The sequence below is a fragment of the Shewanella hanedai genome (assembly GCF_007197645.1).
Taxonomy (GTDB): domain Bacteria; phylum Pseudomonadota; class Gammaproteobacteria; order Enterobacterales; family Shewanellaceae; genus Shewanella; species Shewanella hanedai.
The window spans coordinates 1-50,357 of sequence record NZ_VKGK01000038.1; the positions used below are offsets into that span (position 1 = coordinate 1).

Sequence of the window (50,357 nt, forward strand, 5' to 3'; positions counted from 1 at the left end):
ATAGACCAAACTCTCGATCTGCTATTTGCTTAATAAAGAGTATTGATAACCCCACCATCGGGCTTGTTCAACACTTGGGATAAGGACGCGGCTTCGCGCGGCCTATCCTTATTTGTTAGCAATATACTACTCCATATAAAGTTTTCTTTCTTTTGTGAAGTGCCACCAAGGAAGCGAATCACCACCTTCCATATAAGATATTGCCGATAAGAAAACATCTATAATACAGTGATCTTGTTTGCAACCAAGTCTCGAACAATGTTGTCGATACAATTCATATGCATTTTTGCCAATGAGTTGTTTTGGATGATTTAATCCAATTCTTTCTAAATCAGCCGAAATAGCTTTACCAATATTTGGTAAATCGGTCATTTTTGAGATTTTATCGCGATCTGGTGATTTCATACTATATTGCTAACGCCCCAATCTAGGGAATCCCCTGATAATTTCTTTTATTTTCAAAAACTAGACACGCATGGTGCTATTTGATCTAATTAATTTCGCCAAAAACAAACAAGATAACAACACCATGCGCGATATTAAGATACTACATGATTCACTCGTAAATCAATGCCCACAAATTCATAATAAACACCTTAATTCTCTGATGGTTGCCACTGAATCACTACTTGATGGGAACCAACTATCTCTCACTCAGGCAGGCAGAAGCAGCAAAGAGCCTTGGTTGTTGGCAACCAACTTGCCACCATAGGCATTTACAGCTGCTAAAGTCACTCAGATATATGTCAATTGCATGCAAATTGAAGAAACATTTCGGGACTTGAAAAGTCCTCAATATGGCATGGGACTGAGGCACTGCAAGAGTCGGTGCCCTAGACGATTAGTTGTTTTATTACTTTTCGCTACTGCTCTGCTAACAGTATTTTTTTTAACAATTTTGCCAGCTGATCTTGTTCTTGACTGCTAAGTACGCTCAGCATGTTGTTCATATTAGCAACATGATCATTCAATGCCGTGTCCACCAACTCTATTCCCTTTTTAGTCAGAGTTACTTTACAGCTTCGTCTATCCTGTTCACTGGCAATACGCTGAACAAAACCTCTTTTCACCAATAGTTCAATACGCGTACTAACCGCGCCAGAGGAAAGCATCAGAGTCTGATATAACTCAGTAGGAGTGACAGCCGAATTACCACTGCGACGCATCGTAGCCAAAATATCAAACTCGATACTGCTAAGCCCATACTCTTGAAAAACTGGATCCAGCTTATTCTTCCATACACCACTGGTTTGACGTAATCGCCCGACAACCCCCATTGCAGAACAATCTAAGTCAGGTCTAACCGTGAGCCATTGAGCGAGGATTTTATCTACTTTGTCAGATGACATTTTTATCTCTCAAATGAATATCTTTTTAAAAAGATACTTGATTAAAGATTAAAACTCAATTACTTTCAATAAAGTAACTTTTGTAAAAGTCACTTTCCATAAAGGTAATAAACTAATTAGTCAGGGCGAATTATGAACAGGATCCAGCAAATTAAGATTATAGCGTTAACAGCAATTGCGCCTATTGTCTGGGGCAGTACTTATATAGTGACAACAGAGGCGCTTCCACCAGACAGTCCGCTTATTGCTTCAACAATACGAGCGCTACCAGCTGGTGTGCTACTGGTGCTTATTAGCCGAGCATGTCCTACTGGATTATGGTGGCGTCGTATGGCAGTGCTAGGTTTTCTAAACATCGGGTTATTTTTCTATTGTTTATTTTTCGCAGCAACCTATTTGCCAGGTGGAATGGCATCGATGGTGATGTCTATCCAGCCTCTTATTGTAATGATCATGAGTAGATATCTGCTGAATGCCGACTTCAAGTCACAACAGCTGGCAGCTAGTGGATTAGGTATTCTCGGTATTGGATTGCTGGTGTTAAACAGCTCAGCTGAACTTAATATCGAAGGTGTGTTGATCGCGATACTCGGAGCATTGAGCATGGGGTTAGGCGTGGTACTAACAAAAAGGTGGGGTCGTCCTACAGGCATGACAATGCTTGGGTTCACAGGTTGGCAATTGTTATTTGGCGGCATAATGTTGTTACCAGTCTCAATTTGGCTAGAAGGCGTTCCAACCCAACTTATGCCAATCAACTACTTTGGATATGGATATCTGAGCCTGATTGGTGCCATTTTAGGTTACTTTCTCTGGTTTCGCGGTATCGAAAAATTGCCTCCGGTAACGGTCTCTTTTCTCGGATTTCTAAGCAGTGTTTCAGCCTGTTTTCTTGGATATTTAATCCTAGGTCAAACACTAACTTGGGCACAATTACTTGGTGCCTTAGTCATTTTATTTTCAATTGTGCTGGCTGCGTCTCGCTCATCCCCACAAGCCAATCATCTACTACAACTTCAAACCACAAAAAGGAATTAATATGAAGATTACTATCGTATCTGGTAGTCAAAAGAGCGCATTCCCAAAGAACGCTCACTGAATCTCATTTTGACAAGGCAACGGTGCTCGACCTACACCAACTGAACCTATCGCCTTGAAATAAAGCTGTATAGCAAGACAATGAGGAGTGGAACAATGAAAACCTGTTCCTCAAATTATCAAGCAATCAGACGCCTCCAAGGAACAAATGGGGAATAGAGCTTACAAAGGCCATTTCTGTTCCATACAAAATCAAGCATTTCCTCCACTTATCCATAGGTATATGGGAAGAGTCTGGAACGCAATAGACCATGGAGATCAGACATCCATACCACCGTTAGCAGAAGTGCCTCAAAACAAGAGCGCACATACGACGTTTTTCACATCAGAGCACAGTGAAGGTATGACCTACAAGAAACAATCCAATACAAAGTCAGCAGAATATATCCAAACGAATCCCATCAAGCTTCATTTGAAGCCTTTGTGACATGCAAACCTAGTCTATCCCACATCCCTTGAGGATTATCTGTGTGAGCGAAGTGACCACATCTTCAAAATCCTCATCACTCATCGCCTCTTTGTCCAAAGCTGCCACTACTTGCACATTAAAGTCCGCATAGTGTTGGGTAGAACTCCAGATAAGAAACAGCAAATGGTGGGGATTAACCTTATCAATCAAGCCTTGCTCAATCCAAGCGTTAATGACATCGACTTGGCTTTGTAGCCAGGTTCCGAACCCCCCATAGAGGTAATCATTTAACACAGGTGCGCCATGGATGAGCTCACTGGCGAAGATTCTTGACGAGTCTGGATCATCTTTAGAATGCATAACTTTTGCACGAATATAGTCGCTAAGCGCCTGTTTAGGCGTTTTATCTACCGACAATGTATCGTAATCCCTGTTCCACACAGAGATGATGTTACTTAGCAGCTGTTGGTACAGATCCGTTTTATCTTGAAAATAATAATGGATGTTTGCTCTGGCAATATTAGCCCGCTCTGCAATTCGCTTAATTGATGCACCTTTAAAGCCATAGGTGACAAACTCTTTCTTAGCAGCATTGAAGATAACAGCTTTATTTTTTTGCCGAATATTGCCTTCTGAAGCTTTAGCTTTTACCACAATCACTTCCTGTAAGAGATGCAAAAAAGATAAAATCAGCAACATGAAACCATGCTGCTGATTATATTATTTAATTAGATAATAAAAGTGACCTACTTTCAACCATAAAAGAGGCTAGCTATCGTAAAGCTTTCACATTAATTAATCGCCTTCACTTCAACTCTTCGCTGGTGCAGTAGCGGCTCAGTATATCCACTAGGTTGAAACTTCCCTTTAAAAATCAGATCAACTGCCGCTAAAAATGCAATATTCGTTTCAAGGTTTTCAGCCATTGGTTGATACCTTACATCGGTGATATTTTGCATATCGACCACTTTGGCCATCCGGTGTAAAGATGCCATCACCTGATCACGGGTTAACAACCCATGGTGTAACCAGTTACAAATGTGCTGGCTAGATATGCGCAGTGTGGCTCTATCTTCCATACGCCCAACATCATGAATGTCCGGCACCTTTGAACAACCCGTGCCTTGATCTATCCAGCGAACCACGTAACCAAGCAAGCCTTGAATATTATTATCTAACTCATTTTGAATATCTTGTGGGCTTAGGCTATGTTGATTTTTCAACAGGGGGATGGTTAACAGTTCTGTTAACTGATTGTTTTCTATCTCAACTGCAAACTGCTGTAGCATCTTGTCTTGAACATCACTGACATTCACTTGGTGATAATGTAATACGTGCAGAGTCGCAGCCGTTGGTGACGGTACCCATGCACAGTTAGCACCAGATTGTGGGTGGCCTATTTTAGTCTTTACCATGGCAGACATCTGATCGGGTATCGCCCACATCCCTTTACCTATTTGTGCTTTGCCCTTAAAACCAGCCTGCAGACCAATACGTACATTGCGATTTTCATAAGCACTGATCCACTTTTCGTTTTTCATTAGCTCTTTTTGTGCCATAGGCCCAGCTTGCATACTCGTGTGGATCTCATCCCCCGTTCTGTCTAAAAAGCCAGTGTTGATAAAAGCGACACGGTCTTTACTGGCACGAATGCACTCTTTTAAGTTAACCGATGTACGGCGCTCTTCATCCATAATCCCCATCTTGATGGTATTGGTGGCTAAGCCTAAACTCTCTTCAATGCGCGTGAACAGCGCATTACTAAATGCCACTTCTTCAGGCCCATGCATTTTTGGTTTAACAATATAAATGCTACCTTGACGAGAATTTTTAAACCCAGAATGACCTTTTAAATCATGCAGTGAGATCAAGGTAGTCATTAACCCATCTAAAATGCCTTCCGGCACCTCTTGGTTGTCTAATGTGAGCACGGCATCATTTGTCATCAAGTGGCCAACGTTACGTACGAACAGCAGGCTACGCCCTGGCAGTACTAACTCTTGGTTGTCTAAGGCTTTGTAGTATCTGTCTGCATTAAGTTGCCTGGTGATCGATATGCCATTTTTCTCAAGAGTCTCTGTTAAGTCCCCTTTCATCAGACCAAGCCAATTACGATACACTGCGGTTTTGTCTTCAGCATCAACCGCTGAGATTGAGTCTTCACAATCTTGTATCACACTCAAAGCGGATTCTAGAATGATGTCAGCCACCGAGGCTGGATCTGTTTTTGCGACAGGCATACTGGGATCAATTTTAATCTCTATATGTAACCCATTATTTTTAAAAAGGAGCGCACTAGGGTTTTGTTCATCACCATTAAAACCAACCAGTTTATCTGGCTGTTGTAAGCTCACAAGCTCGCCCGATTGAAGGTTCACGACAAGTGCAGAGTTGGCAATTTGGTAGCTAACAACCTCGCCATGACTTCTATCTTGTAACGGAATCACCTCATCTAAAAACTGGCGCGCATAGGCCTGAACTTTTGCGCCCCTAACTGGATTATAGTGCCGAGTGATCCCCGCTCCGTTATCATCGCTAATCACATCGGTACCATAAAGTGCATCATATAAACTGCCCCAACGGGCATTGGCAGCATTGATAGCAAAACGTGCATTCATTAATGGCACCACAAGCTGTGGACCAGCCACTTTACCGACTTCATCGTCTACATAAGCGGTCGTGATAGAGAAGTCCTCCTTCTCTTCAACAATGTATCCAATATCAGTTAAAAATTGCTGGTACTTTGCTTGATCGATAACATCATTTCCCCCCTGATTGTTGCCAGCTTGCCCTTGAGCTAAGTGCCATGCGTCTATCTGCGTCTGAAACTTGATTCTCGTCGCTAATAGCTGCTCATTTTGAGGGGTGAATTCATTAAATAGGTTCGCCATTGATAGCCAAAAACCTTCAGCATCGATGCCCGTTCCTGGCAACACTTCATGCTCTACAAAATTGTATAAACACTCGGCAACTTTATACCCATTCTTTATGACTCGTTTATCCATATGTCGATTAACTACCCTAATTAATGATTGAGCAACATTGGTTATATACCCACATTGAAGAATGACTTATCGAACTAACTTCACTTTCACTGATGGCTAGTATTCGATAACCAAATGGCTAGCGTCGTGCGCTCTTCATCGGTCATTTCGGTTTTGTTCATAAACGGCATATCTTTAGCATCAATCACCCGTGCTTGTATGCGCGGTGCCCATTGCACAATACTGGCTTCATCTGAAAATATGATCCCCGCCGGCGCAATGGTAAACACATCATCAGTAGGCGCATCGGAATGACAGCTAGCGCAACGCGCCTCGATAATGTGCTTAATCTGTGTAAGGCCGACGGTTTGTTGCTTCTGCTCAGCACTCAATTCTTTAGAGACCGGTGCGATAACAAAGGCAAGCGCAATGGTGGCAACCACTGACCCGACAAGTATTAATGGTTTCTGCTTACCGAAATGACGTAATACAAAGTACTGGCGAACCGCAGCAGTAATGATAATGATGGCAATCAAGACTAACCAGTTTGCACCATGGTTATAGGTCATTGGGTAATGGTTTGAGATCATGATGAATATGATCGGTAACGTAATATAGGTATTATGTGTTGAACGTAGCTTAGCGTTTAACCCGTAAGCAGGATTTGGCGTTTTCCCCTCCTCAACGGCCTTCACTAAAGCGCGCTGTGACGGCATTATCCCAAAAAAAACATTACCCGCCATAATGGTGCCGATGATTGCACCAATGTGCATATAAGCACCACGAGCACTGAACACTTGGGTGAGTCCGTAAGATAATGCTGTGATAACCAGCATCAAGATGACACCCAGTACTAACCCGTGATCTTTAAGTTTGGTACGCACCAAAAACTCATAGCACCCCACACCAATGACAATTGAGCCCACACCAATAGCAATAGCTTGAAACTGTGTTAAATCAGCAACACGTCTATCAATAAGGTAGGAATCTGCGCCGACATAGAACATCAGCGATAACAGTAAAAAACCGGTTAACCACGTGGTGTATGCTTCCCACTTGAACCAATGTAAGTTGACTGGGATCTGCGGTGGCGCCAATTTATATTTAGCCACCTCATAAAAGCCTCCACCATGAATAGCCCAAAGATCACCACTCACCCCTTTATCGGCCTTCCATTGCGGTGGCTTTTCCAAATGGTTATCTAACCAAACAAAGTAAAATGATGCACCAATCCAGGCGATACCCGTGATCACATGTGCAAAACGAATAATTAAGTTTAACCATTCATTAATATAGGGATCCATAACCTTCCTCAATTCTTATAATTAGTTGTTGTACTCGTGCTTGTATTTGTAGCGCGCACGTATCTACACGCGTTCACCCATAATATGGGTGGCTTTGACATGGCGTTCGTCACCTAGCATGCTCAGGATGAAAAGCTTTTCAGACAAATTACGACAGTGTTGCATCCGGCGAGACATAAGCTCGGTAGCATGATAATCAAGGACGATAAAATCAGCCTCGGCCCCTTTGGTGAAATTACCGATTGTGCCTTCAAGATCTAAGGCGACTGCGCCGCCTAATGTGGCTAAGTAAAACGATTGGATCGGGCTCAATTTGTCAGCGCGAAGTTGCTGAGTTTTGTAACCTTCATTAAGCGTGCTTAACATCGAAAAAGTGGTACCAGCGCCGATATCAGTGCCGTACCCCACATTGACGTTATACTTTTGCGCCTGCTTAAGGTTAAAGAGCCCACTGCCGAGAAACAGATTTGAACTTGGGCAAAACGCAATAGCAGAGCCGGTTTCACCTAAACGCTCACATTCGCAATCATGAAGGTGAACTCCATGTGCAAAGACACTACGACGACCCAGCAGCTTATGTTGATCATAAACATCTAAATAACCATCATTGTCGGGAAACAACGCCTTAACCCAGGCGATTTCATCTTTGTTTTCACTGAGATGGGTGTGTATATAGACACTTGGGTTTTCTGCCAGTAACTGGCCAGCTTTTTGGAGTTGCTCAGCTGAACATGTGGGGGCAAACCTTGGCGTAATCGCATATTGCAATCTATCGACATCATGCCATTTTTCGATCAATGCTTTACTGTCGTCATAGCCAGTTTGCGCGGTATCCGATAGGTAATCAGGACAGTTTTGATCCATTAACACCTTGCCGCAGATCATGCGCAGCTTTTTCTGCTGAGCCACAGTAAAGAAAGCCTCAACCGACTCTTTGTGCACTGTTCCGAACACTAATGCAGTGGTGGTTCCGGCTGCAAGCAGTTGGGTTAAAAAGAACTCAGCAACTTTTTTACCATGTTCAAAATCTTCAAATTGACGCTCGAAAGGGAAAGTATAATTCTCTAACCATTCAAGCAGTTGCTCACCGTAAGAGGCGATCATCTCAGTTTGTGGATAATGCACATGAGTATCGATGAAGCCAGGCATTATCAGCCCGCTTTCATAATGGGTGATCTCAACACTCGGATCCAATGTGGACAGTAGCTCGCTCGCATCTCCAACCTGTTCAACCAACCCATCTTTGATAATTAACAGTCCATCATCAAAATGCTGGTAGCTCTCTTCTAGACAGCCTTTAGCTGGATCAGACAAAAAGTGCAGTAACTCTCCCCGGTATGCTTTCAACATTATCTTTTACCTTTTTTATCGTATCGCATCATTTGAATTCTTATTATCTAATTGCGATTTATCTGTTTTCAGTTCTAATTAGCTTTCAGCGATGATGAGCTTTCCATCTAAGACAAGCGCATCACAATTATCCCCTTCACCGCCTCTATCAATCACTAAAAAGTCGCTCTCATCAAGGGTTGCTAAACAGAAGTGATGCCAAGTTCCCTTGTGATAATTAACCCCTTGATCAGAGCTCGCGATAAAGACTTCAATTTTGTCGGCATCAAACTCACCAGCAGGTGCAACCACCACAATGTAGGGATTATTCCCCATGGGGATGAATGCCTGACTGCCATGGGGATGACGCTCCATCATCTTGATGGCTATCGGCAGCGCTAACGGCTTGGCACGGAAAATACTGATCAAGGTATGGCCGTTATCATCACTCACATCCACCTTAGCTAAATCATGATAACGCTGAGCAAGGCCATCATTTATCGACAGTATTGTTGCATCTGGCGTGGCCTCGATAACATCACCGAAAGCACTAAATCCCGCCGGCGTTAATGGTATTGGCGTAAGATACCGACATTTATCTGTCATCATATTTTCCATCCTATTCCCCTAGCTGCCTCGGTAAGTTGAATAACCAAACGCAGTTAACAACAATGGAATATGGTAATGGCTCTTACCTCCATCGAGTTCAAATACAATATCGACGTAGGGATAAAATCCTTTCTCTTTATTGGCTTCAAAATAAGTACTGGTGTCAAAATGCATTCGATACACCCCAGCATCAAGCACCTTGTCATCAGCCAATAACCCGCCAATTCGCCCATCTAGGTTAGTAATGCCTGACGCCAAGACTTGCCATTTACCTTCTACTTGAGCAAACAATGTAATGGGTAAATTTCGTGCGGGTTGCCCACGTGTCGTGTCTAAAACATGCGTTGTTATTTGGCTCATAAATTTTTACTCATCGTTTTTGCTTATATTAGTTTCTGTAAACGTAGCTGAAAAATTTTGCGTTGCTCTTCTGCTGCGTTCACCAGCTCAGTGATTTTGTCGTTAGGTAAGCGCTCAAGCAGCAAGCTCAACATCTGCTCAGCGCTCTTGCCTGTGGCGCACACAATAAAAATGAAACCGAACTTTTGAAGGTATTCAGCATTACCATCGGCTAAATCTTGTAAGACTTGCTCTGATGCCTGACTAACTGAGCTTTGCTCACCGCTGGCAAGGGCCTTTGTATTGGCATATTTTGCGCGTAAGGTATCAACATTGCCGATCTGTGGGTGGCCTTCAAACGCCTCTAACAGGTCATATTCTCCCAAGCTTCGCCAGATATCATCAGCCTTACTCGACAGTTCTTGGCCATTTGCAAAAGGCCTTGATGACACCATCATCTCAACCCAGTTTGATGCTGTACAACACTGCATAAACCCATGGGTTGCTTCAGCCTCTGACAGGCTATTTAACTCATCTAAATTCATATAACCCCCGTTAGTCTTTTCGCTTACCAAATAGACGCATGCGTGAGATACCACCATCAGGGAAAATATTGATCCGTACGTGGGTAAATGTTTGCTCACTCTTGACCAAGAGTTCATTGATGAACAGGTGCTCACGATGAGCAGCCAGTTTAGTGCGGCCGATAATCGGTTGCCAGTTAGCGTCTTGCTGACCGTTAGTGAAATCATCACTGCTTGATATCATTCCCTCTAACGAGAAAGTATCGGGGAAATTGCCTTTAAAGTGACACGTGTCGATCACCACTTTCTCAATGCTGCCCTGAGTTGCTAACTTAGCAATCAACCAATCTGGACCGGGATCGCGGCGACGTTTGGTTTCCCACCCATCTCCCATATTCACGCCACGGCCAGGTCTGATGAGGTTATTCTTATCACTGAAAAACATGTCACTGGCTAACAAAGCTTTGCCGCCATTTTTGATGTAAGCAAGATCGATTAATTCACCCGGAACGAAATGTTCCCAATTTACATCTGCTTCACCGTACACTCGGATACGCGCCACACCGCCATCAGGGAACATATTCAATCGAATGTGAGTCCATGCAGTATCATTGCTGATCTCGAAAATATTTTGGCTGTGAGCCTCTACTGCAGTTTGAGTTAGTACAGTATGCCAAACCGTTTTTGCACTTGGCTCAACTTCGCTTACACAGGCTTCAACTGATACCGATTCAGGTGCATTCCCGCGAAAATAGTTAGTATCGATATCCAGTCCATGGATCACGCCTTTAATGCCTAACTTGATCACACACCAGTCAAATTCACGACCGTTATCACGTCCATAACTACGACGAGACTCCCAGCCATCCATCCACTTACCACGCTCGGTAAACTTATCATCGATAAAGATGCCGCGACCGGGTTTGATCAGGTTTTCCATTTCAGCAAAAAAGTCATCACTGCATTTGAGCGTTTCGCCGCCCACGCCTTCATTGGCAAGATCGACATATTGAGATTTAAATTTGCGTTCAAGCTCAAGGGCTTCGCCTGTTAACTGATTCTGTTGTTGTGTATCAATATCTAGCATCATAACGTCGAAATCCTATTCTCTATTTAGTTGTGTTTTCGAATAACTTACCGAATTCTCTGCGGTTACAGCTTTCCCTTAAGTAACGGTCGTCCAACTGGCGCGTTGATAAATTCATCTTGCTGGTACACATGATGACCTCGCACATAAGTGTGTTGAACTTGCCCCGTGACTTGTCGGCCTGCGTAGGGGGTAATGTTGTGACGATGTTTGATCATCTCATTGGTGATGGTGTAGCTCACTTCAGGATCAAACACTAAAAAATCAGCGTGATACCCAGCGGTTATTTGGCCTTTAATGGAGTCTAAGCCAGCGAATTTGGCGGTTTTACTCGACATTAATCGTGCCAGATCCACTAATGTAAAACCGCGCTCTTTCGCTTCAGTCCAAATCAGTGGCAGACCAAACTGCAGGGCAGAAATACCGCCCCAGGCTTTTTCGATATCACCGTTGTCGATGTGTTTAAGTTCTGGCGTGCAAGGAGAGTGATCGGAGACAATAAAATCTAAACGCCCATCAGTGACCGCTTGCCATAGATGTTCACGATTGCTGTTCTCACGAATAGGCGGGCAACACTTAAATAGGGTTTTACCGTCAGGAATATTTTCTGACGCTATCGTTAAATAGTGGGGGCAAGTTTCAGCACTAAAGCGTAACCCCTCGCTTTTCGCGGTTGCAATCGATGCAAGCGCTTCATCAGATGAGAGATGGACGATATGTATTTTACAGTTATCCCCCAGCTCTTTGGACTCTCGAGCCATGTCCACCATCAGTGAAATCGCATCGTTTTCCCAACTTTTAGGGCGTGAGGCTAAAAAGCTGTTGTATTTATCACTAACAACCACGTCATTAAAACCACCGCAGTCAAGTTCAGCATGGATCAAGTAAGGCACATCGTGCTTAGCGAGGATCGGCATGGCTGCCCGAATATCTTTAGCTTCGACGTTCGGAAACTCAGGGATACCAGAGTCAATTAAAAACGATTTAACCCCTAATACACCCGCATTCAATAACTCGTCTAAATCATCGATATTTTGTGGGATCACCCCGCCCCAAAAACCGCAATCAACCCATAACTTGTCGTCAACTGAGTTCAACTTCTCTTCGAATGCCGCTTTGGTGGTTGTCACAGGAATGCAATTTAACGGCATGTCCACTAAGGCGGTAATACCACCAGCTGCAGCAGCTTGGGTTGCCGTGTTAAACCCTTCCCACTCAGTACGTCCAGGCTCATTAATGTGAACGTGAGAATCAACCAAGCCCGGCATAATCACCTTATCGGCATAATCGAAAACCTCGCACTCAAGCGCTGTACCATAAGGGTGGACAGCATGAATAAGCTCACCTTTAACTTCGACACAGGCGGCCATCATTTTACTGGTGCCTTTGTCCGTTATTACTACGTTTTTACTCTGTAGGCCAAAATGTGTCACCTTTACGGCTCCTATAAAATGAATCAAGACTCTTAAAAAAATCAATAACTAAATAGATCAATGACGGCAATGAGAAAGCTAGTCTGCGTTAAGTAATTCTTTAAACTCTTTCCAAAAAATGCCCTTTTGTGACGCTGGAGTAGACTTTGATTTGAGCTGTGTCGAATCAACCTCTAATGCTTGGTTTTGTTCTGCTAACGCTTTTTGTTCGCTTTGATATAAATTCACTATTTCACCCGCGACAGAGATAGCGACCTCCATGGGTAACTTACCCCCAACTTCAGCAAGCCCAATCGGGCAGCTCATACGCGCGACTTGCAGTGGGTCGACCTCTCGATGCTTGTAACGCTGTTGAAAACGGCGCCATTTGGTGTCTGATGCAATCAAACCTAAATAGCAAAAATCACCCCGTTTCAACACTGCTTGGGAGATCTCAAAATCCATTTGGTGATTGTGGGTCATGACCACGAAATAACTGTTTTTATGCATATTAGCCACTTCATATTCAGGCTCATCGCTGACTAACTTTGTCACATTGGGGTAAGTTTCGACGTGGCTAGGAAACTGTTCTTCCCGACAATCGACCCAAGTCACATGACAGGGAAGTTCAGCTAAGATGGAAATCAAAGCCTTACCAACATGGCCGGCACCAAACACCATGATGTTGACGCCTACAGCCGCGAAACACTCGAACAGCACACTCGCGTTCCCACCACAACATTGGCCTAAATTACTCGCCAGTTGAAAATGCTCAAGATGTTGATCACTTTTACCTTTATCCAGCATGATTCGGGCATGTTTAGTCGCTTTATGCTCAAGATGACCACCGCCAATGGTGTCAAACATCTCATCTTGGCTTATTACCATTTTGGTGCCGCTGTTTCTTGGCGTTGAACCGGAGACACCCACTAATGTCACTAAGACATAGGCCTTACCTTGCTGACTTAATTGATTAGCTGCGCCGCTCCAGTTCATCGTCATCATCTTGTCCTCAGGTTCTTACTGATTAGCTTTCATCGCTTCAACAGCCCATAGCACACGCTCTGGTGTTGCAGGGGTATCAAGCGAGGGGCTTAAGGTGTAATTAGACACGCTTGAGATGGCATCTTTAAGGGCTGACCAAACAGATATTCCAAGCATGAAGGGTGGCTCACCCACCGCTTTGGAGTTATAGATGGTTTGTTCTCGATTAGGATCATCTGGCACCAAGGTGACGCGAAAATCTATCGGTGCATCACTAATAGCTGGAATTTTGTAGGTCGCGGGGTTATTTGATAATAGTCGGCCTTTGTCGTTCCAAACCAACTCTTCAGTGGTCAACCATCCCATGCCTTGAATAAAAGCTCCCTCTATTTGACCAATATCAATGGCGGGATTCAATGAGTGACCCACGTCATGCAAAATGTCGGCACGCAGTAGCTTATATTCACCGGTTAAGGTATCAATTAACACCTCAGATACCGCAGCACCGGTTGAATAGTAAAAGAAAGGACGCCCCTTACCTGTTGCACGATCAAAATGAATTTTAGGCGTTTTATAGAAACCTGTTGCAGATAATGACACTCGGCCTATATAGGCTTGTTGCACAAAATCTGCAAAGCTAAACGTGTCTGTCCCAACATGAATTTGGCTGTTAGCAAAACGGACCTCACTTGCCTTAACCTCATATTTTTCAGTGGCAAACTCAATCAAACGATCTTTAATGATGATTGCCGCTGCTTGCGCCGCTTTACCGTTTAAGTCTGTGCCCGATGAGGCCGCTGTTGGTGACGTATTTGGCACTTTGTCGGTGCGAGTTGATGAGACACCGACCGTTTCTGAATCAACCTGAAACTCTTCAGCTACAATTTGAGCCACTTTAGTATAGAGACCTTGGCCCATCTCGGTGCCACCATGGCTAACTAAGATGGTGCCATCGGTATACAAATGAATGAGTGCCCCAGCTTGGTTCAGATGCTGCACGGTAAATGAGATACCAAACTTAACAGGCGTTAGGGCTAAGCCCTTTTTCAAAATGGTATTTTCACGGTTAAACTCACTCACGCTTTCGCGACGTGCGTGATAATCAGAACTCTCCTCTAATGAGGCGATGAGCTCATGGATCTTGTTGTGTTCAACCTTTTGATGGTAGTGGGTTTCATTGCGATCATCGGTGCCATAAAGATTGACCTTACGGATCGCTAATGGATCTTTGCCTAGATAGCGGGCGATATCGTCCATGACCATCTCAATGGTCATCATGCCTTGAGGGCCACCAAATCCACGATATGCGGTATGGGATACCGTGTTTAATTTACAACGGTTACCCGTTACTGTTGCTTGATCGAGAAAGTAAGCATTGTCTGAATGGAACATGGCTCTATCGACAATGGCATCAGAAAGATCCGGAGAATAACCACAGTTACCATTCACTGTGATGTTAATGCCTTTAATCTGGCCATCTTTATCAAAACCAACACTGTAATTATTCTCAAATGGATGACGTTTGCCTGTCATGCACATATCATCAGAGCGATTGAGTTTAAACTTAATCGGTCTTTTACTGACATTAGCCAGCAACGCGGCAATACATGCCCAAGGCGCTGCTTGTGTCTCTTTACCTCCAAACCCGCCGCCCATCCGGCGCGTATCTACCACCACTTTATTCAGCGGAATATCCAATACTTCGGCCACGAGCTTTTGCACTTCACTTGGATGCTGTGAAGAGGAGAACACACTCATGCCTCCCTCTTCTGTTGGCTCTGCCGAGGATATTTGACCTTCAAGATAAAAATGCTCTTGGCCACCAACATTGATCTCACCTGATATTTGGTGCAATGCACTCGCGATAGCCTTGTCCGAGTCACCGCGTACCATTGAAAATGGTGGGCGAACAAAGCTTTGTTTTGCTAAAGCCTCTTTGACCGTTAATATCGCTTCAAGCTCTTCATACTCAACCTTTGCCAATTTCACTGCACGGTTAGCAAGCTCATGACTGGTCGCAGCAACGGCAAACAGTGGTTGACCCACAAATTCAACTTTACCGATAGCCAATACGGGATCTCCTGGAAACACAGGACCAATATCGGTGTGACCTGGGACATCATTAACCGTAATAACAGCAATGACGCCCTCTGCAGCTTTAACCGCGGATAAATCCATACTGATAATATTGGCGTGAGCCATGGTGCTCTGCCCTACGGCCGCGTGTAATTGACCTCTTAGTTCAGGTCTGTCGTCGATATAAATCGCAGCACCACTGACGTGTTTATCAGCACTTTCATGTTTTTTAGAACGACCGACACCACCTAACCCAACACTACTTTGACTTGTATCCGCCAAATTACTTTTATTGATATCAATAAGACTACGCATAGCTCACCACCCGTGTTTCAATATTTCTATTTTTTAGTTCGAGGTAACATTTCTGCATTAAGTTCTGTGCCACTTTCATGCGATATTTGTCCGAAGCACGAACGTCTGACATGGGCTGAAAATCATGGGCTAAAGCTTGTTGAGCTGCACTAATGTTCTCTTGGTTTAAAGGTTTATTAAGCAACGCTGCTTCACATTGCTTGGCTCGCATTGGAATACCAGCCATGCCCCCGAACGCAAGACGTAAATCAGTCACCACATTGTCTTTAATTTCAATAAAGAAGGCGGCGAGTACAGCGGAGATATCATCATCGATACGTTTAGAAATTTTATATAATTTTAAGAACTGGCCAGGTTTGGCTTTAGGGATGTAAAAGCGGTTAATGAATTCAGATTCTTGTAATACCGTTCTCTTATACGCAATGAAGAAATCCTCCACCGCTATTTTGCGTTCAACATCGCCACGTTGCAGCACCATTTCTGCCCCGAGTGCAATCAGCGCTGGTGGCATATCACCAATCGGGGAAGCATTACCGACATTGCCGCCTAACGTGCCATTATTGCGCACCTGTCTTGAACCGATACGCTCAATCATTTCACCCAGTTCATGATATTCATCATGAAGCATTGGGGTAAATTCGTTATAGGGCACTGCAGAGCCAATCACAAACTGCGTGTCACTGTTTTCAAGCACTCTTAACTCATCGACATCACCTAGATAGACTAAATCATCAATGATGTTGAAGTTCTGAGTCACGGATAACGCCAAATCTGTGCCACCAGCGACTAAAACCGCACTCGGTTGCTCAATTAGTTTTGTCGCTAACTCGGAGACGTTTTTAGGGGCAAAGTAACTGTGCTGATGATCTGAAAGGCTAGCTGATGGTAATGCTTTGAACTCACTTAATTGCTGTACCGTTTGCTGATAATGCAGCGTAAATGAATCAGGCTTTGCATGCTCGCTTGATGCCATAGCAGCATCAATAATCGAACGATATCCCGTACAACGGCATAAGTTCCCTGCAAGTGCCTCGACCACCTCAGCCCGGCTTGGTTGGCTGTTTACTTTATGTAAGGCAAATGATGACATCACAAAACCAGGCGTGCAAAAACCACATTGAGAAGCATGATTATCCACCATGGATTGTTGAACATGATGCAAGTTAGCGCCATCTTGAAGGTCTTCAACCGTAATAAGCTGCTTGCCATGTAGACTACCGACAAAACTGATGCAGGAATTAATCGATTTATAATCAAGGTCTTTCTTGTTTGGGATTAATTCAGCAACAACGACAGTACAAGCGCCACAGTCACCGGAACAACACCCCTCCTTGGTTCCTGTATTAAATTGCTTTTCACGTAGATACTGTAAGACCGTTAAATTCGGGTCTGTATTTTCTAATGTCACGACTTCGTTATTTAATAGGAAACGAACTGTACTTATAGTCATAATTTGTTCCGTGATTAATCTTGTAAATTGGTGTGTGCTGAATTTCACTAATTTAGGTATATCAGAACAAAAAACCTGACACAAGTGTCAATTTTACAAAGGCGCTACATTTTCAACTCAAAAGAACAAAGAATAGCGTGAGTTTCAACAACACATTGCCTTGTTAAATAGGCAGTGAAATACAGATTAACTTAATTATAACAATAGAATAGAAATTAACCGACAAAAGGCACAATTCACAGATGGATTGGATCATCAGTGATACAAGGTTCTTTAATAAATTCCACCTAACGGAACTCAATGTCAAAGTCAAAATTAGAGCTGCGATACTAATTTCACTCTATATCATCTGCAGCACATTTCAGATTTTTAGCTTATCCCTATGTAAAACCTAGGACTCAGCATTCTATTCATGAATTTCCCCTATTATTGCGTTCGCCAAGCCTCATATATCATCAATAAACGCTAATCGTAAGTAGACTATTTCTGTCTTTTCTAGGTTGTTGATGCCCCTGATTTTTATGGCTAATCAAACTTGAAGTAAGGTACACTCAATCATCGCGATTGAAGAGATAACCTTATGAGCCAGCGTACGCTTCATACACTGTTTAAACCCAAGTCAATTGCCATTATTGGCGCCTCAAATACTGAAAAACGAGCGGGTAATGTAGTGATGAGAAACCTGCTTGCGGGTAGCTTCTCGGGCCCGATAATGCCCGTCACGCCAAAGTATCAAGCTGTTTTGGGTGTGCTGGCCTACCCTAATATTGAAAGTCTTCCCCTAATTCCTGATCTCGCAATTATCTGTACTGCGGCCTCTCGAATCCCTTCCATTGTGGAAACTCTGGCACAATTTGGTTGTAAGGTTGCGATCATTATGGCCTCGGGAATGGGCGATGAGATCAATCAAGATGGGATAAGTTTACTTGAGGAAACCAAGCGTAATGCCAACCGTTATGGCATGAGAATTTTGGGGCCAAATAGTTTAGGCATGATGCTACCTAACTTAGGCCTGAATGCCAGCTTCGCCCATACCAGCGCGCTACCAGGGAAAATTGCCTTCGTGTCACAATCAGCAGCCATCTGTACCACTGTACTTGATTGGGCAAATAACAAAGGCATTGGCTTCTCCTCTTTTATCTCGTTAGGCGATGCTACCGATATTGATTTTGATGAGTTGCTGGATTATCTCGGCAGAGATGCAAGCACTAATGCCATCTTGCTCTATGTTGACTCTATTAATGAAAAGCGCCACTTTCTCTCTGCTGCCAGAGCGGCCGCCAGAAACAAACCGATTCTCGTCATTAAGTCAGGTCGAAGTTCTGAAGGTTCTAATGCCGCTAAACTGCATACTGGCGGGCTAATGGGAAATGACGCCGTCTATGAAGCCGCCTTCAGACGAGCAGGTATGTTGAGAGTAAATGATTTAGTTGAACTCTTCGCTGCCGTAGAGACCTTAGCCCATTCCTCGCCGTTACTTGGCGAACGTCTGGCTATTGTCAGTAATGGCGGTGGCCCTGCTGTACTTGCCTTAGATCAATTGATATTGGGAGGAGGCAAGTCAACGGTCATTAGTGGCGATACTTTTACACAACTTAACGAACTGCTGCCCTCAACATGGTCTAAGCAAAATCCTGTTGATATTGGTGGGGATTCAGATGCTCAGCGTTATACGCAAACCGTTAAAATCATGATGGATAGTGGCGCTGCTGATGCTATTTTGGTACTACACTCTCCTTCTGCATTAGGAGACAGTGTCGAGATTGCCAGTGCTCTAGTGGAGATGATCTCAACGCATCCGAAACGAAGAAGTGTCAATATCCTTACCAACTGGAGCGGAGAGGATTCCGCCTATTTAGCACGTAAGCATTTTAACCACGCAGGGATCCCAACCTACAGGACTGCAGGAGGCGCTGTTGGCGCATTCATGCACATGGTTGAATATCGACGTAACCAAAAGCTGCTCCAAGAAGTGCCACAATCAATACCCGATAATATCCCCACGAATGTAGAACAAGCCCGAGGTCTACTTAAAAAGGCACATAAAGCTGGTAAGCGAATTCTAGAAACCCATGAATCCTCAGATATTTTGTCTGCTTATGGCTTAAAAACCATCGACACTTATGTAGCGAATACCCCTGAAGATGCCGTCAATATTGCCAACAAAATTGGTTACCCTGTAGCAATAAAAGTACAGTCACCCGACATTCATCATAAGTCCGATGTCCATGGCGTTATGCTTAATCTGAGCAGTGAAGTTGAAGTAGCTCAAGCTGCTGCGGCGATCAAATCTAGGGTCTTAGATATTAATCCGGATGCAGAAATAGAAGGGTTAATTGTTCAAAAGATGGCGCTCACTGCTGGCGCCCAAGAGATACGAGTGGCGGTGATCAACGACCCTGTTTTTGGGCCTGCTATTTTACTCGGTGAAGGCGGCTCTGAGTGGGATCCTGCTCGTGATGCTGTTGTTGCACTGCCACCGCTTAACATGACCTTAGCACGCTATATGGTCATTCAGGCCTTAAAAACGCAAAAGTTAAAAGACAGACACTTACCTTTGGGACTGGATATGAATGCCCTGTGTGTCATGCTCACACAGATATCTCATTTAGTCATTGATTGCCCTGAAATCGCCACGCTCGATCTTAATCCTGTATTGTGCGCTGGCGAAAATATCACTCTTCTTGATGTGAATATACAGCTCAATGAAACACTGATTGATAACCCGTTAAGGCTTGCTATCTCTCCCTACCCCAAAGAACTGGAACAGAGTGCAAAGCTTAAGAATGGGCTGAACATTATGTTGCGCCCTATCTTGCCAGAAGATGAACCTAAACATCTTATATTCGATAATTCCTTATCAGATGAAGACAGGTATAAACGCTATTTTGGCGTGCGCTCCAAAATGACTCACGAAGAGATGGCCGTGCTGACTCAAATTGATTATGCCCGCGAAATGGCCTTTATTGCGATTGCAAAGGATGATAATGGAGAGGATCTGACATTAGGTGCCATTAGAGCCTCCATCGATCCGGATAATACCGAAGCTGAGTTTGCAATGGCTGTGAGAAGTGATCATCAAGGTTTGGGATTAGGTCGATTATTACTTGAGAAATTAATCAGCTACTACAAGAAGAATGATACACAGGTCTTAACAGGTTTTACCATGTTTGAAAATCGCAGCATGGCGAATCTAGCCAAAGGATTAGGCTTTACGGTGACTTTTGATATGGAAGAGCGTCTTATTAAAATGGATATGCAGCTCAAAGATAATCAATAAATGAACGGTTCACTCCTCATGGTAAAGAGTGAACAGTTCAAATCGATATTATAAAAACACTACTCGCCGCAGACGCGATTTCGACCTGATGATTTAGCTCGATAAAGTGCCTCATCAGCTCTGATAAAATAACTCTCTCTGTCATCACTATTATTCAATGTTGCTACGCCGACAGAAACAGTCAGTGGACCGAGTGAATGCTTCTTCTCTTTACCTGTTGTGAGCTTTTTATCAGCAATTTTTTTCCTCAATGCCTCAGCAACAATTAAAGCATCATCCAAATGGGTATCTGGCAATAAAACAACAAACTCTTCACCACCATAACGAGCAACAAAATCTGTTCCTTTTACCGACTTCTTCAATGCTAAAGCCACATATGCTAATACTTTGTCACCCACGAGATGGCCATGGGTATCATTGAATAACTTGAAATGATCAATATCGACGACCAATAAACTACTGGCTGTTTGGTTTTGCTCATAGTTTTCCATATGAACCTGAATTTGATCTTCAAACGCACGGCGATTAAATAAAGAAGTCAGTTGATCCGTTTGCGCGACGACACTCAAGTTTTCCATTTCAGACTTAAGTGAGCAAACCTCTTCATTCATGTGATTGAGATCTGCTTCCATCTGTTTATTGTCGTGGATCACTGAGCCCATCTCATTCACTAATGTGTCGACCAACTTATATAGCATGTCTGCATCATTAGTTTTCTGTAGTTCTTGATTAAAATCAGTCAATGTCTCGGTTAAATTGGCGGTGCCGCTGCTTATTTTACTCACTTTCTCAAGCAGGTTATTAATCACTAATTGAGTTTCTACGTGTACACTTTCGATGACATCTGGTGAAATTTCTAACACAAACTGCTTAACGAGATCACTGTTAACTTCTTCAGTGAATATTTCACCATTTTCAATTTTATGATCAACAACACGCTTTAAATCTAAATTAACGCCTAAGAAATATTCATACCAAACTGAGTAATTTTCTGGGGTAACAGGGATATCGAGTTCAGACATTTTGGGAACGGCATGTCTGAGGATTTTTGTTGAAACTTCAATATTAGAAAGTTGTTTTACTGAACTCATACTTCACCACCGTGGATTCTTATTTTAATGCCAGCGCCTTAATTCATATATCCCTAATTATCTACCCGATTATAAATGACATTAAATCAGTGTTAGCAGCCATGCTCTCAAATAGTAGAATTAACCTTACTGTTACAATAACGAAATAAAAGGATGTTGCCATCCTTTTATTTCATAAAAACCTACGTTTTTGCTCTGCATGAAGCAAAAATATCTAACCCTTCATCATAAACCGTCGTTTTTACGTTCATGATCCCCAATAATGAATCAAATAAGTTGTCGTGAGAGAATCCCCCCCGCTTTGCTTTTTTGTTCAAACAGCTCTGATCCAACTTATTCTCTTGGCTAAATGCAGGTGAAAACCAAGTTAGCATGGGGATTCTAGTCTGTTCATCTGGCGCTATCGCATAAGGTGCACCATGAAGATAAAGTCCCTTCTCACCCAATGACTCGCCATGATCTGACATATATATCATGCCAGTATTATATTGCCCATCGAGGCCTTTAAGCTTATCAATCACACTCGCTAATATATAATCGGTATACAGAATAGTATTGTCATAGGTATTCACTAACGCTTCATCGCTGCAATTTTGTATATCACTACGAGGGCAATCTGGTGTGAACTTTTTATTCGATTCTGGATAGCGCAGATAATAAGTTGGACCATGGGAGCCAATAACATGCAGTACAATCAAGGTATCGCGATGCTCAATGTTAGCGAGGGTCTTATCCAATTGATTTAGCAGCACCTGATCAAAACAATAATCACCATTACATAGCTCTGGGTCACTATCTCGCTCAATGGTAATATTGGTTATTCTGTCACAAACCCCTTTACAACCACTGTCATTATCGAGCCAAACTTGTTGGATATCAGCATGAGCGAGTACATCAAGTACCCCGTCTTGTGCTTCTGCTTTTCTCGCATTGTATTGAGCGCGTGTCATATTTGAAAACATGCAAGGCACTGATACAGCCGTTGCTGTACCGCAAGAAGTCATATTTTGAAACGCTGTGACTTTATGTTCCTTGGTATAAGTATTAGTCGGTTTCTGGTAACCATAATACTCATAGTTCTTCGCTCTGGCTGTTTCACCAACGACAAGTACCATAAGGTTACCTTTGCCATTTCTTGCTGTGTGCGTATTGACGGCATCTAAGCCTTGTTGCTGATAAACCAAAGGGGTTTGGAAATAATGTTGGTTAGTATATTTTGCAATTGATCCAATCACGTAAGTAGGCACAACCAAGCGTTTCAACTCATCATTATTTCGCCCAAAAGACACATAATTTTGATAATAAAAGAAAGCGATCACTCCGATACCAACCAACATGCAGAGCATAAACCCTAATTTATGTATGACCTCTTTGATGACAGGTTTATACTCTATGTTGGCTTTTAAAATCAGAAATGCAGGAATGATGCCTGTCAGCAAAAAGTTAACGGCAGATGAAAGATTTAGGTAGGTAAAAGCTTCAGCCTGATTTGTTTGCACCGTATTTTCAATCATACCGGTGTCGAATACGACACCGTATTGAAGTGCTGCAAAAAACACACTTGATGACAATAAAGTGATTGAGATGAAAAAGGGCTTTAACAGGTATTTGAAGCTAAAAAGTGAGAAAAGAAAACTCAGTGCGAAGATGAGAAACAAAGGAATCGTCGCAATGAAAATAGGATTAACCTCTGTTTGTTTCTCTATCCCCTGCTGCACAACCTGAAAAAAGGGGATATTAAAAATACACACATAGAATATGGCTATAAACAGAGTAAATTGATTTACGGATAGTTTTTTTAAACGAAAGAACACTAGATTACTCACAAAAATAGATTAATGAATAGATCGCGTAAACAGTAATCACTGCTACGAAAAATTGATTATAACTAATAGTAACAAGGTAATAGAGACTCTTCAATTGCCTTGAAAACATTCACCATACGTGGTAACAACACGGAATACACCTTGATTACAATGACAAAACAAAGGTTACCAAAGTGGTCGTGAAAAAAATGTCGTAACGCTGAATATTAGTTGTAGCCACTATTTACGACCGTGAAAAATCAAGGGAGTTCACCCGCTAATAAATATTAGCGAGGAATAGATATACCAACATAGATCGAACATCACCTTATTGATTGATGACATTTCGTGTCATGGCAAGTATTTATCTCAATGGTGAGATGACGAACTTGTTCAAACGATCCAAGCTTCTCCTTAAAGTAATCAACCTCTTTTGGTTGATGACTCACTATCGAGATAGCGGCGGCATAATGATCAGCGCTGATTTTCCATATATGGAGATCGGTGACTTGATGATCCTCTTCAGACTCAATCAAGGCTGTCATTTTATTGCGATACATCTCCTCAATACTCTGATCTAATAATATTGGTGATGTTTGACCTAACAACTGCCATGCCCAGCGAGTAATAATGATTGAACCGACTATTCCCATAAGAGGATCTAACCAAGTTAATCCGTACCACTTTCCAAACAGTAAGGCTGCAATTGCCAATATAGATGTCAGAGCATCAGCCAACACATGTAAATATGCCGCACGTAAGTTATGATCTTGGCCTTCATGTGCATGTTCTTGATGATTATGGTGACTGTGACTATGGCCATGAGAGTGCGAATGCCCATGATGATCTTTAAGCAATAGCGCACTCACAAGGTTTACCGTCAATCCAATGATGGCAACGACGATGGCCTCATTAAATTGGATCTGATGTGGACTAAAGAAACGAGCAGTAGATTCAACCAACATGATAAGGGCTACCATCCCTAGCGCAATTGCACTGGTGAATCCCCCTAATACACTGACCTTGCCTGTTCCAAATGAAAAATCTGGATTATCAGCGTGCTTTCGTGCGTAATGATAGGCAAAAAGCGTGATCATAAAAGCAGCTGCATGGGTTCCCATATGCCAGCCGTCAGCCAATAACGCCATGGAACCATATACAGTACCGGCAACAATCTCAACAATCATGGTGATCACAGTTAAGTAGAGCACATAACGAGTATTTCGCTCTCCATCAATATTGATACTTGAAAATTGGTGCTGATGTTGCCAAGGTTTTATCGAGTGCTTGTTATCCACCATCTCGTTACACACCTTATATTTTTTGATAAGTTAACTCTTATCATTTTATGATCTAATCACGACTCATTAACGCTAACCACTCCCATGATAAATATCAAGTTCAAGGCTAAAAGTCTATTTTGTGAACACATTAATTTAAGTCATTTAATGGCAAACAACCTTTAAGGGTAAAGCAGTAATCTCGCTGCCAAATATCCACTGGTATCAATTCCAAAACGAATAAACAGAAAATATTTTGAATTTATTAACCCTTTTCTATCTCTGCCACGTTTATACCGTTAACTTATACCTTGTACTTGAGCTCATTCGGAGATTTTATGTTCACATCTAGATCCACTTTATCGGCTAAACGCATCATGACCACATCGGCACTCGCTATTTCACTATTATCATTTAATGCGTTTGCCACAAGCCCTGCCCATCCAAGTGGAGAGAATCAACATATGATCATTTCGCAGACCTTCAACTCAACAAACTATCAGACTGACGAAAGTACCAAGATGTTTCCTGCGCCAAAGCAAGGCATGGAGCAACACCGATTAATATTGCCGACGTTAGATAACGAAGCTAACTACATGGTCGAGGTACAGATCGGAAAAACACAATTAGTTGACTGTAACAAGCACAGTTTATTCGGTGAGTTGACTGAACATAGCGTCAAAGGATGGGGATATAATTACTATCAGGTTGATAGTATCAAACCAGGTCCAAGCACTAAGATGGCTTGTTTTGATCAAGCAAAAACCGAGACTTTTCTAACGATCCCCGGCACGTTAACAATCCAATATGACAGCCGTTTACCAAAGGTTTTCTACATACCACAAGGCAGTGAACTCAGATACCGAGTCTGGACTGCTAATAGCGAATTCAGCTACTCTAAAGCGAAATAGTTCAAATAAAAAAAGGCTACCTAATCGGTAGCCTTCCTTATGTCGTCTATCTAATTCATTGAGCTTAAATTAGATTCCGCTGATCGCATCTTTACAAAGCTGTGTAATACGCGCCCAGTCTCCCTGCTCCATTGCATCCGTTGGCGCAATCCAGCTACCACCGATACAATCGACATTTTTCAGTGCAAGGTAGTCTTTGTAGCTACTTGGCGTAATGCCACCTGTTGGGCAGAAACGAATGTCAGCTAACGGGCCTGAAAAAGCTTTAAGTGCATTAACACCACCTGAAGCTTCAGCTGGGAAAAACTTAAAGTTAGTATAACCCAGTGACATACCTGTCATCACTTCAGAAATGCTTGCTACACCTGGTATTAGTGGCACAGTGCCTGCCATTGCCGCTTTAAGTAAACTCGGTGTAGCACCAGGTGTGATCACAAACTGTGCACCAGCATCTACGGCTTGCTGAAGCTGCTCTTCATTTAAAATCGTGCCAGCACCTACTAACGCTTCAGGTACTTCTTTAGCAATCTTAGTGATAGCTTCTAATGCGCAAGGAGTACGTAACGTCACTTCCAAAACACTGATCCCACCAGCAACGAGTGCCTTGGCTAGCGGTACGGCATCTTCAATCTTATTGATGACCATAACAGGAACAATGGGGCTACGATTAAAAATATCTTGAGCTTGTAACGACCAGTTATTCTTAGACATTGCGGTATTCATCCTAATTAATAAATTTCATCTATGGTATTAGTGCAACGCGCACCAGTTTCTGGACTACTCAGATTTGAACGTAATGCACCGAACAACTCTCGGCCCATTCCATAGCTTGTACTGCGTAGATCAACTTTTTCAGCTTCACGCGATGCGATTTCAGTATCAGAAACCAGTAGCGTTAACTCACCAGTGTTAGCATCAACGCGGATCATATCGCCATTTTGAACCTTAGCGATTAAGCCACCATCTAGTGCTTCTGGCGTCAGATGAATAGCTGCAGGTACCTTGCCAGATGCGCCAGACATACGGCCATCGGTCAACAACGCGACTTTAAAACCACGATCTTGAAGTGTGCCCAATATTGGCGTCAACTTATGCAATTCAGGCATACCAACGGCCTTAGGCCCTTGTCCCTTAACAACCACAACGCAATCTTTATCAAGTTCACCAGATTGGAATATCGCATCCAGCTTGTTTTGATCGTCAATCACAACCGCTGGCGCTTCAACAATGCGGTGCTCTTCGTTCACTGCTGAGACCTTAATCACAGCACGACCTAAGTTACCCTTAAGTAATTTAAGTCCACCATTCACTTGGAACGGCTCACCTACTTTGGTCAACACTTCAGTGTCTAAACTGTCTGCTTGGCCATCTACCCATACGATTTCGCCATCGATTAAACGCGGCTCTTGGGTATATTTACGCAGGCCATAACCAGCGACTGTATTCACATCTTCATGTAACAGACCTGCATCAAGCAGCTCTTTAATGAGGAATGCCATACCGCCAGCAGCATGGAAATGGTTAATATCAGCATGTCCGTTAGGGTAAACGCGGGCAATTAATGGGACAGCATCAGAGAGCTCTGAGAAATCATCCCAGTTCACAATAACGCCAGCAGCACGAGCTGCAGCCACAATGTGCATAGTCAAGTTAGTTGAACCGCCAGTCGCAAGTAACGCCACAATGCCGTTCACGATTGATTTTTCATTAACCACTTTACCAATAGGCGTGTATTGAGTGCCCATTTCAGTCAAACGACACACTTGCTTCGCAGCTGTTTTGTTTAGCACTTCACGTAATGGATCATCTGGGTTAACAAACGATGAACCAGGCAACTGCAGACCCATCACTTCTAACATCAACTGATTACTGTTTGCTGTACCGTAGAAGGTACATGTACCCGCACTGTGGTATGAAGCTGATTCAGCTTCAAGCAGCGCTGTACGATCAAGTTTGCCTTGAGCGTATAGCTGACGAATACGGGCTTTTTCTTTGTTCGGGATCCCAGACTTCATCGGGCCAGCAGGCACGAATAACATAGGAAGATGACCGAAACTTAGTGCGCCAATCAACAAGCCTGGGACGATTTTGTCACAAATACCCAGTAACAAAGCACCGTCAAACATGTTGTGTGAAAGACCAATCGCGGTCGACATGGCGATAACTTCACGACTAAGTAAGCTAAGCTCCATACCTGGCTGACCTTGAGTCACGCCATCACACATCGCCGGAACACCTGCTGCAACTTGTGCAACACTGCCCACTTCACTACAGGCTTTTTTTAATAAGTCTGGGTAAGTTTCATAGGGTTGATGAGCAGATAACATATCGTTAAATGAAGTAACGATTCCAATATTGGCTTTAGTCAACGCTTTAATCGCTTGTTTATCATCAGGATTACAAGCTGCAAAACCATGAGCAAGATTACCGCAACTCAATGAGCTGCGATGAACGCCATTGTTTTTAGCTTCATCGAGGCCAGCCAAATACTTGGCTCTGGACTCTTTACTGCGAGCGATAATTCTATCTGTTACTGTCTGGACTACTGAATGCATAACTTCTCCTTAAGCGCTCCAATAAACATCGACAGGTGTCTTGTGTTGACCTAAGACAGCCCTAATCGGCATGCTATTAGCATCTTCGTTCTCGAGCGCTTGACGATAAACAGCTAACTTTTGTTCACCGACAATGTGCAAATAAATTTGACGACTGGCTAAAATCGCCGTTTTCGATAAAGATATACGTGGATTTGGTGCAGCACCTGGATTGACGGCAACGCAAAGTTTGTCTGTTGACAGCGCCAATTCAATCTCTTTTGAGCAAGGGAACCAAGAGCAAGTGTGACCATCATTTCCCATCCCTAATACAACAACATCAAAGGGACGAGGAAAGTGCGCTAACTGCTCCATGGTCATTTCACACCCCTCTTCAGGAGTTGAAAACATGTTCTTTAAACCTTGAAACTTTGCGCTAGCCGCTCTGTTTTGTAGAAGGTGAGCTCGAACCAGTTTCTCGTTAGAGTCATCAGATTCACCACCAACCCACCGTTCATCAGCCAGCGTGATATACACATCACTCCACTCAACCGACTTGTGACTAAGTAGCTGAAACAGTTTAAGCGGTGTTGAACCACCGGAAACAACCAAGCTTGCTTTACCGCGAATATCAACCGCTTCTTGCAACTGCTTAGCAATCCGCTCAGCAAGCTGAGCTTCTAAGGCTTCTTTATTATCAAATGATTTGAAAACACTTTCTTTAATCATGAGTTTCTCCTACTCGTCCCAAGAACGACCATCTTTCGCTATCAAAGCAACAGATGCGACTGGTCCCCAGCTTCCTGCAGGGTATGGCTTAGGTTTTTCGTTACTTTCTTCCCAAGACTGAATAATTCCGTCGACCCAGACCCATGAATGTTCGACTTCATCACGACGCACAAATAACGCTTGATTACCTAACATCGCCTCAAGCAACAAACGCTCATAAGCATCTGCAATACGCTCGCTCTTAAAAGTATCAGTGAAACTTAAATCAAGCTTGGTCGTTTGAAGTCGCTGCTTTTGCTCTAGTCCCGGCACCTTATTCATCATTTGAATTTCAACACCTTCATGGGGCTGAAGACGAATAGTCAATTTATTAGGTGGCAAGTTACGATAATTAGAGCGATATAAGTTATGAGGGGGGTTCTTGAAGTAGACCACAATCTCAGAACTCTTGGTTGGCATACGCTTGCCACTTCGAAGATAGAACGGAACGCCAGCCCAACGCCAGTTATCGATGTCGACGCGCAGAGCGACAAAGGTTTCTGCATTTGATTGGGTATTTGCGCCCTCTTCTTCGAGGTAACCAGGAACTGGAGAACCTTTTAAGAAGCCTGAAGAATATTGGCCACGTACGGTATTCTCGTAGATGTTATCCAGATTGATAGGACGAAGTGATTTAAGCACTTTTACTTTCTCATCACGAATACTATCAGCGTCAAGATTGACTGGAGGGTCCATCGCAACAAGCGTCAGTACTTGTAGAAGATGGTTTTGAATCATGTCACGCATTTGACCGGCTTTATCGAAATAACCCCAACGGCCTTCGATACCTACCTCTTCAGCAACCGTGATCTGTACATGATCTATAGTTCTGTTATCCCACTTAGAGGCGAATAATGAGTTAGCGAAACGCAGTGCGATGAGATTTTGAACCGTTTCTTTACCCAAATAATGGTCAATTCGGTAAACCTGATCTTCGTTATAAAAAGCGGCAACTTGATCATTGATCACTTTCGATGATTCAAGATCAAAACCAATTGGTTTTTCAAGAACAACGCGAGAATCTGATTGAATTAGGTTTTGCTCGTGAAGACAACGACAAATATCACCGAAAATAGAAGGTGGAGTAGCGAAGTAACTGACCATCACTCGCTTACTTGGTTCTAGTAGCTCATGGAAAGCCTGGTAGCCTTCTGACTCAGTAAAATTAGTGCCTATATAGTGACAACGAGTTAAGAAACGAGCCAGAGTCTCTTCGCAGAGTTCCTCTTTAACAAAACCTCTTAAGGCTTTGACGACTAATTCACTAAACTCTTCATTGGAAAAAGTATCTTTAGCAACACCAATTACTTTCGTATCAATGTTAAGCAAACCAGCCTTATCTAATTGGTATAAAGAAGGCAGTAATTTGCGACGAGCCAAGTCACCTTTAGTTCCAAACAATACAAAATCACAAGCTTTGGCTTCTGGTGTTGTTATGCCCATAGCTTCTTAATCTCCTTTCATCGCTGTGTCCCATCGAATCGATGAGGATTCACATATTTGTTGTAATATAACAACAGAATTTAGTAATTGCATCAAAATTCTGTAAAAATGCGAACTGACAGATCTAGGCATTACTATCTATAATCTGATATGCTTTTCGTGATTAAATTACTATTTATAGTAGGAAGTTTTATCAGTTCACTAATTATAATTCGTCATACAGGTCAAGTTTTAGCAATTTAGAAACTTTCCAAAGTGACACAAAAATAAAAATATAATTACATTACTTCGAGTGGATATACGCATATGAATACCCTAGAAAAGGTTCAAAAAAGCCTTACACATTTTAGTAAATCAGAGCGAAAAGTAGCAGAGGTCATCCTAGCCTCCCCACAAACCGCGATCCACTCTAGTATCGCGACACTGGCAAAAATGGCAGATGTAAGTGAACCTACCGTCAACCGCTTCTGTCGCCGACTAGATACTAAAGGTTTCCCAGATTTCAAACTTCACTTAGCACAAAGCTTAGCGAATGGGACCCCCTATGTAAGCCGACATGTTGAAGAGAATGATAGTCCTGAGTCATACACGACAAAAATCTTTGAATCTTCAATGGCTTCACTGGATACAGCAAGGCAAAGCATTGATACTGCAGCCATCAATAAGGCTGTTGATATACTGACTCAAGCCAAAAAAATCTCCTTCTTTGGCTTAGGTGCATCGGCATCTGTTGCTCATGATGCACAGAATAAATTCTTCCGATTTAACGTCCCAGTGATCTGTTTCGATGACGTGTTGATGCAGAGAATGAGTTGCATCAATAGCGGAGAAGGTGATGTCATTGTACTCATTTCTCACACTGGCCGCACTAAATCAATGATCGATATTGCACGCATAGCAAGAGAAAACGGTGCAGCGGTAATCGGTCTAACGACACGCAATTCACCACTATCCTACGAGTGTACTTTGCCTGTTACTTTGGAAGTACCTGAAGATACGGATTTATATCTACCAATGGCCTCTCGTTTAGCACAATTGGTGGTTATTGATGTACTGGCAACCGGATTCACTTTACGCCGCGGACCTCGTTTCAGAGAAAGTTTGAAACGTGTTAAAGAGGTGTTAAAGGAGTCTAGAATAGACAAAGATTCAATACTGTAATTGAATTTCCTCCCCTAAGTGGCAGTACAACTTTCTTATTACTGCCACAATCCCCCTCTAATTTAGCTTTACTTCACATATTTTATAACTTGTTCTAGATCATTTTGTTGGTAATTTTCCTACAAAATTACCTGCACTCTGTTAATATAGTGTCAGATTTTTTTAAACTTACCGGAGTGTATCATGTTCCGCAGAACCAAAATTGTAACAACTCTAGGTCCAGCAACTGACCGCGATGACAACTTACGTCGCATTATTAAAGCTGGTGCAAACGTCGTTCGACTCAACTTCTCACACGGCTCACCTGAAGACCACCTAAAGCGTGCTACTGACACGCGTAATATAGCAAAAGAACTCGGTGTTCATGTTGCTATTTTGGGCGATCTTCAAGGTCCAAAAATTCGTGTATCTACTTTTAAAGATGACAGAAAAGTACAGCTAAACCTTGGTGATAGCTTTCTTTTAGATGCCGATCTTGAAAAAGGTGAAGGCGATGAGAATCAGGTTGGTATCGATTACAAAGAGCTACCTAATGATGTGAACTTAGGTGACATCTTAATGCTTGATGACGGCCGAGTTCAACTGCGCGTCGAAAAAGTAGAAGGCAATAAAGTCCACACTATCGTGACTGTTGCTGGTCCTTTATCGAATAACAAAGGCATCAATAAGAAAGGTGGTGGTCTATCCGCTGCAGCTCTTACAGAGAAAGACAAGCGTGACATTTTAACCGCTGCTGAAATTCAAGTTGATTACTTAGCTGTATCTTTCCCACGCAGTGGTGCTGATTTAAACTATGCTCGCGAACTCGCCGTTGCTGCAGGCAGTCATGCACTGATTGTGGCTAAAGTTGAGCGCGCTGAAGCTGTAGCTACTGACGAAGCGATGGATGATGTGATCCTTGCATCAGACGTAGTCATGGTTGCTCGTGGTGATTTAGGCGTTGAAATTGGCGATCCAGCACTTGTTGCTGTACAGAAGAAATTGATCAGCCGCTCTCGTCAACTTAACAAGAGTGTGATCACTGCGACTCAAATGATGGAGTCTATGATCACCAGCCCTATGCCTACACGTGCTGAAGTGATGGATGTCGCTAACGCTGTTCTCGATGGCACTGATGCTGTAATGCTTTCTGCTGAAACTGCCGCAGGTGATTTTCCTGAAGAGACAGTTAGAGCAATGTCAGAAGTGTGTCTTGGAGCAGAGGAACACCCAAGTGTTCAAATGTCTAACCATAGACTCAATGAAAGCTTCAACTCAGTTGAAGAAACGATTGCAAATGCAACGATGTACGCAGCAAATCACCTTAAGGGTATTAAAGCGATCATAGCATTAACTGAGTCGGGTGCTACCCCTCAATTAATGTCACGTATCAGCTCGGCCTTGCCTATTTTTGCTTTATCTCGTCATGAAGTCACGCTAGCCAAAATGGCGATGTATCGTGGTGTTCAGCCAGTATATTTTGATTCGACAAATGTTATCGTCGATGACATTGCTCGCAAGGCATTAGAAGCCCTCACTACTTCAGGCTATCTAGTCAGTGGTGACATGGTTCTTATGACCACTGGCGACTCAATGGAAACTATTGGTGGCACCAATACTTGTAAAGTATTAATCGTCGCGTAATGATGTATTAATCGTTGCTTCCTGATGAATGAAAGCTCACTTCGGTGAGCTTTTTTATGCCTATAACAGTAGAGATTAAATTTAGACAATAAAAAAGGACGCTAATGCGCCCTTTCTATTGCTCAGCTACAGTTACTACTTATAAAGTATCAAAGTCATCGACATTAATGGCTGCAAGTCGTAACTCATCAGCCTTAAGTAACGCATCGAGCTCTTCTTGAGTAATGATCGAGCGTTCAGAAGCTAAAGCAAACAACTCGAGGTTACTGAGCTTTTTAGGCAGTACACCTTCACGTTGAGCCGTTTTAATCTTCTTATGGATTTGACGACATGCGTATTGCGCTTTAAATGCATCTTCAACTTCAGTGATCCCGCCTTTATCTTGCTCAAAATCAGGGCAAAGAAATGTCAGACGGTCACGTGCAGGTCCGGGCTTCATCATGCCGCTCACCAACTCCGTCGTCATCTTGTCGCTGGCACCATTAAAGTGGTTACCAATCGGGAAGATTAAAGCTCTCATCACCCAAGCAACAGGACGATTAGGGAAATTACGCAGCGCCCCATCAAGTGCCTTGGCCGCATTTTGAAGTCGAGTGGCCATCACAAAACGCACGGCTGGAAGATCATCATGCTGTCGTCCATTATCTTCAAACATCTTTAACGTCGCAGAAGCAAGATAGAGCTCGCTCAATACATCTCCCATACGCGCCGAAAGCATCTCTTTGCGTTTAAGGTCGCCGCCCATGATCAACATAGAAAAATCAGTCATGAGTGCCAATGCAGATGAAAGTCGAGTCATATCTCTGTAGTACTGTTGTGTTTCACCACTGACAGGAGACTGATTAAAACGACTGCCAGTCAACGCACTAAAGAGTGAGCTGAACGCGTTTCTTGCCGCATAACCGATATGGCCTAACAATAGAGAATCAAAACGCTCTAATGCTGCGCACGAGTCTTCCATCGCGGCAGTTTCCATCTCAGCCAGTACATAAGGATGGCAACGAGTTGCTCCTTGACCAAAAATCATCAAACTACGGGTCAGGATATTAGCCCCTTCTACCGTAATGGAGATAGGATTAGCCATATAAGCATGGCCTAGATAGTTTTTAGGTCCGAGTTGGATCCCTTTACCCGATTGAATATCCATCGCATCGTTAAGCACATCACGGCTCATCTCTGTCATATGGTATTTGGCAATTGCTGTGACGACTGAAGGTTTGACCTTAAGATCAATTCCTGTGGTGGTGAGTCGTCTTGCTGCTTCTAACTGATAGGTATTAGCGATAATGCGCGCAAGTGCTTCCTGAACACCTTCAAATTGACCAATAGCAAGGCCAAATTGGTGGCGTACATAACTGTATGCTGTGGTGGTTTTGGTCGCTGTATGTCCAGCAGCCGTAGCTAATGCTGGCAAAGATATTCCTCGTCCAGCAGACAAACACTCAACCAACATGCGCCATCCGCGCCCCGCATATTGTGGTCCACCGATGATCCAATCAAGGGGAATAAAGACATCTTTACCTTGAGTGGTACCATTCATAAAGGCCATGTTTAATGGGTAATGCCGCTGGCCAATGACCACGCCTTCGTGATCGGTGGGAATTAACGCACAGGTAATACCAAGCGCTTCTTTATCACCTAATAAGCCATCAGGATCTTGCATCTGAAAAGCGAGGCCTAATACTGTCGACACTGGCGCCAAGGTAATGTAACGCTTATCCCAATTGAGTCTTAAGCCTAAAACCTCTTCGCCTTCAAACTGTTGACGGCAAACAACACCGGTATCCGGAATCGCGCCCGCATCACTACCCGCCTCAGGACCGGTGAGTGCAAAACAGGGCACTGCTTCACCAGAAGCGAGTTTAGGTAGCCAATGTTCTCTCTGCTCTTTGGTACCATAATGAGTCAACAACTCACCAGGGCCAAGAGAGTTAGGCACCATTACCGTCACCGCAGCACTCACACTTCGACAGGCCAATTTACCGACTATCGTAGAACTTGCATAAGCAGAGAAGGCTTTACCACCGTACTTTTTAGGAATAATAAGCGCAAAGAAGCCCTCTTTCTTAAAATATTCCCATAATTCAGGCGGCAGATCTTTACGATTGTGAACGATATCAAAATCATCAATCATGGTTAACGCAGTCATGACCTGATTTTCAATAAAATCTTGCTCTTCAGCTGTGAGCTTAGGTTTGCCGTAACTGTGCAAGGTTTCCCAATTGGGTTTACCTCTAAATAACTCCCCTTCCCACCATACATCACCAGCTTCCATCGCTTCTTTCTCTGTATCTGAAAGAGGAGGAAGGACTTTTTTGAAAAACGAAAAAATAGGACGCGTAATAAACTGCATCCTAATACTTTTAACACCCAAGAGCACAATAACAACGAGCAGTGCAAGGATAAATACAGTCATGATTTTACCTTTTAAATAACACCTTAATTAACCGGTACTGACACACCAGCAGACAGGTAGGGAATAACTTTACGAATAACGGCTTCGATATCATTATGTTCGTTAAAATCGGCGGCGGCAATCTCTGTTAACGCATCAGCTGATGCCATAGTGAAAACAACCGTGCCTAACGTAAAGTGCAAACGCCAAAACATCTCAGCTGGCGGAATATGGGGTGCACTATCAGCGACTGCTTTAACGAATAAGGTTAAATGTTCGCCATAATGAGTGGTGATAAACCAACGAAGGTGACCTTGGCTTTCAATATAGCCGCGACCTAAAAGTTGTAGGAAAGTACGAGTCCCTTCCGTTCTTAATTGATTTAAATCCAGCAGCGGCTCAACAAGTGCTGAGAATATATCATTTAGTGATGCTGTTTCATCTGAATTTTGCAGTTTAACAATTTCGGCCGACGCGACCGGCATAAACACATCTAAGTAACGCGCTAAAACAGCTCTGATTAACTCTTTCTTTGAACCAAAGTGGTAATTAACTGACGCAAGATTGACCTCAGCTTTACTGGTTATCAAGCGTAATGAGGTTTCAGAAAAGCCTCGTTCTGCAAATAGTTTTTCCGCTGCATCTAGTATTCTTGTTTTTGTATCGGATCGATTTGCCATTCCGTTGCCTTCCTAACTCTATTTAAAACACTCGTTTAAATTAAACACTGCCACACTTTTTGTCAAACAAAATTAACTGCCCATTGATATCTACGGGGTCAATTACACTGCATTTAATGCTTTTGTAGCCATAAGCTATTAAATATTATTTTTTGCGTTAAAATGTTCCACACAAAAATAACAAGAGATATGAAAGAATGAAACTATATCCTGCAAAGTTATCTAGGCTTTCTCTACTCGTGGCCCTCGCTTTAGCAGCCACAGCATGTCAAAAAGTACAACCAAACAAGACCCCTTCTAATGAAGCATTAGTCGAAGAAGCAAACCAGTTTATCGAACAATCAGAGCAGACCTTGAGTCAACTCTCCATCGATATTAATCGCTCAGAGTGGATCTACAGCAACTTTATCACTGAAGATACAGCGGCATTATCAGCTTCAGTAGGTGAAAAGCACACGGCAACATCGGTGAAGCTAGCCACATTAGCTGCCAATTACACCAATTTACCACTCACTGATGACAACTTGCGTAAGCTTAATATTTTGCGTAGTTCACTCGTACTCCCCGCTCCACTTGATCCAAAGAAAAATGCTGAACTCGCAGCGATTAGCGCTGAACTTAATGGTCTGTATGGTAAAGGCAAGTACTGTTTTGAAGATGGCCGCTGTCTAACTCAACCGGAACTCTCCACCATCATGGGGGAGTCACAGGATCCAGCTAAGTTATTAGAGGTATGGCAAGGCTGGCGTGAAATAGCCAAACCTATGCGTCCACTGTTTGAAAGAGAAGTTGAACTGGCTAACGAAGGCGCTCAAGATCTTGGTTATGCCAACCTATCAGAGTTATGGCGTAGTCAATATGATATGAAACCGGATGAGTTTTCAACTGAACTCGACAGGCTCTGGGATCAAGTTAAGCCACTTTATGATTCCTTACACTGTTATGTTCGTGGTGAACTGAATGAAAAATACGGTGATGATGTTGTGTCTAAACAAGGCGCTATACCCGCTCATCTATTAGGTAACATGTGGGCGCAAAGTTGGGGGAATATCTATGATCAAGTCGCACCACAAGATGCCGATCCTGGGTATGATGTCACTCAACTCCTTGCTGCACAGGATTACGACGAAACGAAGATGGTGAAACAAGCCGAGAATTTCTTCAGTTCGTTAGGGTTTGAAGCCTTACCAGACACCTTCTGGCAACGTTCTTTGTTTGTTCAACCTAAAGACAGGGATGTAGTGTGCCATGCATCGGCTTGGGATCTTGATGACAAAGATGATATTCGCATCAAAATGTGTATCCAAAAAACCGCAGAAGATTTCACCGTCATCCACCATGAGTTGGGACACAATTATTATCAGCGAGCTTACAAGAATCAGCCTTTCATTTTCAAAAACAGTGCTAATGATGGTTTCCATGAAGCCATTGGAGACACCATCGCACTGTCTATTACCCCAAGCTATCTTAAGCAAATTGGTTTACTCGATGAAGTACCAGATGCATCCAAAGATATTGGCCTGTTGTTAAAGCAAGCTTTAGATAAAGTGGCATTTATGCCCTTTGGTCTGATGATAGATCAATGGCGCTGGAAAGTGTTCAGCGGTGAGATAACACCGGAACAATACAACCAAGCTTGGTGGGAGTTAAGAGAAAAATACCAAGGGGTTAAGTCACCGGTAAGCCGCGACGAAAGTTATTTCGACCCTGGGGCTAAGTATCACGTTCCGGCGAATGTACCTTACACGCGCTACTTCTTAGCCCATATTTTACAGTTCCAATTCCATAAGGCGTTATGTGAAACTGCTGGCGACAAAGGTCCTGTTCACCGTTGCAGCATTTATGGAAATAAAGAAGCGGGCAGTCAGTTAAATACCATGCTTGAAATGGGACGTAGTCAACCTTGGCCTGAAGCATTAGCTGTCGTAACTGGCAGTAAAGAGATGGATGCAACTGCTGTACTCGATTATTTTGCTCCCTTACAAACTTGGCTTAATGAGCAAAATACTCAAGCAAACAGACAATGTGGTTGGTAAGTAGACGAACAAAATGTATATATATGTTTCTGTATAAATAGATTTTCAACCTGTTCTAAAAGCGCTAAACAGAGAGTTGTTTAGCGCTTTTTTAATAAAACAATCACTTTTGAAATTCGATAAACACCAAATGTTAAAACTCATTTATATCAATGAAATTAAACAGTATTAGCCATAAATCATACCTCTGCTTTACTGTTCGATTCATCTCTCATTGAACACAGCTCAACAAAGTAACGATATCCGTATGGCTTAAATAACAGACATTATTATTATGCTTAGTACTCAATAAACACACTTTGTTAATAACTAAAACTTTAGTTCATCATTTTCATCTATTATAGTGAGTTCAGTAACCCTTGATTTGAAACCATCAATGACCCTATATAAATTCACAGCGGCTTGTATCTCTTTGCTCTTTTCGATGCTGCCATCGGCTTCGGCCAATACAGAAGACAATGTTGCTTTGAATCAATTTTATACCCAGTTTACTCAGGCCTTTGAGACGTTAGATGCTCAAATAGTGAAAGGTATGTACGCTGAAAATGCGTGTTATGTTCCTGAGAATCAAAGTAAAGGTATAACGATGGGACGAAAAAATATTGTCGCGTTATACGATCAGTTTTTTGGTAAAATCAGACACAAAGAAGCGCATATTGAGGTCGACTTCAGAGTGTTGGAGAGGCAAATCGAAGCCAATAACGCAACTGATATAGGCTATTATTTGATTCGTTTCTACCCTCCTTTAGATGCAGAAGAGCCTGTCAGTGAGTTTGCAGGAAAGTTTGTTACGGTCTCAAAAAAGAAAAAGGGAAAATGGTACCTCACAGTCGACACCAATAATCGTTCCGAGCCCTCTTTTTACTACGATGCAAAACCCACTGCAAACCTGTATTATGGGCATCATTTCTCCCCATTAACTACAGCAAAGAATGACGACTGATTTACCTACATTATGCCCTTGTGGTCAAATTAACCACAACACAGCCGCTTTATACAATGATTGTTGTGCTCCTTACCATAGAGCAGACTCGCTGCCACAAACGCCTGAGCAGTTAATGAGGAGTCGATACAGTGCATTTGTTACTAAACAGCACTCATATTTAATTCAAACGCATCACGCGGATCACTTAAACGGTCTCACCACCGCCCTTTTAGCTGAAAATGATGAGACACAGTGGTTATCTCTTCAGATCATTTCAAGCAAAAGGCAGGAAAATACGGGCGAGGTTTGTTTCCAAGCTTGGTATAGAGACACTGACGATATAGATGCGATTCATGAATGTTCGCAATTTGTACTGGAGAATGATAAGTGGTTTTACACTCATGGCGAGATGAAAGAAGCTGTTTATCCAAAAAGAAACGAAGCGTGTGTTTGCAACAGCGGTAAAAAGTACAAACAGTGCTGCCTGAAATAAACTAATTTGCTTATCTTAATATTGCAGGGCTTAACACGGATGTTAACGGAGCTTTGACTCAGCAATGCCTTAGGAAGTTATCTTTTTCTAAAAACTGGGTGAATTCAGACTCTCTTAATGCTGGGCTATAGAGAAAACCTTGGGCTTGATGGCAGTTATGCTCAGCTAGAAACAGCTCCTGTTCCTTTGTTTCCACGCCTTCTGCTGTCAAAGAGATATTTAGTGCAGAAGCCATCGCAATAATAGCACTCACAATCTCCTGACTTTCATGACTCAAAGTGAGATCAGAGATAAATGAGCGATCAATCTTAAGCTTACTGATCGGGAATTGTTTCAAATAGCGCATAGAACTGTAGCCTGTTCCAAAGTCATCAATGGCCAACCCCACGCCTAGTTCAGTTAACTCCTTGCATAGGTTGGTTGCATATTTAATATCTTCCATCAGTTCAGTTTCTGTTATCTCTAAAATCAACAAACCCGGTTTTAAACGGTAACGAGTGATTAACGTCCATACCTGCTCATATAAATTACCACTAAAGAACTGCCTTGCCGCAACATTCACATGCATCGATAAATTAAGATTATGATGCTGCCACAGATTAAGTTGTTTACACGCAGCCTCTAATACCCAAGAGCCAATAGCATTGATATGTCCGGATTGCTCCGCAATATCGATAAAAGCACCTGGATACAGCACTCCTTTTTTCGGATGATTCCATCTGATAAGCGCTTCAGCACCAATATAGGATCTCTTCTGTAAATCCCTTAATGGTTGGTAATAGAGTTCAAACTCTCTGCCTCTCAGTGCTGTTTGCAGATCTCTTTCAATTTCTGCATTTTCCTTAAAAGTATTAAGTAGAGAGTTATTAAATATTTGAATCGAATCGCCCAATTTCTTTTTTGCATACTGAAGAGCTATATCTGCGCAGGCTAAGGGGAAGAACTTAGTTTCAATCCCTTCTATATTGACGATGGCGAGTGCCGGTTTAGGATCTATCTGTTCACGACCTATGCTCACAGGCTGGCTAATTTGTCGATAGAACTTAGTTGTGGTGAATTTAAGCTCCTCATCGTCTAACTTCGGCAATATTATCGCAAATTCATCACTGCCCACACGGGCTACTATTTCAGTGTCACTAACACTAGCAAAATGCGTGATTCTTCTGGCAATCTCTATCAATAGTACATCACCATTCTCATGGCCATAAGTATCGTTAAAACGCTTAAAGCCACACAGGTCTATTAATAACAGGTGCCCTTTTCTGGTTCTTTCAAGTTGTTTGGTAAAGAAAATTCGATTATACAAGCCCGTTAAACGGCAATGCCAAGCTAGCCTTTCTAGCTCAACCTTATGACGGTGCTCTTCACTGCAATCTTCAGCACTCAACAAAGCGAAGCTGTTGCCTCTATCTGTAATAAATTGCTTTGCGGAGTAGCGGATCCAACACGGAGAGTTATCCTGTTTAAGAATTTTACTCTCACCTTTCACAGCTATCCCTTGTTTAACCTGAGATATGGCAACCTTGGCTTGCTCTGGATGCTGACTGACAAAGTTTAATTCTTGAATGGAGCGACCTATTACACTGGACTTAGGTTTACCCGTAATCACTTCGTGAGCTAAATTGACGTATTCCACCAATTCAGTTTTAAGGTTAATTAACATGGTGACTTGATCAGAACGCTCAGCCGCATTGAGTAGCAGGGTTAACTGCTCCTCTTGATCGTAAGCATCACGTGTTGCCAAGGTTAATGCTAGTTGGTCGGCAACTTGAGAGGCTATTTGAATTTCACTGTCCGACCAGTGAGAGAACTCCATTCTTTCAAGGAACAGAACACCTTCTAAATGCCCATTAATTCTGATAGCGATATCAAGAGTTGATCTCACACCGTTAGGGGCGAAATAATCGTCTGTTAATTCACAAAGTCTAGGATCGCTTCTGGTATCGAAGGCATCAATTAGACGTTTATTTCTTAATTCAGAGATATATTTAGGGCATGAATCAGGCTTAGGGCGTAACGATTTATCTGATGCAAGATGGCCGTAATTGGCCACCGGTTTTATTGAGTTATCACCACAAGAGATGACAACCACGCCAACATGGGTCACTAAAAGCTGCTGGCATAACAATTCGGTGGCTAACTTAGCAGTGTTATGAAAATCACCTTTCTGTTTAGCTTCGGAGTTAACAATCAACTCTAATAAGTGTTGATACTTTCGCTTCTTCACTTAGCTCCCTCAAGTGAGTAAGCAAAGGTGCTTACTCAATGTTTCATTCAACTGCCCAAGTCTTTCAAAATAAACAGAGTAATAATTATTAGTGAGCCAGATTACATGACCAAGTAGCATAGTTGCAACATAGCAGTGAACTTAAATACTATTCTCTAACTGAAAAATCATTTTTTCTGCACTAAAAGCAAAACGGATAAGTAATGTCACCATTTCATTTTCAATCTTTATTTCACTTTCAACGTCTTCGAAGCGGTTCTTTGCTTTATCAGACAAAGTTTGCGCTTTTTCTTGAGCATCGGAGCCTGACAAAGTCACCGTTAATAAAGTATCGTGCTCATCAATCACAGCACCAATATCGGCATAGCTGCCACAGTCAGTACAAGTATCATTCACTAATGCTGATTGTGATTCTTTAATGTTTTTCATTATCTGTTCTACTCATGAGTTTACGTGTTAAGCATTATACGCTATTCAGGCTGTGGGTTTGCGTCAATAAGCTTAAGGTAAATCACAAAATGACACCTTAATGACTCATGCTAAACCATGACACGGCTCATTTGACGTTGTTGCGCTAATTGATCAACAAAATGCGTGTTCAGCGCATCATAAACTACCGACTTAGTATTACCCTTGTATTTCTGCTTGGTTAAATAGTCGCAGTTAGCTAACACTTTCTGCATTGACGATGACTTATCACCTCTAATCACTAACGCCTCTGGCGACAATGCTTCTAATAATTGAAATGCCCTCGCCCCACCTTCTAAAAATGCAATGCTATTATCTCTGGGCAATGGTTGGACCGTTAAATCATTAACTAACGCTTGTTTCTCTGGTAGATCAAACTTGGCGCGCAGTGCTAACTCAGGATCAATCGACTCATCTTGCAGTTGAAATTGCGCCATATCACGCGCATCTGAAGACAAAAGTGCTAATAAAAGCGCAAACTCTCCTCGCCTATCGTGGTCGATAGCATGATTCAGTCGAGTCCCTAATTGTGACTCATTGATTAAAATAGCGCTTGGTCGCATAAAAAAACATCACTAAAACAACTCGTTGATAGTTAATCGACCGTTTAACACATAACTTTAGAAATTAATTAAAATAGGGTCTTTACACCACCACAGTTTGTGACTACTATTGCCGCCGCAAGTGAGGAGGGGTTCCCGAGTGGCCAAAGGGATCAGACTGTAAATCTGACGGCTCAGCCTTCGAAGGTTCGAATCCTTCTCCCTCCACCATTTGCATAAAAGTGTTAAACGTAAAAAGTGATAATAAAGATTATTCGTGGAGGGGTTCCCGAGTGGCCAAAGGGATCAGACTGTAAATCTGACGGCTCAGCCTTCGAAGGTTCGAATCCTTCTCCCTCCACCATCTTTAATCTTTCGAGTCATGAGTTGTACCAAGTAGTAAATTGTAAAGTAAGTAGAAAAATGTGGAGGGGTTCCCGAGTGGCCAAAGGGATCAGACTGTAAATCTGACGGCTCAGCCTTCGAAGGTTCGAATCCTTCTCCCTCCACCATCTCTTATTTAGCAAAGTAATTATTGTAATACCGCGTTAAGTTTCACCGAAAGTAAGTAATAGAAAATGTGGAGGGGTTCCCGAGTGGCCAAAGGGATCAGACTGTAAATCTGACGGCTCAGCCTTCGAAGGTTCGAATCCTTCTCCCTCCACCACTTCTATCTCTTAATCTTCTCTTTTTAAAAACATCATCATTTAACACTATTTACTCCTTGTCTTTAATCCCCTCTTCAATCGCTTTTTTGTTAACGTTCTCATCATCACCAATGTAAAAATCCAGCTTTCGCTTCCTACCTAAATTCTTATTCGTTACTATCAAGATAACTCCATCTAGGTATAAGACAAATATGACGAATTTTTGGGTCAACAAGGCGGTCGAAAAGATCGAATCAGACTATCAACGCAGTGCTGATACTCATTTAATTAAACTTGATATTCCTCTGTTAACAGGAATTGATATCTACCTTAAAGATGAAAGTACCCACCCAACAGGTAGCCTCAAACATAGACTTGCCCGCTCGCTTTTTCTTTATGGCTTGTGTAACGGCTGGATTAAAGAGGGCACAACAATTATCGAGTCATCATCTGGCAGCACGGCTGTTTCTGAAGCCTACTTTGCTCGACTACTCGGCTTGCCCTTTATTGCTGTGATGCCTAAAACAACGGCGAAGAAAAAAGTTGAACAGATTGAATTCTATGGTGGGCGTTGCCACTTTGTCGACCATTCCAGTGAGATTTATGCCGCCTCAGAGGAACTAGCCAGCCAGCTCGATGGTCATTACATGGATCAATTCACCTATGCTGAGCGCGCAACGGATTGGCGAGGCAACAACAATATCGCTAATTCTATTTTCGAGCAGATGACGTTAGAACCCCATCCGATACCGAAATGGATTGTCATGAGCCCCGGTACTGGTGGCACCTCTGCGACGATTGGTCGTTACATACGATATCAGCAACTTGATACTCAACTTTGTGTTGTTGACCCCGAACATTCCGTGTTTTATGACTATTTTACAACTGGAGATAAAACTCTGACCTCTTGTCACGGCAGTAAGATAGAGGGCATAGGCAGACCAAGAGCTGAGCCATCATTCATTCCAGGGGTGATAGACCATATGGAAAAAATACCGGATGCAGCTTCAGTGGCCACCATATATTGGTTAGAAAAGCTGATAGGAAGAAAAGCGGGTCCTTCGACAGGCACAAATCTTTATGGGGTACTCAACATCGCAGCCAAGATGCTAGCCAAAGGCGAACAAGGCTCGCTTGTCACCCTTTTATGCGATTCTGGAGAGCGCTACTTAGATAGCTACTACAACCCAATTTGGGTTAAAGATAATATTGGGGGTTTAACAAAATATGAGGCTAAACTGTCACAGTTTAGCCTTACAGGCAGCTTATCTTAAACTAGTCGATATTTAGATATTTGTGGGTCTGTATCGAAAGGCGCCAATTACGTTCGATACAGACACGCATCGCCAATTCTGTAGCTCGGTCTTTCTGACTTATCGGCTGCAAACAAATTGTCTTACCAGTCAAGTCTATGTCGAACAACAACTCATCAAGATCGTCAATATGAGTTTGAGTGGCTACCGGATGCTTAATTTCATTTGCACGATTCAATGCTTGAGGCAGCACAGCCAAGCCAGCCTTCATCTTTAATTTCGGCGAAACCGTCACCCAAGTCTTATCTGAACACAACACATTAAAGGTGCCACTGGTCTCAATTTGCGTTGAGTAACCTGCATTGTTTAACTCATCAGTCATGGCCGTCAAATCATGTAAACAAGGTTCGCCCCCCGTTATCACGATATGTGATGCGGTGAATCCTTTCTGCTTCATAAAGTGAATCAATTCTGAAGTCGAGAGCTCAGACCAACGCCCAATGGTGCCATCTACTTGGATCACCATCTCAGGTTTTACACGGTTCGTTTCGAGTAGATCCCAAGTATGTTTAGTATCACACCAGCTACAGCCGACAGGACATCCCTGCAAACGTACGAAAATGGCTGGCACTCCAGTATAAAAACCTTCACCTTGGATTGTCTCAAAAACTTCATTAACCGGATACTTCATGCTGAACCTCAAATAGATTGGGCGGCATTTATAGTTTATTTTCTCTTTTCAGGCAAGTCCAACCTATGACTGATGAGCTTAAAATCAATAACTCAGTGATTTTTTTATGTTTGATTATTTGCAAGCTAAGCTGCGTCCGTTAAAATGGTGACTGTTTATTTCAGTAAGTGATCATTATGTCAAAAGCAGTATCCAAGGCGGTTATAGTGTTTAGCGGTGGCCAAGACTCAACCACCTGTCTTATTCAAGCCCTCACTCAATACGATGAAGTTCACGGGATCACCTTTGATTATGGGCAACGTCATAGCCAAGAGATCGAAGTCGCCGAGAAACTCGGTAAGCAACTTGGACTGACAAGTCATAAAACACTTGATGTTTCTATGCTAAATGAGCTTGCCATCTCTGCCCTTACACGTGACTCTATCGAAGTCTCGAATGAGCTGATGGATAATGGCTTACCCAATACATTTGTTCCTGGCCGTAATATTCTATTTTTAACCCTTTCAGGTATCTTTGCCTATCAATTGGGTGCCGATACTGTGATCACTGGCGTGTGTGAAACAGACTTTTCAGGCTACCCAGATTGTCGTAATGATTTTGTCAAAGCGATGCAATCTGCATTAGAGCAAGGAATGGATAGGCCACTGAACTTGTCGACCCCGTTAATGTGGCTAAATAAAGCGGAAACATGGGCACTAGCAGACAAATATCACAGTTTGAGTTTAGTAAGAGATGAAACCTTAACCTGTTATAACGGCATTATCGGCACAGGGTGTGGTACCTGCCCCGCCTGTTTACTTAGACAAAAAGGGCTAGATGACTATTGCAGCAACAAGCCACAAGTGCAACTTGACTTGGAAGCTAAATGTCAAAGCTAACATCACTTTTTGGTAAGAGCTGGCCGATGATAGCAGTGATCTCACTCATTGCTATCGCACTGTACTTCGTCAATCTAGAAAGCCTATTAGCATACCGACGAGATGACATTGGGTTAGGTGAATATTGGCGACTGTTTACCGGTAATTTACTGCACACCAATAATTGGCACCTGGTCATGAACTTGGCTGGTCTTTGGGTGATCATGTTGCTTCATCAGCAGTACTATCGCTCTGTTAGCTTCACATTTATCTTCGTCGCGCTCTGTTGGTTACAAGGCATCGGGCTATACCTTTTTTATCCAGGGCTACTCGGTTATGTTGGCTTAAGTGGCATGTTACATGGTTTGTTTACCTACGGCGCACTCAAAGATATTAGTGTCGGTATGCGATCAGGATACTTATTGCTTATAGGCGTTATCGTGAAAGTCGGTTATGAGCAATGGTTTGGTGCAAGTGAGCAAGTCACTGAAATGATTGGTGCTCGTGTCGCGACAGAAGCCCACCTCATAGGTGTTATCACAGGTATTATCGTGTTTACTTGCGTTAAGCTTTATCAAACCTTTTCAAATAAAGCCCATAAAAAAGCGGAGTAACCTCCGCTCTATTCAATACTCATTAATTTAAACTGTTCAGTTTAGCATCATGCCTTAATCAATTCAGCGTGCAGTCGCCTAACTTGATCTCGTACAGCAGCGGCTTGCTCGAATTCAAGGTTCTTCGCATGTTCATGCATCTGTTTCTCCAGAGAATCAATTTGATGGCTGATAGAAGCCACGCTTTGGACCTTGTAATCACTTTTCGTTTCAGCGATATGACGTAGATCAGCCAGATCCGTTTGTTGATACTCTTTGCCGCCAATGTCCATCACATCCGTGATCTTCTTAGATACCCCTTTGGGAACAATCCCATTATCGAGGTTAAACTGATGTTGTAATTTACGTCGTCGCTCGGTTTCACCCATCGCTTTAGCCATGGAGTCGGTGATCCTGTCAGCATACAGAATCACTTTGCCATTGATATTACGTGCAGCGCGGCCAATGGTTTGTATTAACGAGCGCTCAGAGCGTAAAAAGCCCTCTTTATCAGCATCAAGAATACACACTAAGGAGACTTCTGGTAAATCTAATCCCTCTCTGAGCAAGTTAATCCCAACCAGTACATCAAACACACCGAGTCTAAGGTCGCGAATGATCTCAACACGTTCAACAGTATCAATATCGGAGTGTAAATACCTCACTCGTACTCCATGATCGTCTAAGTACTCAGTAAGATCTTCTGACATGCGTTTGGTTAATGTTGTTACCAATACGCGTTCGTTAACTTTGACGCGATGACCAATCTCAGATAAAAGATCATCAACTTGAATGGCAACAGGACGCACTTCAAGTACAGGGTCGAGTAAGCCTGTGGGCCTAATCACCTGTTCAGCAATGTCCCCACCACTCTTTTCTATCTCATATTTACTTGGTGTGGCTGACACGTAGATAGTTTGAGGCATTAACTGCTCAAACTCTTCGAATTTTAACGGTCTATTGTCAAGCGCTGAGGGCAGACGAAACCCATACTCAACCAAGTTCATTTTTCTGGAACGGTCACCTTTATACATAGCGCCAATTTGCGGCACAGTAACATGTGACTCATCGATAATCAGTAAACCATCATCAGGTAAGTAATCAAGCAAGGTTGGAGGTCCGGCTCCCTCAGCTCGCCCAGAAAGGTATCTTGAATAGTTTTCAATCCCTGAGCAGTAGCCAAGCTCAACCATCATCTCGATGTCATACTGAACTCGTTCGCTTATACGCTGCGCCTCAATCAACTTATTATTGTCGAGTAATTGTTGCTTCCTAACTCTGAGTTCCTCTTTTATCTCTTCAGTTGCCGCCAAAATTTTCTCTCTTGGCGTGACATAGTGACTTTTGGGATAAACAGTCGTGCGAGCAATACGTTGCACGATATGACCCGTTAATGGGTCAAACAGGCTTAATCGTTCAATTTCATCATCAAAAAGCTCAATGCGTATGGCATTACTATCAGAATCGGCGGCAAAGATATCAATCACTTCCCCTCTAACTCGATAAGTTCCTCGCTTTAGCTCAATATCATTACGGGTATATTGCAATTCACTTAATCGATGCAATATATCCCTTTGTCCCATCATGTCACCTTGTCTAAGGTGCAGTAACATCTTCATATAGGATTCGGGATCGCCAAGACCATAGATAGCCGACACCGAGGCAATTAACACCACATCTTTTCTTTCTAGCAGTGCTTTTGTCGCCGATAAACGCATCTGTTCAATGTGCGCATTGACGGAGGCATCTTTCTCTATAAAGGTATTGGTTGATGGTACGTAGGCTTCAGGCTGATAATAATCATAGTAGGAGACAAAATATTCCACCGCATTGTGGGGAAAAAACTCTTTCATCTCACCATAGAGCTGGGCTGCCAAGGTTTTGTTTGGCGCCATGATGATTGTCGGGCGCGCCATCTTCTTGATGACATTCGCAATAGTAAATGTTTTGCCTGAGCCAGTGACTCCAAGTAACGTTTGACACGCTACGCCGGCTTCAATGCCATCCACCAATTTTTCAATCGCTTTAGGCTGATCCCCTGCCGGCACATATTGAGATACAAGTTGAAAAGATGATTCTGACACTAACTGCTCTTCCTAAATAATGGTGGTTCAATTTTAATCGTGTAATAACTAAATACTAGTGTAATGTCTGGCAAGCTTTAAAATCTAAAGTACGAGCTATACCCAATGAGGTTTATCACCCACTCAAAACACTGACAATCTATTCACACTGCTCATTATGAAATTATATAACAATATCAAAAACACCCTAATTATCTTATGAAATCGCTACAAACCCAAGCAATATGGGAAAATAATGCACAATTCTTCGTAACTTAACGGTTGCATTTTGATTACGAAATTATGTGACAAAAAATAAAGTCTTGATTTTAACAACTCATTGTTAATTATGAGTTTTAAATATTATGAATTAAAATGTGTAATTTAACCTCAAGCCACTATTTCCAAGGCTTTGAAACACGTTTTCTAGCTTAACCCACAGGCTTATCCACAGATTTAGTGGATAACTCAAGCGACCCCCTATCGCACGGGACTTTAACGATGGTTTTCGCTATCCGGCTAAAAACAGAACAACCATGTAATTTTACTACATTTGGAATATTCCAGAGAATATTTCCTCTCCATCCATCCAATCTAATATGGTTATCGCTTAACATTCTGCACATAAGTAGTAGACTGAAAACTGGATATTGAGTTCCATTATTATGTGCTAACGTTAGTCCATTAACCATCTGAAATGGCTATAAGGGTTATATTTGAGTGTTTATAAGGTAAGAAGTAAACCTTTTATTGTTAAACCCACCATTTTTCACTGACTAAACCTGTGATTTACTGCGAATAATCGACACATGATAGAGTGAGAGTTGTACCATAACGATGGAATCTGCACCATGATGTGCGTTTGATGAGCACTTAACTACTTAAATTCACTTTTTTTTGTCAGTCGAGTTGACTCATCATGAAGAGCGATTTAATATGCGCTCCGTCTTCAACGATGAATAGCTTTAAACGATTCCCCTGTAGTTCAGTTGGTAGAACGGCGGACTGTTAATCCGTATGTCACTGGTTCGAGTCCAGTCCGGGGAGCCAAAGTTATTCAAGTTAAAGATAAACAGGTGTTAACCTGGTGAGTAAAGAATGTTCCCCTGTAGTTCAGTTGGTAGAACGGCGGACTGTTAATCCGTATGTCACTGGTTCGAGTCCAGTCCGGGGAGCCAAGCTTTAGACACAAATTAAATTTTAAATCGATTCCCCTGTAGTTCAGTTGGTAGAACGGCGGACTGTTAATCCGTATGTCACTGGTTCGAGTCCAGTCCGGGGAGCCAATTTAAAGTTGTAAATGTTAAAGATAAATCGATTCC

39 protein-coding genes, 7 tRNA genes and 1 pseudogene are annotated in these 50,357 nt (G+C 42.6%); 19 read left to right on the forward strand and 28 right to left on the reverse strand.

Annotated elements, in window-relative coordinates; translation table 11 throughout:
- Window positions 1-126 precede the first annotated feature (126 nt).
- The gene (locus FN961_RS21810; RefSeq protein ID WP_144042286.1) at window positions 127-405 is read right to left on the reverse strand and encodes a helix-hairpin-helix domain-containing protein; all 279 of its coding nucleotides are present in this window, start codon (window positions 403-405) and stop codon (window positions 127-129) included.
- Window positions 406-670: 265 nt separating this feature from the next.
- Between FN961_RS21810 and FN961_RS21815 the strand changes: the two are divergent.
- Window positions 671-865: pseudogene (locus FN961_RS21815) on the forward strand (IS4 family transposase); the annotation flags it as partial.
- On the opposite strand, the gene FN961_RS21820 reads toward FN961_RS21815, so the two are convergent.
- Window positions 864-1,349: a MarR family winged helix-turn-helix transcriptional regulator gene (locus FN961_RS21820; protein WP_144042287.1), complete on the reverse strand. Its 486-nt coding sequence runs from the start codon at window positions 1,347-1,349 to the stop codon at window positions 864-866. The pseudogene FN961_RS21815 and the gene FN961_RS21820 overlap by 2 nt on opposite strands.
- Window positions 1,350-1,481: 132 nt before the next feature.
- Between FN961_RS21820 and FN961_RS21825 the strand changes: the two genes are divergently transcribed.
- Complete coding sequence (locus FN961_RS21825) at window positions 1,482-2,387, forward strand: EamA family transporter (RefSeq protein ID WP_144042288.1); 906 nt, start codon at window positions 1,482-1,484, stop codon at window positions 2,385-2,387.
- A gap of 496 nt (window positions 2,388-2,883) precedes the next feature.
- On the opposite strand, the gene FN961_RS21835 is transcribed toward FN961_RS21825, so the two are convergent.
- From FN961_RS21835 to xdhA, 12 genes are all read right to left on the reverse strand, one after another.
- Window positions 2,884-3,510 (reverse strand): TetR/AcrR family transcriptional regulator, encoded by a 627-nt coding sequence (locus tag FN961_RS21835; protein ID WP_229814782.1) that lies wholly within the window; start codon window positions 3,508-3,510, stop codon window positions 2,884-2,886.
- A gap of 137 nt (window positions 3,511-3,647) precedes the next feature.
- The gene (locus tag FN961_RS21840; protein ID WP_144042289.1) at window positions 3,648-5,861 is read right to left on the reverse strand and encodes a malate synthase G; all 2,214 of its coding nucleotides are present in this window, start codon (window positions 5,859-5,861) and stop codon (window positions 3,648-3,650) included.
- Between the two features lie 86 nt (window positions 5,862-5,947).
- A complete protein-coding gene (locus tag FN961_RS21845) occupies window positions 5,948-7,144 on the reverse strand; it encodes a urate hydroxylase PuuD (RefSeq protein ID WP_144042290.1) in 1,197 nt (398 codons plus the stop codon).
- A gap of 63 nt (window positions 7,145-7,207) precedes the next feature.
- A complete protein-coding gene (gene guaD / locus FN961_RS21850; RefSeq protein WP_144042291.1) occupies window positions 7,208-8,494 on the reverse strand; it encodes a guanine deaminase in 1,287 nt (428 codons plus the stop codon).
- Window positions 8,495-8,572: 78 nt separating this feature from the next.
- Window positions 8,573-9,082: an ureidoglycolate lyase gene (locus FN961_RS21855; protein ID WP_308426237.1), complete on the reverse strand. Its 510-nt coding sequence runs from the start codon at window positions 9,080-9,082 to the stop codon at window positions 8,573-8,575.
- An 18-nt stretch (window positions 9,083-9,100) separates the two neighbouring features.
- Complete coding sequence (gene uraH / locus FN961_RS21860; protein WP_144042292.1) at window positions 9,101-9,442, reverse strand: hydroxyisourate hydrolase; 342 nt, start codon at window positions 9,440-9,442, stop codon at window positions 9,101-9,103.
- A gap of 23 nt (window positions 9,443-9,465) precedes the next feature.
- Complete coding sequence (uraD, locus tag FN961_RS21865; RefSeq protein ID WP_144042293.1) at window positions 9,466-9,966, reverse strand: 2-oxo-4-hydroxy-4-carboxy-5-ureidoimidazoline decarboxylase; 501 nt, start codon at window positions 9,964-9,966, stop codon at window positions 9,466-9,468.
- Window positions 9,967-9,976: 10 nt separating this feature from the next.
- Window positions 9,977-11,035, reverse strand: coding sequence for an allantoicase (gene alc, locus FN961_RS21870; RefSeq protein WP_229814781.1), 1,059 nt, complete (start codon window positions 11,033-11,035; stop codon window positions 9,977-9,979).
- Between the two features lie 62 nt (window positions 11,036-11,097).
- Complete coding sequence (allB, locus tag FN961_RS21875; RefSeq protein ID WP_144042294.1) at window positions 11,098-12,465, reverse strand: allantoinase AllB; 1,368 nt, start codon at window positions 12,463-12,465, stop codon at window positions 11,098-11,100.
- 78 nt (window positions 12,466-12,543) lie between these two features.
- Window positions 12,544-13,449: a xanthine dehydrogenase accessory protein XdhC gene (gene xdhC, locus FN961_RS21880; protein ID WP_244950674.1), complete on the reverse strand. Its 906-nt coding sequence runs from the start codon at window positions 13,447-13,449 to the stop codon at window positions 12,544-12,546.
- 15 nt (window positions 13,450-13,464) lie between these two features.
- Complete coding sequence (gene xdhB / locus FN961_RS21885) at window positions 13,465-15,819, reverse strand: xanthine dehydrogenase molybdopterin binding subunit (protein ID WP_144042295.1); 2,355 nt, start codon at window positions 15,817-15,819, stop codon at window positions 13,465-13,467.
- Entirely contained in the window at window positions 15,812-17,269 is a 1,458-nt protein-coding gene (gene xdhA / locus FN961_RS21890) for a xanthine dehydrogenase small subunit (RefSeq protein ID WP_144042296.1), read from the reverse strand. The genes xdhB and xdhA overlap by 8 nt, the downstream gene beginning before the upstream one ends.
- Before the next feature lie 580 nt (window positions 17,270-17,849).
- Here xdhA and FN961_RS21895 point away from each other — a divergent pair.
- Complete coding sequence (locus FN961_RS21895; protein WP_144042297.1) at window positions 17,850-20,549, forward strand: bifunctional acetate--CoA ligase family protein/GNAT family N-acetyltransferase; 2,700 nt, start codon at window positions 17,850-17,852, stop codon at window positions 20,547-20,549.
- A 59-nt stretch (window positions 20,550-20,608) separates the two neighbouring features.
- Here FN961_RS21895 and FN961_RS21900 read toward each other — a convergent pair whose 3' ends face one another.
- The 3 genes from FN961_RS21900 to dmeF all read right to left on the reverse strand — a co-directional run bounded on the left by FN961_RS21900 (window position 20,609) and on the right by dmeF (window position 24,746).
- Window positions 20,609-21,640, reverse strand: a complete 1,032-nt coding sequence (locus tag FN961_RS21900; protein ID WP_144042298.1) for a GGDEF domain-containing protein — start codon at window positions 21,638-21,640, stop codon at window positions 20,609-20,611.
- 182 nt (window positions 21,641-21,822) lie between these two features.
- Entirely contained in the window at window positions 21,823-23,454 is a 1,632-nt protein-coding gene (locus tag FN961_RS21905; RefSeq protein ID WP_144042299.1) for a phosphoethanolamine transferase, read from the reverse strand.
- A 314-nt stretch (window positions 23,455-23,768) separates the two neighbouring features.
- The gene (gene dmeF, locus FN961_RS21910; protein WP_144042300.1) at window positions 23,769-24,746 is read right to left on the reverse strand and encodes a CDF family Co(II)/Ni(II) efflux transporter DmeF; all 978 of its coding nucleotides are present in this window, start codon (window positions 24,744-24,746) and stop codon (window positions 23,769-23,771) included.
- A 317-nt stretch (window positions 24,747-25,063) separates the two neighbouring features.
- Here dmeF and eco point away from each other — a divergent pair, with 317 nt between their 5' ends.
- Complete coding sequence (gene eco / locus FN961_RS21915; RefSeq protein ID WP_144042301.1) at window positions 25,064-25,636, forward strand: serine protease inhibitor ecotin; 573 nt, start codon at window positions 25,064-25,066, stop codon at window positions 25,634-25,636.
- A 69-nt stretch (window positions 25,637-25,705) separates the two neighbouring features.
- On the opposite strand, the gene FN961_RS21920 is transcribed toward eco, so the two are convergent.
- Genes FN961_RS21920 through zwf form a run of 4 tightly spaced genes read right to left on the reverse strand, consistent with a single transcriptional unit; the run spans window position 25,706 to window position 30,381 of the window.
- Window positions 25,706-26,347, reverse strand: a complete 642-nt coding sequence (locus FN961_RS21920) for a bifunctional 4-hydroxy-2-oxoglutarate aldolase/2-dehydro-3-deoxy-phosphogluconate aldolase (RefSeq protein ID WP_144042302.1) — start codon at window positions 26,345-26,347, stop codon at window positions 25,706-25,708.
- A gap of 17 nt (window positions 26,348-26,364) precedes the next feature.
- Entirely contained in the window at window positions 26,365-28,191 is a 1,827-nt protein-coding gene (gene edd / locus FN961_RS21925; RefSeq protein ID WP_144042303.1) for a phosphogluconate dehydratase, read from the reverse strand.
- A 9-nt stretch (window positions 28,192-28,200) separates the two neighbouring features.
- The gene (pgl, locus tag FN961_RS21930) at window positions 28,201-28,899 is read right to left on the reverse strand and encodes a 6-phosphogluconolactonase (protein WP_144042304.1); all 699 of its coding nucleotides are present in this window, start codon (window positions 28,897-28,899) and stop codon (window positions 28,201-28,203) included.
- A 9-nt stretch (window positions 28,900-28,908) separates the two neighbouring features.
- The gene (gene zwf, locus FN961_RS21935) at window positions 28,909-30,381 is read right to left on the reverse strand and encodes a glucose-6-phosphate dehydrogenase (protein WP_144042305.1); all 1,473 of its coding nucleotides are present in this window, start codon (window positions 30,379-30,381) and stop codon (window positions 28,909-28,911) included.
- 306 nt (window positions 30,382-30,687) lie between these two features.
- Between zwf and FN961_RS21940 the strand changes: the two genes are divergently transcribed.
- Window positions 30,688-31,542, forward strand: a complete 855-nt coding sequence (locus FN961_RS21940; protein ID WP_144042306.1) for a MurR/RpiR family transcriptional regulator — start codon at window positions 30,688-30,690, stop codon at window positions 31,540-31,542.
- A 183-nt stretch (window positions 31,543-31,725) separates the two neighbouring features.
- Window positions 31,726-33,165, forward strand: coding sequence for a pyruvate kinase (pyk, locus tag FN961_RS21945; protein WP_144042307.1), 1,440 nt, complete (start codon window positions 31,726-31,728; stop codon window positions 33,163-33,165).
- A gap of 139 nt (window positions 33,166-33,304) precedes the next feature.
- Here pyk and FN961_RS21950 read toward each other — a convergent pair whose 3' ends face one another.
- A complete protein-coding gene (locus FN961_RS21950) occupies window positions 33,305-35,581 on the reverse strand; it encodes an acyl-CoA dehydrogenase (protein WP_373293471.1) in 2,277 nt (758 codons plus the stop codon).
- Window positions 35,582-35,604: 23 nt separating this feature from the next.
- Window positions 35,605-36,240, reverse strand: a complete 636-nt coding sequence (gene psrA / locus FN961_RS21955) for a TetR family transcriptional repressor PsrA (RefSeq protein ID WP_144042309.1) — start codon at window positions 36,238-36,240, stop codon at window positions 35,605-35,607.
- A 197-nt stretch (window positions 36,241-36,437) separates the two neighbouring features.
- Between psrA and FN961_RS21960 the strand changes: the two genes are divergently transcribed.
- The 3 genes from FN961_RS21960 to FN961_RS21970 all read left to right on the forward strand — a co-directional run bounded on the left by FN961_RS21960 (window position 36,438) and on the right by FN961_RS21970 (window position 39,694).
- The gene (locus tag FN961_RS21960) at window positions 36,438-38,276 is read left to right on the forward strand and encodes a M2 family metallopeptidase (RefSeq protein ID WP_144042310.1); all 1,839 of its coding nucleotides are present in this window, start codon (window positions 36,438-36,440) and stop codon (window positions 38,274-38,276) included.
- Between the two features lie 376 nt (window positions 38,277-38,652).
- Window positions 38,653-39,219, forward strand: a complete 567-nt coding sequence (locus FN961_RS21965; protein WP_144042311.1) for a YybH family protein — start codon at window positions 38,653-38,655, stop codon at window positions 39,217-39,219.
- Entirely contained in the window at window positions 39,209-39,694 is a 486-nt protein-coding gene (locus FN961_RS21970; RefSeq protein WP_144042312.1) for a YchJ family protein, read from the forward strand. The genes FN961_RS21965 and FN961_RS21970 overlap by 11 nt, the downstream gene beginning before the upstream one ends.
- A gap of 58 nt (window positions 39,695-39,752) precedes the next feature.
- Here FN961_RS21970 and FN961_RS21975 read toward each other — a convergent pair whose 3' ends face one another.
- The 3 genes from FN961_RS21975 to FN961_RS21985 form a co-directional block, all read right to left on the reverse strand.
- A complete protein-coding gene (locus FN961_RS21975; protein ID WP_144042313.1) occupies window positions 39,753-41,921 on the reverse strand; it encodes a putative bifunctional diguanylate cyclase/phosphodiesterase in 2,169 nt (722 codons plus the stop codon).
- 141 nt (window positions 41,922-42,062) lie between these two features.
- Window positions 42,063-42,350 (reverse strand): DUF406 family protein, encoded by a 288-nt coding sequence (locus tag FN961_RS21980; RefSeq protein ID WP_144042314.1) that lies wholly within the window; start codon window positions 42,348-42,350, stop codon window positions 42,063-42,065.
- A 110-nt stretch (window positions 42,351-42,460) separates the two neighbouring features.
- On the reverse strand, window positions 42,461-42,952 hold the full coding sequence (locus FN961_RS21985; RefSeq protein ID WP_144042315.1) for a VC2046/SO_2500 family protein: 492 nt from the start codon (window positions 42,950-42,952) through the stop codon (window positions 42,461-42,463).
- A gap of 125 nt (window positions 42,953-43,077) precedes the next feature.
- On the opposite strand from FN961_RS21985, the gene FN961_RS21990 reads away from it, so the two are divergent.
- The 5 genes from FN961_RS21990 to FN961_RS22010 all read left to right on the forward strand — a co-directional run bounded on the left by FN961_RS21990 (window position 43,078) and on the right by FN961_RS22010 (window position 44,852).
- Window positions 43,078-43,162: transfer RNA gene (locus FN961_RS21990), tRNA-Tyr, on the forward strand.
- A 48-nt stretch (window positions 43,163-43,210) separates the two neighbouring features.
- Window positions 43,211-43,295, forward strand: a tRNA-Tyr gene (locus FN961_RS21995).
- Between the two features lie 63 nt (window positions 43,296-43,358).
- Window positions 43,359-43,443 (forward strand) — tRNA-Tyr (locus tag FN961_RS22000).
- A gap of 70 nt (window positions 43,444-43,513) precedes the next feature.
- A tRNA-Tyr gene (locus FN961_RS22005) sits at window positions 43,514-43,598 on the forward strand.
- Between the two features lie 192 nt (window positions 43,599-43,790).
- Window positions 43,791-44,852 (forward strand): PLP-dependent cysteine synthase family protein, encoded by a 1,062-nt coding sequence (locus FN961_RS22010; RefSeq protein WP_144042316.1) that lies wholly within the window; start codon window positions 43,791-43,793, stop codon window positions 44,850-44,852.
- Between the two features lies 1 nt (window position 44,853).
- On the opposite strand, the gene queE is transcribed toward FN961_RS22010, so the two are convergent.
- A complete protein-coding gene (gene queE / locus FN961_RS22015) occupies window positions 44,854-45,522 on the reverse strand; it encodes a 7-carboxy-7-deazaguanine synthase QueE (protein WP_144042317.1) in 669 nt (222 codons plus the stop codon).
- 176 nt (window positions 45,523-45,698) lie between these two features.
- Between queE and queC the strand changes: the two genes are divergently transcribed.
- Window positions 45,699-46,400, forward strand: a complete 702-nt coding sequence (gene queC, locus FN961_RS22020; protein ID WP_144042318.1) for a 7-cyano-7-deazaguanine synthase QueC — start codon at window positions 45,699-45,701, stop codon at window positions 46,398-46,400.
- Window positions 46,388-46,993, forward strand: coding sequence for a rhombosortase (gene rrtA, locus FN961_RS22025; RefSeq protein ID WP_144042319.1), 606 nt, complete (start codon window positions 46,388-46,390; stop codon window positions 46,991-46,993). Before queC ends, rrtA begins: the two co-directional genes overlap by 13 nt.
- A gap of 47 nt (window positions 46,994-47,040) precedes the next feature.
- Here rrtA and uvrB read toward each other — a convergent pair whose 3' ends face one another.
- Window positions 47,041-49,056 (reverse strand): excinuclease ABC subunit UvrB, encoded by a 2,016-nt coding sequence (uvrB, locus tag FN961_RS22030; protein ID WP_144042320.1) that lies wholly within the window; start codon window positions 49,054-49,056, stop codon window positions 47,041-47,043.
- A 953-nt stretch (window positions 49,057-50,009) separates the two neighbouring features.
- Here uvrB and FN961_RS22035 point away from each other — a divergent pair.
- From FN961_RS22035 to FN961_RS22045, 3 genes are all read left to right on the forward strand, one after another.
- Window positions 50,010-50,085: transfer RNA gene (locus tag FN961_RS22035), tRNA-Asn, on the forward strand.
- Window positions 50,086-50,137: 52 nt separating this feature from the next.
- A tRNA-Asn gene (locus tag FN961_RS22040) sits at window positions 50,138-50,213 on the forward strand.
- A gap of 32 nt (window positions 50,214-50,245) precedes the next feature.
- Window positions 50,246-50,321, forward strand: a tRNA-Asn gene (locus FN961_RS22045).
- Window positions 50,322-50,357: the final 36 nt, after the last annotated feature.

Bases quoted from the DNA above. Each gene is read 5' to 3' on its own strand.
- FN961_RS21810 (WP_144042286.1), bottom strand. From the start codon at position 405: ATGAAATCACCAGATCGCGATAAAATCTCAAAAATGACCGATTTACCA.
- FN961_RS21820 (WP_144042287.1), bottom strand. From the start codon at position 1,349: ATGTCATCTGACAAAGTAGATAAAATCCTCGCTCAATGGCTCACGGTT.
- FN961_RS21825 (WP_144042288.1), top strand. From the start codon at position 1,482: ATGAACAGGATCCAGCAAATTAAGATTATAGCGTTAACAGCAATTGCG.
- FN961_RS21840 (WP_144042289.1), bottom strand. From the start codon at position 5,861: ATGGATAAACGAGTCATAAAGAATGGGTATAAAGTTGCCGAGTGTTTA.
- FN961_RS21845 (WP_144042290.1), bottom strand. From the start codon at position 7,144: ATGGATCCCTATATTAATGAATGGTTAAACTTAATTATTCGTTTTGCA.
- guaD (WP_144042291.1), bottom strand. From the start codon at position 8,494: ATGTTGAAAGCATACCGGGGAGAGTTACTGCACTTTTTGTCTGATCCA.
- FN961_RS21855 (WP_308426237.1), bottom strand. From the start codon at position 9,082: ATGATGACAGATAAATGTCGGTATCTTACGCCAATACCATTAACGCCG.
- uraH (WP_144042292.1), bottom strand. From the start codon at position 9,442: ATGAGCCAAATAACAACGCATGTTTTAGACACGACACGTGGGCAACCC.
- uraD (WP_144042293.1), bottom strand. From the start codon at position 9,966: ATGAATTTAGATGAGTTAAATAGCCTGTCAGAGGCTGAAGCAACCCAT.
- alc (WP_229814781.1), bottom strand. From the start codon at position 11,035: ATGATGCTAGATATTGATACACAACAACAGAATCAGTTAACAGGCGAA.
- xdhC (WP_244950674.1), bottom strand. From the start codon at position 13,449: ATGATGACGATGAACTGGAGCGGCGCAGCTAATCAATTAAGTCAGCAA.
- xdhB (WP_144042295.1), bottom strand. From the start codon at position 15,819: ATGCGTAGTCTTATTGATATCAATAAAAGTAATTTGGCGGATACAAGT.
- xdhA (WP_144042296.1), bottom strand. From the start codon at position 17,269: ATGACTATAAGTACAGTTCGTTTCCTATTAAATAACGAAGTCGTGACA.
- FN961_RS21895 (WP_144042297.1), top strand. From the start codon at position 17,850: ATGAGCCAGCGTACGCTTCATACACTGTTTAAACCCAAGTCAATTGCC.
- FN961_RS21900 (WP_144042298.1), bottom strand. From the start codon at position 21,640: ATGAGTTCAGTAAAACAACTTTCTAATATTGAAGTTTCAACAAAAATC.
- dmeF (WP_144042300.1), bottom strand. From the start codon at position 24,746: ATGGTGGATAACAAGCACTCGATAAAACCTTGGCAACATCAGCACCAA.
- eco (WP_144042301.1), top strand. From the start codon at position 25,064: ATGTTCACATCTAGATCCACTTTATCGGCTAAACGCATCATGACCACA.
- FN961_RS21920 (WP_144042302.1), bottom strand. From the start codon at position 26,347: ATGTCTAAGAATAACTGGTCGTTACAAGCTCAAGATATTTTTAATCGT.
- edd (WP_144042303.1), bottom strand. From the start codon at position 28,191: ATGCATTCAGTAGTCCAGACAGTAACAGATAGAATTATCGCTCGCAGT.
- pgl (WP_144042304.1), bottom strand. From the start codon at position 28,899: ATGATTAAAGAAAGTGTTTTCAAATCATTTGATAATAAAGAAGCCTTA.
- zwf (WP_144042305.1), bottom strand. From the start codon at position 30,381: ATGGGCATAACAACACCAGAAGCCAAAGCTTGTGATTTTGTATTGTTT.
- FN961_RS21940 (WP_144042306.1), top strand. From the start codon at position 30,688: ATGAATACCCTAGAAAAGGTTCAAAAAAGCCTTACACATTTTAGTAAA.
- pyk (WP_144042307.1), top strand. From the start codon at position 31,726: ATGTTCCGCAGAACCAAAATTGTAACAACTCTAGGTCCAGCAACTGAC.
- FN961_RS21950 (WP_373293471.1), bottom strand. From the start codon at position 35,581: ATGACTGTATTTATCCTTGCACTGCTCGTTGTTATTGTGCTCTTGGGT.
- psrA (WP_144042309.1), bottom strand. From the start codon at position 36,240: ATGGCAAATCGATCCGATACAAAAACAAGAATACTAGATGCAGCGGAA.
- FN961_RS21960 (WP_144042310.1), top strand. From the start codon at position 36,438: ATGAAACTATATCCTGCAAAGTTATCTAGGCTTTCTCTACTCGTGGCC.
- FN961_RS21965 (WP_144042311.1), top strand. From the start codon at position 38,653: ATGACCCTATATAAATTCACAGCGGCTTGTATCTCTTTGCTCTTTTCG.
- FN961_RS21970 (WP_144042312.1), top strand. From the start codon at position 39,209: ATGACGACTGATTTACCTACATTATGCCCTTGTGGTCAAATTAACCAC.
- FN961_RS21980 (WP_144042314.1), bottom strand. From the start codon at position 42,350: ATGAAAAACATTAAAGAATCACAATCAGCATTAGTGAATGATACTTGT.
- FN961_RS21985 (WP_144042315.1), bottom strand. From the start codon at position 42,952: ATGCGACCAAGCGCTATTTTAATCAATGAGTCACAATTAGGGACTCGA.
- FN961_RS22010 (WP_144042316.1), top strand. From the start codon at position 43,791: ATGACGAATTTTTGGGTCAACAAGGCGGTCGAAAAGATCGAATCAGAC.
- queE (WP_144042317.1), bottom strand. From the start codon at position 45,522: ATGAAGTATCCGGTTAATGAAGTTTTTGAGACAATCCAAGGTGAAGGT.
- queC (WP_144042318.1), top strand. From the start codon at position 45,699: ATGTCAAAAGCAGTATCCAAGGCGGTTATAGTGTTTAGCGGTGGCCAA.
- rrtA (WP_144042319.1), top strand. From the start codon at position 46,388: ATGTCAAAGCTAACATCACTTTTTGGTAAGAGCTGGCCGATGATAGCA.